Here is a 57671-nt window from a genome sequence, read left to right on the forward strand (position 1 = left end):
GACCCCGTCCAGACCATCCGTGGTTACTACATCCTGAAACTACTTGATCGCCGTGTCGGCGATACAAATGCCATCACCGACACGCGCCTTGACCTTTATCAGTTGTTCGTACCGATCAATAGCGACATGCCTCAAGACCAGGTTGATGCTAAAATTGCGGTTCTTCAGAATACGCAGGAAACAGCGGAAAGCTGCGAAGCCATGGCAAATGTTGCTGTAGATCTGGGTTCTGAGCTAAGCGGCGAGATGACCGGAATTTCACCAAGCGAGCTCTCGGGACCAATCCGACAGGCTGTTGGCAATCTGAATGTAGGTACACCATCCCAAATCGTGCGTGTCGATGGCGGTGCGCTTTTGGTCATGATCTGTAACAAGGTCGAAGAAAGCAATCTGCCTGACCGACAGGACATCGAGAACCGGCTGATGATGGAACGTCTGGATATCCTTGCGCGCCGTAAACTGCGCGAACTGCGTCGCCAGGCATTTATTGATATCCGGATTTAATCCCGACAGCAGGACCGCGAGAATATGACAGAAATCGCGCCAATCGCCCTGACAATCGGGGAGCCCGGCGGCATTGGGCCGGAGCTCGCCGTGAATGCTTGGCTGCGTCGAAAGCAGGATGGCATTGCGCCATTTTGCTTGCTGTCACCCTCAAACATTGTGAAAAACACAATCCGCCAGTTGGAACTCGATGTGCCGATTAAAGTCGTTGGCAACATTGATGAAGCCACTGCCATATTTGATCACGCCCTACCCGTTCTGGAACTTGCGTCTGGCAATGATGAAGTCGTATCGGGTGTTGCCTCGGCGGCAACAGCAGGCATCGTCATCGACAGCATCACAAAGGCTGTTGAATTGGCCAGAAGCGGTAGCGCAAGTGCTGTTGTAACCAACCCAATTCAAAAAAGCGCTCTATATGCCGCCGGTTTCAAACATCCGGGCCATACAGAGTTTCTGGCAGATTTGGCGGGCCCCAACACAGTCCCGGTCATGATGTTGGCCAATAGCCAATTGCGCGTTGTGCCGCTGACAATCCACATAGCCCTGCATGAAGTACCAGAACAACTGACCACCGAAGTGATTGTAAGGCGATGTAAAATCACGGCCAAATCCCTTATAAAAGACTTCGGGATTGCAAAACCGCGTCTTGCACTTGCCGGGCTTAACCCACATGCCGGCGAAGACGGGACAATGGGAACCGAGGAACAAACCATCATGGCCCCGGCAGTTGCCCAGTTGCGCGGTGAAGGCATTGATGTCATTGGCCCCTTGCCTGCAGACACAATGTTTCACGCCGAAGCACGCGCCAACTACGACGTTGCGCTTTGCCCATACCATGATCAGGCCCTGATACCGGTCAAGACGCTTGATTTTCATGGTGGTGTAAATGTCACGCTGGGATTGCCATTTATCAGAACATCACCAGACCACGGCACGGCCCTTAATATCGCGGGCAAAGGCATCGCCCGTCCGGATAGCTTGATTGCAGCCTTGAAAATGGCTGCCGAAATGGCAACAAAACGCCTTGAGACAGGAGCCTGACCCACGTGTCAGAAGACAACGAAACAGCCGGCAAACTTGCCAATGATGGCCTTCCGCCGCTTCGCGACGTGATCGCGGCCCACAACCTGTCTGCGCAAAAGAAATTCGGGCAGAACTTTCTGTTCGACTTGAACCTGACCGGGCGAATTGCACGCGCTGCCGCCCCGCTTGAAGGATCAACAGTCATTGAAATCGGCCCTGGTCCGGGCGGATTGACCCGTGCCTTGTTGTATAACGGGGCCACCAATCTGACTGTGATCGAGCGTGATCCACGTTGCCAACCGGTTCTGGAGCAAATCAGCAATCATTACCCCGATGCACTGCATGTGATTGATGGCGATGCACTTGATGTTGATGTCACTGCCCTTGGCCCGGCACCGCGCAAAATTGTTGCCAACCTGCCATACAATGTCGGAACGCAGCTTTTGATCGGCTGGCTCATGCAAATCGATCAATTTGCCAGCCTGACCCTGATGTTCCAGAAAGAAGTCGCCGAGCGGGTTGTTGCGCGCCCGAAAAGCAAGGCCTATGGTCGTCTTTCGGTATTGTGCCAATATTTATGTGATTGCGACATTTTGTTTGATGTTCACCGCAGTGCCTTCACCCCACCGCCCAAAGTGACCTCTGCGGTCGTTCAATTGCGGCCCAAGGCAGACCGTGGCACTGATATCAACCTTGATAGCCTTGCCAAAATCACTCAAGCCGCCTTTGGCCAGCGCCGCAAGATGCTGCGCGCAAGCCTAAAGACTCTCAACATCAATGTTGGGGAGTTGCTGGAAAAATCAGGGATCACCGAAACATCACGCGCCGAAGAACTCAGCGTTGCTGATTTTGTACATCTGACACAAATCCATGACCAAATGGCTGCTTCGTAAAGCAGCCATTTTCGTATCTCAAGATCAGTCGGTCAGAAGCTTTTTGACGAAGCCTGGCAGGACGGATTGACGGGCACGCTTCATGCGTTCTGCACCGATGATATGTTCAACATCGGCCAAACACCGTTCCAGATCATCATTGATCAGAACATAGTCGAATTCTTCCCAATGGCTGATTTCCGCACCGGCCTTTGCCATACGTTTCATGATCACATCATCTGCGTCCTGCCCACGATCGCGCAGACGACGTTCCAGCTCGGCCGATGATGGCGGCAGGATAAAGACCGAAACCACATCATCACCGCCTTTTTCACGCAGTTGTCGGGCTCCCTGCCAGTCAATGTCAAACAGGACATCACGACCTTCGGACAGAGCCTTCTCAACCGGGGCCATTGGCGTGCCATAGTAGTTGCCAAAGACCTCCGCCCATTCGAGCAACGCATCATCAGCAATCATATGCTTGAAATCATCAACCGACTTGAAGAAGTAATGTGTGCCTTCTTCTTCACCCGGGCGGGCTTCGCGCGTGGTTGCCGATACCGAAAGCGAAATCCGGTCATCCTTTTCAAGCAACTGACGGGTAATAGTGGTTTTACCGGCACCGGACGGGGCACAAAACACCAGCATCACGCCGCGACGGTTGTTGTGTTGATCGCTCATATCGCGTTTCCTTCCCTGCCCGCTTACTCGACGTTCTGAACTTGCTCACGAAGCTGATCAATGATCACTTTAAGCTCCATACCGCAATTGGTCAGTTCGATATCGTTGGCCTTTGAACACAGAGTGTTGGCTTCGCGGTTGAACTCCTGACACAGGAAGTCAAGCTTCCGACCGATCGATCCCCCTTTGGCCAGCATATCGCGTGCTGCTGTAATATGCGCTTTAAGGCGGTCAATTTCTTCGCGGATATCGGCCTTTGTCGCAAGAAGGGCTGCTTCCTGATGCAGACGTTCGGGCTCAAACTTCCCGGCGTCCATCAGCTCCTCGACCTGACGTTTCAGGCGCTGCTTGATCGCATCAGAACGCGCTGTTTCACAATTCTCGGCCCGGGCAACCGTGGCTTCGATATTGTCAATATGGCCACGCAACATGGCATCAAGTTTAGTGCCTTCTTCCGCACGATGTGCCGCCATCTGGTTAATTGCATCATTCAGGCTTGCCAAAACCGCAGCATCGCGCGCATCGCGGGTTGCTTCATCTTCTTGCGCTTCAACGGCTTCCAGAACGCCGCGCACATTCATCAGATCAGCAATCGTACCGGCTGAAAGGCTGCTGCTGGCATCAAATTCCTCAGCCAATGAAACCAGTTCAGACAGCAATTCCCGGTTCACGGTATAGGCACTGGTATCAGCTGAGCGCAGAACGTTTAGCGTAACCCCAATATTCCCGCGCTTGAAGCGTTTAGAGACCGCGTCACGCACCTTGGCCTCAAGACGGTCGAAACCGCCATGCAGGCGCGCACGGACGTCAAGCCCCTTGCCATTGACGCTGCGCAGTTCCCAGGTCCATCCGAAACCATCAGCCGCGCCATCGGTACGGGCAAAGCCGGTCATGCTTGAAACGGTCATTCTTTCATCCAGTCTGATTTCGTGTTTGGGCGTTTATAACGACTGCCCCCTGCCTCGCCAAGGGTCAACACAGATACGTCCTATGATATCGACAATATGGTATGTATTGCCCGCATTTCATAATGCTGCCCTATTGCTGCAGCATGTTCCGCGAAAATCAACAGTTTGAAACTTTAAACCAAGTACGAGCAACAATGTCCTTTCAGTACCACGCCATTCTGATTACAGGTGCCAGTTCCGGCATTGGCGCCGCACTTGCCCGCCATTTTGCGCGCACAGGCGTTACGCTGTTTATCAGCGGACGCGACCAGACACGCCTGCAACTGGTCGAAAATGACTGCCGCGCTGCCGGGGCGAATGTCTATGCCGATGTCCTTGACGTCACCGTCCGTGAAACCATGGATGCCTATGTTACCCATTGTGACGAAATCGCCCCGCTTAGTCTTGTGATCGCCAATGCCGGTATTTCAGCCGGAACAGGTGGCATGGGGGAAAGTCCCGAACAGGTTCGCGATATTTTTGCCACCAATGTTGCCGGCACCTTCAACACGATTGATCCTGCCATAAAGGTCATGCGCACCCGTCAGCGCGGTCAAGTTGCGCTTGTGGCATCACAGGCGTCTTGGCGCGGCTTGCCATCGGCCCCGGCCTATTGCGCCAGCAAGGCCGCCATTCGCGTCTATGGCGAAGGATTACGCGGTGCCTTGGCGCCTGATGGCATCAAGGTCAATGTCGTATGCCCGGGCTTTGTCAAAAGCCGGATCACCGATGCCAATGATTTCCCCATGCCGTTCTTCATGCAGGCCGACAAAGCCGCACGCAAGATCGCCCGTGGGCTGGAACGCAACAAGGGCATGATTGCCTTCCCGTGGCAGATGAACCTGATCATCGGGATGCTCAAGGTCACACCGCAATGGGCACTGGATTTAGCAGCATCAAAGATCCCGAAGAAAACATCGTCTGCTGATTAACGCCAAATCACCCAACCAATTACCTGTATGCATACAGAACAAAGGCGGCATCCCTGCAAGGTGCCGCCTTTGGTATTTCCTGATCGTTCAAGTGTGCAAACGGCCGTCTATTGTCCGTCTCTGATCCGCCGCCACTTCGCAACATTACGATTATGTTCCTTAAGCGTACGGGCAAAGGCGTGCCCGCCCGTACCATCTGCAACGAAATAAAGGTCTGTGGTGGCAGCCGGATGAAGCACGGCATAAAACGCATCACGTCCGGGGTTTGTAATCGGGCTTGGTGGCAAGCCCCCCGTCACATAGGTATTATACGGGCTGTCAAACCGAAGGTCAGTTCGGGTTAATGGCCGATCAAGACGTTTATCCGGGCTAACAGCATAGGCCACGGTCGGATCCGACTGCAGGCGCATATTGATATTCAGCCGATTGATGAACACTCCGGCAACACGTGCGCGTTCCGCAGCGACACCTGTTTCGCGTTCAACGATAGAAGCCAGAATAACCGCCTCTTCGATGGTATCGAACGGCAAACCGTCCTGACGGCCCGGCCAAAGTTGCTTGACCATCTCATCGTGGGCCGCGCGCATCCGGTCTATGATGCTTTGCTTTGTATCCCCGAACGAGAATTGATAGGTCTCTGGCAACAAGGCGCCATCGGGCGGGATATCGGTAATTTCACCGCTCAGCCCATCAACCAAGTTAATGCGCTCAACAATCTCGCCGGAGCGCAAACCTTCGGGAATGGTGACAAACCGTTTAACCGTATCGCCGTTTGCGAGAATCTCGGCTGCCCGCTTGGGACTGACCCGTGCCGGGAAATGATATTCACCAGCACGCAATGAACGGTCCAACTGGGCAACCCGCACACCGGCAAGGAAAATCAGCGGTTCTTCAACAATGTTCTCGCGTTGGAAAATCTCGGCAATGCCGCGCACCCCCGTCCCTTGCGGGATGATGATGTCGCGTTCCTGCGCCATTTTACTGGGCGATGTGTATTGCACATAAACATACACCGCTGCCCCACCAATGGTGAGCGCAGCGGTGATGATTAGAAAGCCAATAAAAAGCAGAAAACGCTTCAAGGGAAAACTCCCGTTAAGGTTGGCTCTGCTGTTTAAACGGCCTTGAACACAAGCGACGCATTGGTGCCGCCAAAGCCGAACGAGTTCGACAGCGCAACATTGACTTTACGCTGCTTTGCTTCAAGCGGAACCAGATCGATACCGGTGCAGGCTTCTGACGGATTACGCAGGTTCAGGGTCGGCGGAACGACACCTTCGTGAATCGCAAGGATCGAAAACACTGCTTCAATCGCACCTGCGGCACCCAGAAGGTGGCCGGTTGCCGATTTGGTCGAAGACATCGACATTTTCTGCGCGTGATCACCAAACAGACGCTTCACAGCACCCAGTTCGATTTCATCGCCCAACGGAGTCGACGTACCATGTGCGTTGACATAATCGACGTCTTCCGGGTTCAGACCCGCATTGCGAATGGCATTGCGCATCGACCGGAAACCACCATTGCCGTCTTCGGCCGGTGCGGTGATGTGATAAGCATCCCCGGACATGCCGTAGCCTGCGACTTCGGCATAAATCTTCGCACCACGCGCCTTGGCGTGTTCGTATTCTTCCAGAACAACACAGCCGGCACCTTCACCCATGACGAAACCGTCACGGCCTTCATCCCACGGACGGGATGCTTCGGTCGGCGTGTCGTTATATCCGGTCGAAAGGGCGCGTGCCGCAGCAAAACCAGCCATGCCAAGACGGCAAACAGCGGCTTCTGCACCACCGGCAACCATGACATCCGCATCGCCGAGCATGATCATGCGCGACGCATCGCCAACGGCATGTGCGCCTGTCGAACATGCGGTAACAACGGCATGGTTCGGGCCTTTAAGACCGTGCTTGATCGACACCTGCCCGGAGACAAGGTTGATCAGACAAGACGGAATGAAGAATGGACTGACGCGGCGGGTTTTGCCGTTATTGACCAGTTCAGTTGACTCGGAGATTTTTGGCAAACCACCGATGCCCGAGCCAATCAGAACGCCCGTGGCTTCCTGATCTTCGTCGGTTTCCGGTTTCCAGCCTGAATCTTCAAGTGCCTGATCGGCAGCAGCAACCCCATAGACGATAAAATCGTCCATTTTTTTCATGTCTTTGATCGAGACATGATCTTGGGCGTTGAAAAGTCCGTCACCCTCACCGCGCGGCACGAGGCCTGCGATTTTGGCAGGGATATCCGACACGTCAAACGTGTCGATGCTCTTGATCCCGGATTGGCTGTTTAGCAGTTTCTGCCAAGTATTCTGAGCACCGCTAGCAAGCGGTGTAACAGCACCAATACCGGTAACAACTACGCGTCTCATCCCGCATTACGCCTTTATTTTATGAATCCAGCAAAGACGAAAAGGGCGCCTGAGGATGCCCTCTGGCGCCCATGTCTGACAGCAAACTTAGCTGTCCGCCTTTTCGATGAAGTCGATCGCGTCTTTAACGGTCAGAATTTTTTCAGCCGCGTCATCCGGAATTTCACAACCGAATTCTTCTTCAAACGCCATTACCAGCTCAACGGTGTCCAGGCTGTCGGCGCCCAGATCGTCGATGAAGCTTGCGTTTTCAGTGACCTTGTCTTCTTCAACACCGAGGTGCTCGACAACGATCTTCTTCACGCGATCTGCGACATCACTCATAGCTCAAATCCTTCAATAGGTTTTCTGTCAGTTAGTTTAACGTGGCGCCCGTTTCGTCCCCCTATTGAAGGAGTTCCCGGGAACCGGAAACCGGCAACAAACAATCGCCAGTTTTAATATTTGGTATAGCGGCCTCTTTTAAACAGAAAAGAAGGCAACCCGCAACGGGTTAAATCATCGCCATTCCGCCATTCACATGCAAGGTCTGTCCTGTGACATATGCTGCTTCGTCACTTGCCAGATACAGAACCGCTGCTGCGATCTCTTTGCTATCCCCCATGCGACCTGCCGGGATACCGCCCAAAAGCTTCTCTTTCTGGGCATCTCCAAGCTCTTCGGTCATGGCCGTGGTAATAAAGCCCGGTGCGACACAGTTTACGGTAATACCGCGCGCAGCAACTTCCTGCGCCAGCGATTTTGACCAGCCGATCATGCCGGCTTTTGCTGCGGCATAGTTGGCCTGCCCCGGATTACCCGTCACACCCACGATCGAGGAAATGTTGATAATACGACCATGACGACGTTTCATCATGCCGCGCAGCGAATTGCGCGCAAGTTTAAAGGCCGAGGTCAGGTTCACATCAAGAACGGCCTGCCAGTCTTCGTCTTTCAGGCGCATGGCAAGCTGGTCACGGGTGATGCCCGCATTATTGACCAGAACATCAAGCTGACCACCCAGCGCTTCTTCAGCAGCCTTGATCAGACCATCAACCGATTCAGAATCCGAAAGGTTTGCCGGAACAACAACAGCATTCTCGCCAATTTCAGCGGCAACGGCTTCAAGGCGCTCCTTACGGGTCCCAGACAGAGCAACCTTCGCACCAGCTTGGGCAAGCACCTTGGCGATTTCGCCACCGATACCGCCAGTCGCACCGGTTACGAGTGCTGTTTTCCCTGCAAGATCAAACATTAACTTTCTTTCCCTTTGGGTTCGTCTTTGTTCACAGCACGCTTAAAGAGTGCCGAGGAATGCTTCAATGTCAGCCGGGCCATTAACAGCCGTACCGCTGAGTTCACGGTCAATGCGTCGAACCATACCGGTCAAAACCTTGCCTGTGCCGATTTCAACCAGATCAGTGATGCCCTGTTCTTTCATATAAAGAACCGACTCACGCCAACGCACCGTGCCGCAAACCTGCTCCACAAGGAGTTTACGAATGGTTTCCGGATCGTCAGTTTTTTCTGCCGTCACATTCGCAACAACCGGCTTGCCTGGCGCCTTCATGCTGACTTCAGCCAATGCCTCGGCCATCCGGTCAGCAGCCGGCTGCATCAAAGGACAATGGAAAGGTGCCGAAACCGGCAGCAAAACAGCGCGCTTCGCACCCTTTTCCTTGGCAATTTCGATCGCGCGTTCAACAGCGGCCTTGTGACCTGAAACAACAACCTGCCCATTGGCATTATCATTTGCAGCAGTGCAAACATCCCCCTGGGCGGCTTCTTCGGCCACGGCGACCGCATCGGCATAATCAAGCCCAAGAAGGGCTGCCATTGCGCCAACACCAACCGGAACAGCCGCCTGCATGGCCTGTCCGCGGGTTTTCAGAAGGCGGGCCGCATCAGAAATGCCAAAAGTACCCGCCGCAGCAAGGGCGGAATATTCACCAAGGGAGTGACCGGCAACCAGATCGCATTTATCAGTCAAGGTGAAGCCGCCTTCTTTTTCAAGAACACGGGTGACTGCAAGGCTGACTGCCATCAACGCGGGCTGTGCGTTTTCAGTCAGGGTAAGTTCGCTTTCCGGTCCTTCGAACATCAATGCGCTAAGCTTTTGGGAAAGCGCGTCATCAACTTCCTGAAAAACTTCGCGGGCAACCGGGAATGCATCTGCCAGTTCCTTGCCCATACCTACCGCTTGCGACCCCTGACCGGGGAAAACGAGTGCGCGTGTCATTATATTAAATATACCCTTGTCAGCTTAAACGACGGCTGTGCCGATAACCGGCCCCTCAAATTTGAGCCACCCTTGATAACGTCCGCAAGCGTACTGTCAAGAACTGATGCCTGTCCTGACACCTGCCGGGCCACCACATTCGATTTTCAGTTGCCCCAAACTTGGCACCGTCCGATCAAATTGCAAGTTTCCAGTTCCATGTACCTGCCTTGCGTTTATGGCATATTTTCAGCCATACACGAAGGACTGGCTGTTGCGCAGCGCACAACGCAAACACCCTTGCGCCTGGTCAGTTGCGTCACGACAGCAGTGATACGGCGATGTGTGACGTGGTCCACATGCCACAAAATATCCGGTTCAATACCGCAAAAACCGACAAAACCATGCCTTTTGTCCAGCCCCCTTTGATCTTGGCACACAATCAAAAAATGGCGCATCGAGCGATGCATGGCGGTTATCACCAAACCGCAACACTTGCGCCCAACGGAACCAAACCCCGAAACCGGCAGGTTCCCGCGGCTTTGACAAAAACGAACCAGCTATCCCGTAATTGGCAAAAAGGTGCTTTTGGCGTTGCACTCATGGGCGAAAAGTGTATATTCCGCCGTCTCACGGCTCCTTGCCGGGATTGCCCGGCTATGCCTGCATGACATGAGGTCATGTCAGGAAGAGATAAGCCAAAAGGAGTAATAGGAGTATTATGAGCAAGTACGAAAGCGTGTTTATCACACGTCAGGACTTCTCGACCGCACAGGTCGAAAGTCTGAACGAAAAGCTGACCCAGACCATCGAAGGTCTCGGCGGCAAAATCGCCAAAACCGAATATTGGGGTCTGCGTTCCCTGGCATACCGTGTCAAAAAGAACCGCAAAGGCCACTATACTCTCTTCCAGATCGAAGCCGACAACGCAACGATCGCGGAATACGAGCGTCAGATGCGCCTGAACGAAGACGTTCTGCGTCAGATGACTGTCAAGGTTGACGAGTTCGAAGAAGAACAGTCTGCCATTCTGCGTAACCGCGACGAACGCGGCGGTCGCGGCGGTAATCGTCGTGGCGGTCCCCGTCAAAACGGCTAACAGATAGCGAGGAGATAATATCATGGCTGGACGTCGTCTGTTTTTCCGTCGTCGCAAAACCTGCCCGTTCTCGGGTGCGGATGCGCCGAAGATTGACTACAAAGATGTCAAACTGCTGCAGCGTTTCGTTTCCGAACGCGGCAAAATCGTTCCGAGCCGTATCACTGCGGTTTCGGCCAAGAAGCAGCGCGAACTGGCGAAAGCCATCAAACGTGCACGCTTCCTGGCGCTGCTGCCTTACGCAGACCAAGTCTGAGGCAGTCGGCAAGAGACCCTTTTGTAGTCTCGGGCCGGGAGTAAATGATGCAACGTGACACCCTCATAGCGATCGGAACAGGATTAGGCAGTGCCGTTCTGTTTCTGCTGGTTCTATCAGGAAATCCCATTGCTCTTTTGCTCTCATACTTCGGGCATCTGCCGCTTTTCCTTACGGGATTGTGGCAAGGCCCAAAACGCCTGCTGGTTGCGGCATTTGCCGCATGTGGTGCCCTCGTTCTTTTGGGGGGATTACTGCCTTTCACGGTCTTTATGGTCGTGTTTGCCGGACCGGCGATGTTGTTGACCCGCATGGCGCTGGTCGTCCGGAAAGATCAAAAAGGCAATATTGCCTTTCTGCCTTCCGGAGTTGTCGTAAGCGTCATGGCCATCATGGTCGCGACGGTAATGATCTTCGTTACCGGAACACTGATGGCGGAAGGTTTGGACATTCAGGACTTCATTGCGCAGTTCCTGAACCAGATGTACTCGGAAATGGGTGTCCCTATGACATCCGATGTTCAGGGTCTGATTGGTATGCTCCAGACGTACTTCCCGGCGATTGCTGCGGTGAGCTGGCTGTTGATGCTGTTCGCCAATGCGGCAATCGCACAGGCAATTTTGGTGCGTGCAGGCAAAAACCTGCGTCCGACACCAAGTATGGCATCCTTTGCCTTGCCTGGCTGGTCACTGTTTGCGTTTGCCCTGGCCGGGTTTACGGTCGGCTTTGCCGATGGTTCGCTGGCCTTCATGGCGCGCAACGTCGCGGTGGTACTGGCAGTGCCATTCCTGTTTCAGGGATTGGCGCTGGTGCATGGGCAGGCAGCCCGATGGCCGCAAAAACGTGTAATTCTGACGGTGTTTTACATCGTCGCGGTTCTGTCCACCTGGTCGTTTATTGCGATCACCGGACTTGGAATTGTTGAGCATTTAATCAGGCTGCGGGGGAAAGAACCGATGACCCGTAGCAATGAGGAGGATCGGTGATGGAAGTTATTCTGCTCCAGCGGGTAGAAAAACTCGGTCAGATGGGTGACGTAGTCACTGTCAAGCCGGGCCACGCCCGCAACCGCTTGCTGCCGCAGGGCATGGCCCTTCGTGCAACCAAAGCAAATCTTTCTGTTTTCGAAGCACAGAAAGCACAGCTCGAAGCTGACAACCTTGACCGCCGCAAAGAAGCCGAAGCGGTTGCCGAGAACATGGGTGAACTTGCTGTTACCCTCGTTCGTCAGGCATCCGATGTTGGCCAGCTTTACGGTTCGGTAACTGCACGCGACATCGCGACCGCAGTAACCGACGCAGGTTTCACTGTTGCCCGTACCCAGGTCGTTCTTGATCAGCCGATCAAAACCCTTGGTCTGCACCAGATCAAAATCAACCTGCACCCGGAAGTTGCGATTGAAGTAACTGCCAACGTTGCACGTTCCGAAGAAGATGCCGCTGAACAGCTCCGTAAAGGCGCTGCTGTTCTTGGCACCATCGAGGAAATGGAAGCGGAAGAAGAGGAAGCCCTCGAAGCCGCTGAAGAACTCTTCGAAGAAGAAGTTCCGGAAGACGTTGCAGAAGCAATCGAAGCTTCTGAAGAAGGCGAAGAAGAAACCAAAGCTTAATTGCTGGTTCTTCAAGACCATTTGGAAAACGGCGCATCCTTACGGATGTGCCGTTTTCTTTTGCCAAATCCAAACCCGGTTTCGGCCCCGGTCTGAATTTTTCAAGGCTTTTCAAAACCCTGTTGGATCAGCGACCCCTGCGTTAGCGGAATACCGGCTATGAGTTAGAGCGATTAACTCTTTGCGGTACTGCTGATGCCTGCTACCTTTTCCGCCCATGACAGATCCCAATTTAGACGCCCTATTTGCCCCGCTTGAACCGGACCATGATGCCGACACCGATATGGTGCTCGAACGCATGGCGCCGCATAATTTTGAGGCCGAGGCAGCCCTTCTTGGCGCGATCCTTAATAACAACGCTGCCTATGAGCGCGTGTCAGATATTTTGCGCCCGGAACACTTCGCCGATGGGCGTCACGGCCGCATCTTTGAGGCCTGCGGCAAGCTGATTGAACGCGGCCAACTGGCAAACCCGGTCACGCTAAAAGCCTATTTCAAGCAGGATGAACATCTTGCCGAAATCGGTGGTGCGCAATATCTGGCCGAACTGTCGAACAATCTGGTTTCGGTGATCAATGCTGGTGACTATGGCCAGTTGGTCTATGACCTGTATCTGCGACGTGAACTGATCGAACTTGGCGAAGAAGTCGTCAACGAAGCCTATCAGTACGAACTTGATACCGACGCAACCAACCAGATTGAAAAAGCCGAGCAAAAATTGTTCTCGCTGGCAACTGCCGGTTCGGCGGAATCCGGGTTCGTCGCCTTTGGTCCGGCGTTGGCCAAGGCCTATGAGAACATCGATCACGCCTATAAAAATGCCGGGCGTGTTGTGGGTGTGACCACCGGTTTGCGCGACATTGACCGCAAACTTGGCGGGCTTCACCCATCTGACCTTTTGATCCTTGCCGGTCGTCCGTCGATGGGTAAAACCGCCCTTGCGATGAATGTTGCCTTTAATGCCGCGATTGCATCGCATCAAAACCGTGCAGCAGGCGAAGATACCGATGATGAAACCCGCACCGGTGCGGTTGCCGTTTTCTCGCTTGAGATGGCGGCAGAACAGCTTGCCGGTCGGCTATTGTCCCAGGCGGCCGAGGTTTCAGGCGACAACATGCGCCGTGGTGACTTGAACGAGCAGGATTTTGAACGCCTGTTGCTGGCAACGCAGGAACTCAACACCGTTCCGCTTTACATCGATGATACCCCGGCCCTTCCGGTTTCAACCCTTCGTACCCGTTGCCGCCGACTGAAACGTCAGCATGGCTTGGCAATGATTGTCGTCGATTATCTGCAACTTCTGGCACCGCCAACCAACTTCCGTGGCGATGGCCGTGTGCAGGAAGTCTCCGAGATCACCCGAATGCTCAAGGCGATTGCCAAGGAGCTTGAAGTTCCGGTTCTGGCCCTGTCGCAGCTTTCGCGTGCGGTTGAACAGCGCGATGACAAACGCCCGCAGCTTTCTGACCTTCGTGAGTCCGGCTCGATCGAGCAGGACGCCGACGTCGTGATGTTTATTTATCGCGAACAATACTATCTTGAACGTTCCGAGCCGGCCCAAAACCAGGGCGAAGCGACCGATAAATTTGGTGAACGCTACGCGGCCTGGCAGGACCGGTTGAACCACGTCTATAACACCGCAGAGGTTATTGTTGCCAAACAGCGTCACGGCCCGGTGGGCAACGTGCGCCTGTTCTTTGACGGGAACTACACCAAGTTTGGCGATCTTGATCACACTGAAGAAGAACATGAATAGGGTTTGGGGAAGCATCCCACCCAAAGCAGATTCCACGGGGTATTAAGAGAATGACCGTTCTTCCCGCCGTCGGCCGTGCTGCCGAGTGCGCGGAACTGCAGATCAATCTGAAAGCAGTTGCCGACAATTACAAGACTCTCACCAAACGCTATACCGGGCGCACCTGTGCGGCTGTGGTAAAGGCGGATGCCTATGGTTTGGGTGCAGAAACCATCGTCCCTGTCCTTAAAAAACAGGGATGCCGTCTGTTTTTTGTTGCCCAGGCCAACGAAGCCGCCGAGCTGTTCCCGCTTCTGCGTGGTGGCGGACGGATTGCTGTTCTCAATGGTGTTCTGCCCGGTGACGAAGAATTCTTCATCGAAAACGACGTCATTCCGGTTTTGAATGATCTCGAACAGATCGAACGATGGTCAAACCTGTGCCGCGAATATGAACGTCCGGCCCCGGCCTTTATCCATCTTGATACCGGCATGAGCCGCCTTGGCCTGACTCCGCGTGATGTCAGCGAGTTGGTCGACCGTTATTCATCCCTGCTCTATGGGTTTGAAAAAGCCGGTTACATGACCCACCCGGTTGCTGCGGACGAGGCCGAAAACCCGGTGACCAAGGAACAGTATGATCTGTTCATGAAATGGTATCGTCGGCTGCCACCTGCTCCGCGTGGTTTCTGCAACTCGTCGGCGATTTTCCGCAATGACGATTACCATCTTGAATTCTGCCGTCCGGGGATTGCGCTTTGGGGGGGCAATCCGACGCCCGAAACCACCAACCCGATGCGTTCGGTCGTGGATCTCAAGGTCAAGGTTCTTCAGGTGCGTGAGGTTTCTGAAAACCAGGCCGTCGGATATGGCGGCACGTGGCAAGCCAAGCGCAAATCCAAAATTGCCACCCTTGCTGTTGGTTATGCAGATGGCTGGCTGCGTTCGCTGTCGAACGCCGGAAAACTGATGATCAAGGGGCATGAAGTTCCCTATGTCGGGCGCGTTTCGATGGATGCGATCACGGTTGACATCACCGATCTTCCGGGCAAGGCGCTTAAAGCCGGGGACATGGTTCCGCTTCTTGATGACAAGATGACGGTTGACGATGTCGCATCTGCTGCTGGTACAATCAGTTATGAAATTCTAACTTCGCTTGGACATCGCTACCGGCGGGTTTATACAGAAAGCTAAACCATAAAAACCAGTCCGGCCGTTCCGGCAGGTCGATAACAGGGGACTTCGAAGTACAGATGCCGATCTTTGCGCCGGTTGGCCATATGTTTCTGACCTTTTTGGCCCTTGTCGGTCGCGTCACCGTGTTTGCGGGACGCACCATCGGCCACATGGTCACACCGCCGATCTATTTCCGGCTGATCTTCAAACAGATGCGCGAGATTGGCTATTACTCGTTGCCGGTAGTCGCCATGACCACCCTGTTTGCCGGTATGGTTCTGGCACTTCAATCCTATTCAGGGTTTTCGCGATTTTCTGCCGAAAGCGCGGTTGCAACCGTGGTTGTCATTTCCATGACCCGCGAATTGGGCCCGGTTCTGGCCGGGCTTATGGTCGCAGGGCGCGTTGGCGCGGCGATTGCCGCAGAAATCGGGACCATGCGGGTCACCGAGCAGATTGACGCGCTTGTGACGCTGTCGACCAATCCGTTTAAATATCTGGTTGTCCCGCGGGTGATTGCCGGTCTTGTCACCCTGCCCGTTCTGGTTTTGATCGGCGATATCATCGGGGTTCTGGGCGGTTACCTTGTTGGGGTAAACAAGCTTGGCTTTAATGACGGGTCCTATATCCGCAATACCTTCCAGTATCTTGAACAGCTTGATGTGATTTCCGGCCTTGTGAAGGCGGCTGTGTTTGGCTTTATCATCACGTTGATGGGGTGCTATCACGGCTATAATTCGCGTGGCGGCGCGCAAGGTGTTGGTCAGGCAACGACCAACGCGGTTGTTTCAAGCTCTATCCTGATCCTGATTTCGAACTATGTCGTCACCGAACTGTTCTTTACACGATAAGGGCCGGTTCACAGGATCATGAGCACCACAGCCAAAATATCACTTCGCAACGTTCACAAGGGCTTTGGCCCGAAAAAGGTCCTTCAGGGTGTCGACCTTGATGTTGCACCGGGTGAATCGGTTGCCATCATTGGCGGATCGGGAACGGGTAAATCCGTTACGTTGAAATGCGTTCTGGGTCTTTTGACACCTGATGAAGGTTCCATCACCGTGGATGGCACCGAAATGATCGGTGCGACACACGCCGATCGTGACGCCATGCTGGCAAAGACCGGCATGCTGTTTCAAGGCGCGGCCCTTTTTGACTCGCTGACAGTATGGGAAAATGTCGCCTTTGGCCTGATCGAAGGTCAGGGCATGAAACCCGCCAAGGCACGTGATCTTGCCATTGCACGTCTTGGTGATGTCGGGCTGGGTTCGGAAGTTGCCAATTTGTCGCCTGCGTCTCTTTCGGGAGGCATGCAAAAGCGTGTCGGACTGGCGCGTGCGATTGCCACTGACCCGGAAATCCTGTTCTTTGATGAACCGACCACGGGGATCGACCCGATCATGGGCGATGTCATCAATGACCTGATTGTCAAATGCACCCGTGAACTGGGTGCCAGTGCGATGACCATCACCCACGATATGGCAAGCGCACGCAAGATCGCCGACCGGGTTGCCATGCTTTATCAGGGCAAAATCATCTGGGACGGCCCGGTTTCCGAGATCGACGATGCTGATAACCCCTATTTGCAACAATTCGTTGCCGGTGATATCGAAGGGCCGCTGGAACTTGATCTCAAACATCTTTGAGACGGTTCACCACCGGGCACCCCATCGCCTTTTCTGACCTGTTCAAAGACTTGCGGAGCATTCTGTGGCCAAAACCCAAAGCCGTTTCATCTGCCAGAACTGCGGGGCCGAATACCGCAAATGGACCGGACGTTGCGACGGATGCGGCGAATGGAACAGTATCGAAGAAGAACGCGTTGAAAGCGGGCCAAAGGCAACCGGTGGTATAGCCGGGGGTGCCAAAGGCAAAACCATCGAATTTGTTGCCCTTGAAGGCGAAAGTGCCAGCCCAAAACGCCTGATCAGTGGCATTGCCGAACTTGACCGTGCCTGTGGTGGCGGCCTTGTGCCGGGGTCTGCGCTTTTGGTCGGTGGTGATCCGGGTATCGGCAAATCAACCATCTTGCTGCAAGCGGTCGGTGCGATGGCCGCAAAACATAAATGTGCCTATATCTCGGGCGAGGAAGCGGTTGATCAGGTCCGCATGCGCGCCGCCCGCCTTGGCCTTGAAAAATCCAAGGTCGAATTTGCTGCGGCCACCAGCCTGCGCGATATCATCACCACACTTGAAGCCAGCAATCATGACGTTGTCGTGATTGACTCGATCCAGACCATGTATGCTGACACCCTTGATAGTGCGCCTGGCACCGTTTCACAGGTGCGCGCCTGTGCGCTGGAACTGATCCGGCTTGCCAAACGCAAGGGCTTTGCCGTGTTGCTTGTGGGTCACGTCACCAAGGAAGGCCAGATTGCCGGGCCACGTGTGCTTGAACATATGGTCGATACGGTTCTGTATTTCGAAGGCGAACGCGGCCATCAATTCCGCATTCTACGTGCGGTTAAAAACCGTTTCGGTGCGACCGATGAAATCGGCGTGTTTGAAATGGGCGATGCCGGACTTGTCGAAGTCCCCAACCCTTCAGCCCTGTTTCTGGCAGATCGCGATTCCCCGGTCAGTGGCACAGCCGTTTTTGCCGGGCTTGAGGGCACCCGCCCGATGCTTGTGGAAATTCAGGCACTGGTCGCACAATCTGCACTCGCCACCCCACGCCGTGCCGTGGTCGGGTGGGATTCTGCACGCATGAACATGATCCTGGCGGTACTGGATGCCCGTTGCGGTCTGGCACTGGGCCAATTTGATGTTTACCTGAACGTTGCGGGCGGATTGCGTGTGGGTGAACCGGCTGCTGACATGGCCGTTGCTGCCGCCCTGATTTCGGCGGTTGCCGACACGCCAGTGCCCAATGAAACCGTGATTGTCGGTGAAATTGGCCTTTCGGGGGAAGTCCGCCCGGTCGGGCAACTCGAATCGCGGCTTAAAGAAGCCACCAAACTTGGCTTTGGCAACGCATATACGCCCAAAAGTGGCACACAGGGCAAGAAGAAGCTGTCGATCAAGGGCCTCAATCAAACTGAAATCGGCCATCTTCAGGATTTGGTAAACCTCTTCGGCGACGATGTGCGCGACAAGGTGCGTCCACGCGAAGGCATGTATTAAACAGCCTTTGCCGCACCAGCACCGCACAAGACACTACCGCGCAGACAGGCTGACAAGGTTTACGAATAAATGGATTTCTCCGCCCTACCCGATCTTGGCGCACGTGATGTGTTTGACCTGATTGTTGTCGGCATCTTGCTGATCTCGGGCGTGTTTGCCTTTTTCCGCGGTTTCATCCACGAAACCCTGTCGATGATGGGCTGGGTTGGGGCCGGTCTGGTTGCACTGTATGGCTATCCGGTTGCCCGTCCCTATGTGCGTGACCTGATCCCATCCGAACTGATTGCCGATCTGGCGACCGGTGTTGGCCTTTTCCTGATTTCGTTTTTGATTTTCTCGTTTATCAGTGGCCGGATTGGCCGGGCAGTTCAGAACTCGGGCCTTGATAGCCTTGATAGCACCCTTGGCTTTGTCTTTGGCCTTTTGCGCGGGGCATTGATTGTCTGCATCGGGTTTTTGGCGCTGTCGTGGCTTCTGCCCGCAGATTCACAGCCTGACTGGGTGCGCGATGCCCGCACACGCCCGGTTCTGGAAGAAGGCGCCTTCCTGATCATGCGCATGGCACCTGACGAAATTTTCGATACCACCGCCCAAGAGCTTGAACGCGCTCAGCGTGAAGCCGATGCCAACGAACAAACCTATCGTCAACTTCTTGGCCCGGAACCAAAAGGGACTGGACCCGCGCCCCTAAACGGGTATACAAGGCCCTCGCGCGATGATTTGGATCGCCTGATCGAGGCGACCACCAACGAGTGAGGCGTGTGGGTTTCGTAAGAGTAACGAACTCCGTGCGCCACCGGCGAGAGAGCGGAACCCACTCATGCTGACCACCAATCCATTTGATGACGACAAGCTACGTGAAGAATGTGGCGTCTTTGGCGTTTTTGGCTCCCCCGATGCGACGGCACTAACGGCCCTTGGCCTGCATGCGCTGCAACATCGTGGACAGGAAGCCGCAGGCATTGTGTCCTATGACGGCGAAGATTTTCCTGCCCACCGGGCATCCGGCCAGGTTGGTGATATCTTCGGTTCTGAAGATGTCATAAAAAGCCTTCCGGGGAACCGTGCCGTCGGGCATGTGCGCTATTCCACCGCAGGGGGCAAAGGCCTTCGCAATGTGCAGCCACTTTTCGCCGATTTTGAATTCGGCGGTCTGGCAATTGCCCATAACGGCAACCTGACCAACTCGCTTGCCGTGCGTGAACGCTTGGTCAAACGCGGTTCGATTTTTCAATCGACCTCGGACACCGAAACCTTCATTCACCTGATCGCCACCAGCCTGTATGAAAAGATCGTCGATCGTCTGATCGATGCAGTTCGTCAGGTCGAAGGGGCCTATTCCCTTGTCGTGATGACCCAGAAAAAACTGATCGGTGTGCGTGATCCGCTTGGTGTGCGTCCGCTGGTTCTGGGCAAGTTGAATGATGCCTATATCCTGTCATCAGAAACGGTTGGCCTTGATATCGTTGGCGCGGAATTTATCCGCGACGTCGAACCGGGTGAAATCGTTGAAATCACCGAAAATGGCCTGCGTTCGATCAAGCCGTTCAAGAAACAGAAATCGCGTTTCTGCATTTTCGAGCATGTCTATTTCGCCCGCCCCGACAGCATTGTCGAAGGTACAAGCGTCTATGATGTGCGCAAGAACATTGGCCGCGAACTGGCCCGTGAATCCGCGGTTGAAGCCGACGTTGTCGTGCCGATCCCCGATTCCGGGGTGCCATCGGCACTTGGTTACGCCGAAGAAAGCAAAATTCCGTTCGAACTTGGCATCATCCGTAACCATTACGTCGGACGTACCTTTATCGAACCGACCGATCAGATCCGCCACCTTGGCGTGAAGCTGAAACATAACGCCAACCCCGGCAAACTTAAGGGCAAGCGCGTTATTCTGGTCGATGACTCGATCGTACGCGGTACGACATCAACCAAGATTGTCGATCTGGTCCGTCAGGCTGGTGCGGCAGAGGTGCATATGCGCATCACCAGCCCACCGACCATGAACCCCTGCTTCTATGGTGTGGATACCCCGTCCAAAGACAAGTTGATGGCGGCCAATCACGACATCGAAAGCATGGCAAAACTGATTGGTGTGGATAGCCTGGCCTTCGTTACCATCGATGGCCTGTATCGCGCCACCGGCCTTCCCGGCCGTGACAACGACGATCCGGCGTTCTGCGATGCCTGCTTCACCGGTGACTATCCGATCAAGCTCACCGACCATAATGCCGAAAACAAGGACCGCAAGCTCACCCAGCTAGTCGAAAGGCAGTCCGCATGACCGGTACCAAGCGGCTTGAAGGACGCGTCGCCCTGATCACCGGGGCATCGCACGGGATCGGCTGTGCAGTTGCCAAACGTTATGCCGCCGAAGGCGCGCATGTGATTGCGGTCGGCCGCAATGTCGGCGCGCTTGAAGAACTAAGCGACGAGGTAACCGATGCCGGTGGCAAGATCACCCTGCTGCCCCTCGATCTGACCATGTTTGACAAGATCGATATGCTTGGTCCGACGATCTATGAGCGGTTTGGTAAGCTTGACATCGTAGTTGGCAATGCCGGGCTTTTGGGTGAAATCGCCCCGGTTGGTCATATTGATGCGCAGGTATTCACCAACACCTATGCAACCAATGTGACGGCGAACTTCCATCTGATCCGCACGACCGACAAGCTCTTGCAGCTTTCCGACGCCGGTCGGGCGATCTTTGTGACCTCGAACGCATCCTCCAAGGGACGTGCCTTCTGGGGGCTATATGCCTCGACCAAGGCAGCCCTTGAAAGCCTTGTCCTTTCCTATGCCGAGGAACTTGCGGAAACAAAGGTCAGGGTCAACCTGCTTAATCCGGGCCGCATCCGCACCAAAATGCGCGCCGAAGCCTATCCGGGCGAAGATCCCCAAACCCTGCCGACACCGGAAAGCATCACCGATGTTTTCGTCGATCTGGCAGAAGCGTCCTGCACCAAACATGGTGAAGTGGTTGACGCTTACTAAGTGTCGAAATATTGCAAATTCAAAGGCCGGGTTTTTGCCCGGCCTTTTTTAGTTCAAATCTACATTTTCAATACAGAAATCGAGGAACGCCCGCACGCGAGCAGGCATCAATCCACCCTGCCCGACATAAACCGCATGAATATCAACTCCTCCACCAGGATTGAATGTTTCGAGCAGAACACACAGCCTTCCGGCCATCACATCGTCCCTGACATGGAAAGCAGCCAAACGCGCAATGCCGCCCCCCGCAACAGACAGCAGGCGCGCACTTTCCGCATCTCCAACACAGACCTTGCCACCAGGCATGATGGTTTTGAGTGTCCCGTCATCATTGAACAACCATTCACTGACCGCACGCGGGAAGTTATAGCCGATCAATCGGTGGTCGCTTAGCTCCTCGATACTGTTTGGCGTGCCGAACGCGTCCAGATAGTTCGGTGATGCGACAATCACCATCGGACATTGCCCCAGCTTGCGTGCAATTAGCCCCGATGATTGCAAAGGACCGCTGCGGATCGCCACATCAGCCCGTTCCTCGTACAAATCCACGACCTTGTCACTAACTGTAATATCGAGATCAATATCAGGAAACTGCGCTTGAAACTTTGGCACAATCGGCAAGATACGATGCAACCCAACTGGCAGATTCACAGTGACACGAAGCCGGCCTTGAGGCTGCACCGCGCTTGCGGCCTCGTCCTCTGCATTGGTCAAATCCGCAAGAACATTTACCGCACGGTCATAAAACCGCTGACCTTCCGGTGTAAGCTGCAATTTTCGTGTTGAGCGATGTAACAACCGCACACCAAGGCGGCCTTCAAGCCGTCGAACAAGCTTGCTTACGGCGGATGGGGTCATATTAAAATCACGGGCCGCAGCGGAAAAACCACCCCGTTCGACGACGCGGACATAGACTTCCATCTCCCCGGAGCGGTTCGTATCAAGGCGTACCATTTGGAATTCAACTCACAAATAATGTTCCTTAAGTCGTACTAGTTGAAAATAACGTGTCTGTCCATATTCGCAGCAGTTCAAACGATCACCTGCAAGGAGATTGAATATGGAATACAGACAACTGGGTCGCTCGGGCCTTCGGGTTCCCGCCCTTTCACTGGGCACGGGCACCTTTGGCGGCCAAGGTCCGCTTTTCTCGAACTGGGGAACGACAGATGCCAATGAGGCAACAACCCTGATCGATATCTGCCTGGAGCATGGATTGAACCTTTTTGACAGCGCCGATGTTTATTCTGATGGTGCATCTGAAACCGTTCTGGGTCACGCGATCAAGGGGCGGCGCGATCAGGTCATGATATCGACCAAACTCGGCCTGCCGATGGGCCAGGGCGCAAACGACTATGGTACGGCGCGCGGTCGCCTGATTACAGGGACCGAACAGGCCCTTTCGCGCCTTGGCACCGATTACATCGATCTGTTGCAACTTCATGCCTTTGATGCCAGCACACCGATTGAAGAAGTTCTTGTTACCCTTGATGATCTGATCCGGGCCGGAAAGATCCGGTATATCGGGGTATCGAACTTTGCCGGTTGGCAGATCATGAAATCGCTGTCGATTTCGGAACGCCAAGGTTTGTCACGCTATGTCGCCAATCAGGTCTACTATTCCTTGGTTGGTCGCGATTATGAATGGGACCTGATGCCCCTTGGCAAGGATCAAGGCTTGGGCACACTGGTCTGGAGCCCACTTGGCTGGGGGCGTCTGACCGGGAAAATCAGCCGTGACACCCCCATCCCGCCGCAAAGCCGATTGCATGAAACCAGCCAGTTCGGCCCACCCGTTGACGAGGCAAAGCTGTATGACATTGTTGATGTATTGGCAGAGATCGGCGGTGAAACTGGAAAGACCGTCCCGCAAGTTGCCATTAACTGGCTTCTGCATCGCCCGACAGTCTCATCGGTGATCATCGGAGCCCGAAATCAGCAACAACTGATTGATAATCTTGGCGCTGTTGGATGGTCGCTGAGCGACGATCAGATCGTCCGCCTGGACCGGGTGAGCGAGCGCACACCGCCCTACCCACACTATCCCTATTACATACAGGATGGGTTTGCGCAGCTTAATCCGCCAATGACCGGCTAAAACCATCCCGGTCCGGTAGGTTTGCCTTCCCCTCCCGGACCGGGAGAATGATTTATCCCAGCGCGCAAAGCATTTGATTGCATTTACCCACCCGGCATCGTTAGCATGGCTCAAACCCGTGACAACAAACAGGGACATGCCATGAAATCGCATTTTCGTCGCCAGCACACCTTCTCCTTGATCGCCCTTGGTGCGTTTGGGGTGGGGATGCTTATTACTTCTGCGACACCAACACAGGCGGCAGATGACCAGCCAACCCTGTCCATGCCCAAAATAAATCCCGAACGCGGCAAGATGCTGTTTGCCGAGCGGGGCTGTGTGGTCTGCCATTCGGTCAACAATGTTGGCGGCACAAGTGGCCCGAGCCTGGATGCGTCAAATCTGAACATCCCGCGTGAACCGTTTGAATTCTTTGCGCGCATGTGGCGTGGGGCGGATGCGATGCTTCATCTGCAGCAGGCTGACCTTGGCTATCAGATTGATTTCTCGGGACAGGATATCGCCGACATTTTTGCGTTTGTCCAAGATGGCGAAGTACAGGAACGCTTCACCCAAAGCGATCTTCCCGCACACATCGGCGAGATCATTGATAACGGCCCGTCAATTCCGGCAGATTAGACCTTGGCACTTTCATCGCCAGTTTCGCCCAACGATCGATCGTCGGGCTGCTTCTTGGTATCCATGTCGTTATACACAACAACCTTGTTCCGCCCCGTTTGCTTTGCGTGATAAAGCGCCTTGTCGGCACATTCCATCAACGACATGGATGTCAGGATCGGTTCTGAGATAAAGCATATTCCAAAGCTGCAGGTCACATTCAATTCCTTGCCATCGAACACAAACGGAAGTTCCTGTATTTTCGTGCGAAGACGTTCAACAAGGTTTGTCGTGCCGATCACTTCCGCCTCAGGGATCACAATGCAGAATTCTTCGCCACCCACACGACCAAACAGGTCAGATGTCCGCAATGTGTGCTGCACGCTAAAGGCCAGGCCGATCAATACTTCGTCCCCTGCACCATGGCCGAATGTGTCGTTAATCCGTTTGAAGTGATCAATATCGAACATGACCACGGCAAGTTCACCGTTGTAACGCCGGGTGCGCGAAAATTCTTCGTCAAGGCGCTCGGTCAAATAGCGTCGGTTATGTACGCCGGTCAACGGATCACGTATGGATATTTCAAGAAGACGTCGATTGGCTTCATCAAGTTCACATGTTCGCTCATCAACCATGTCCTGCAGGTTTTCGCGAAAATCGCTTAACGAAGCAGACATTTCACCGAATGAGTTTCCAAGTTCCCTTGCCTCCCGCCAACTGGCGTCGAACTGTTGATAATCAAAGTCGCCTTCAATTACCCTGCGTGTCGACTGCCTGAGCTTTTCGACCGGGCGGGCAATGACACCCGAAATCCAGAATGCCGCTGCGATTGCAAACACCATTACGCCCAAGCCAAGCACAATGAAATATCGATTGGACGCCTCGATAATTTGAGAAACCTCTGCCTCGTTGATCTTGGCAACAAGCCCCCAGTCCATTGACGGCAAATACCGTGTAGAGGCCATTACGGGAACGCCAAGGTAATCAGGGGCATTGGACATCAATATTTCATTCCCTAGGAGCGATTGGGTAATCGGCACATCACCACGATCCTTGGAAACTCTTCTACTGAACGCAGCATTGGCATCATATTTCAGGGGCACGGCAAATACCGCCTCCCCCTCTTGCCCCCTTACCGCGAAAAGCCATTCGCCAGTCTCGCCAAGGCCGGTTCTGTCGTTGACAAGCTGAAGGATAAAATCAGCTGAAAAATCAATGATCATATATCCGACGAATTTGTCACCGGCATACATCCGCGACATGCTGCGCACTATAAGGTCTTGGGAATGAAGCAAAGTGGTCGTTCGTTCACGACCGACCAACAGTTCAGGGTCGAACGACGTTGCACGACGGTTGATCGAGGCAATGAACTGCCCGTTCGTGGCAAAAACGGTCATGTCCAAGATACTGTCCATCCCCAGATGCGCATCAATAAGACTCTGACCAATCTTGTCATACAGCACATAGTCGCGCGTTTCATCGAACGCTCGCATCTGTTGGCGCAGAAGATAATGGCTTGAAAGCAGGCTGACATTGTCGTTGATGCGATCAATTGCCCCTGTCAGACGCAGCTTAGCCAACTGGGAGATTGCGCTTAGCTTATCCCCGATCTGAAGACGGTACTGAGAAGCCGTATAGGAATGCAAAATGCCAAAGCCAAAAAGCAGCGGCAGGACTGAAAGCGTCAGAAAGCAGACAATCAATAGATGCTTTAGCCGCATTTCCCGCCCCGGTCATATGATCATAAAAAGCTTATATGGATGTATATGAGAATGATAACACCGGTTGAACAGAACTATTCAACAATAGTTGTAACTAATATGGCACGAACCCCATAAAAAAAGCGCCCTTGGGTCTTCCCAAGGACGCTTTTAAAACCGTTCGGACATCAAAAAACGAACTAGCGTTTCTTTTTCTTGTTCGCATATGGGTTTTCGCTGCTGCGCAGATTAATGCGGATCGGAACACCTGGCATATCGAAATCTTCGCGCAACGCATTGATCAGATAACGCGTATAGCTTTCAGGTAGTTCAGCCGCCTTGGAGCAGTTGATAAAGAAGCTTGGCGGGCGTGCCTTGGCCTGTGTCATATAGCGCAGGCGAATACGACGCCCGGAAATGACCGGCGGCAGGTGACGTTCGCTGGTGGCTTCCAGCCAGCGGTTCAGCTTTGATGTCGAAATCCGGCGGCTCCAGATATCGTGGATATCAAGAACCGTGGGCATCAAACGATCTGTGCCGCGCCCGGTAAGCGCAGAGAAGGTCAAAATAGGGATGCCCTTGGCCTGGGCAAAGGACACATCAAGCTTGTCGCGCAGGTCCTGCATGACACCTTTTTTGTCGATGATCGCATCCCACTTGTTGACCGCAATGATCAACGCACGACCTTCTTCAAGCACCATACGCGCAATCGTCAGGTCCTGCTTATCAAGCGTGTTTGTCGCATCAAGCATCAGAACAACCACCTGCGCATAGCGGATCACGCGCAGTGTATCGGCAACCGAGAGCTTTTCAACGCGGTCATCAATCTTCTTCTTGCGACGCATCCCGGCGGTATCGACCAGACGGATCGGACGACCTTCATAGGACCAGTCCACTGCAATCGAGTCACGGGTAAGCCCCGCTTGCGGGCCGGTCATCACACGGTTCTCACCCAGAAGCTGGTTGAGAAGGGTTGATTTACCGGCATTCGGACGGCCGACAATCGCCAACTGGATTTTCGAATTGTCACGAGGACCTTCGTCGATCAGTTCGCCATCTTCGTCTTCGTCATCTTCGCTAAACTCGATTTCATAGGACGGAAAGACTTCGCCCTCGTCATCGGCAAAATCATCTTCGTCATCGAATGCATCTTTGGCATCGGCCTGTTCGGCTTCCTCGGCCTCACGCGCATGCTGCTTGGCAACACGTTCGCGGTCTTTCCACTCTTTCCAATGCGGTAAAAGCATGTCGTAAAGCAACTCGATGCCAAGGCCATGCTCGGCCGAGATCGGCGCAACATCACCAAGGCCAAGGCCATATGCCTCATACAGACCCGGGTCCTGATCGCGACCTTCGTGCTTGTTGGCAATGACATAGACCGGCTTGTGGCGTTTGCGCAGCCAATCGGCAAAGTGGTTATCAAGCGGGGTCAGTCCCGCCCGGGCATCTATCAGGAACAGCGCAACATCGCATTCCTCAAACGCCATTTCACTTTGCTGGCGCATCATGCCTTCGACGGAATTATCAAACGCTTCTTCCAGACCGGCGGTATCGATGATGTCAAAAGACATATCCCCCAGGCGCGCCTTGCCATAGCGGCGGTCACGCGTGACACCGGGCTGGTCGTCTACCAGGGCCAGCTTTTTGCCGACCAGACGGTTAAACAGGGTCGACTTCCCGACATTGGGGCGACCGATAATGGCAACTTTCAGCGACATCTGATTTTCAGACTCTCGTTATAAAAGGCGTTATGCGCCGACGGCACAACAGCCCTCGACGCATCGCAAATCCTGCAAGGAAACCTTGCTTGAAACTTTATTCGTACTGATCAGCGATATGCGATTAGATCGGCATCCGCAGTCAGGAAGTAAAGGCTGTCACCTGCAACAGATGGCGGCAGGGTAATTGGCCCGGATACTTCGTCCTGACCAAGAATGTCACCGCTATAAGGGGAAACAGTCAATACTTCGCCCTGCTCGTTACCAACGATCAACCTGTCTCCGGCCAGAACCGGCCCTGTCCAGACAATCGGGCCTTCCTGATCCTCGGGATCGACAAAACGAGGCAGAACGGTCACCCATTTAACCTGTCCGGTCCTCCGACGCAAGGCAATCAAGTCATTTGTGTTGGTTAGCAGGTATACATAATCGCCGGCCACCCATGGCGATTGAATGCCACCGGCCTCCAATTCCCAGACACGAAAGCCCGTGCGAAGGTCAATTGCGGTCGTCAGGCCAGAGTTACTGGTGGCAATCACCAGATCATTGTCAATCACCGGCAAGCCACGAATATCGGCAATGGCCGAAACCGCATCCGTCCGGCCAGCTGCCGCCAGGGCATCCGACCAGATCACCTGCCCGTTTTCAACACGCAGTGCGTACATTTCACCGGTCGAATAGGCAGCAATGACAACACCTTGATCAACCGCCGGGCTGGCCCCACCGATAAAGGATGCACCTTCGGCAGCACCACGATGGTTCCACAGGCTTTCACCCGTAAGCGCATTCAATGCGATGGTCTGGTTATCAATGGTGATGGCAAAAACACGTCCGCCCCGCACAGTCGGCGCCGAGCGCATCGGTGCACTGACCTGTTGACGCCAAAGAACCGTGGCACTTGGCGCATCAATCGCGATGATTTCAGCAAAACCGGTCGTGGCATAGATGATCCCGGCCTCATAGGCCAGACCACCCCCCAGAAGCGTGCTGTCTTCTTCGTCTTCGGGTGCAAGTTCCAGCGACCAGATTTCCTTGCCCGATGACGCGGCAAAGGCACGCACTTCGGCAGCCGCATCAATGGTAAAGATTACACCGCGCGCAACAATCGCCTGATTGAGCAGCAGGTTGTCATCCATCGACCCTTCGCCGATATCAATCGACCAGTCCTGTTCGAGAACTTCGTTATCCAAAGCAACGTGATGGAGTGCGTGGCTCGGATAGCCACCATTCTGCGGCCAGTCGACCATGGCTTCGGGTTCCGGCAGGATCACGCGCTGATCACTCAGTTCCACATCGGGCTGAACAGTGCTTTGCAGGGCCAGAACAGAGATGCGTTCACCGGGCAACGGCGGTGCTTCCGCCTCGCCAAGCCAACCTGAACACCCTGCCAAAAGGCCCGTCAGCCCCATTACGCACAGAAGTGACTTAATACCGCGTGTGGTCAAAACCGTTTCCCCTGAAAAAGCTCACGTCATGTCGGTCACAACCGTGACCCAACCCGGCCCGGGTCTGATTAGGCGCCAACGGCCTTGAGAATTTCACTTGCACGTGCACGCATTCCGGCCGGTGCACTGTTATCGTCGGCGATTTCGGTCAAAAGCGGTTTGGCTGCCTCAACCTCGCCGCCTGCGATATGCAGCAATGCGATCATTTCACGTGCCGAATAGTACCATGCATTTTCCGGAACAGCGATCGGCTGCAGACGGGTGATCAGTTCTTGCGCGTTGCTGGCATTTGCACTGTTCATCGCGATCTGAACCACGGCAAGATCACGGTAAACCGGATCAATGTCGTCGTTACCGGCAATGGCTTCAAGTTCGGTGACAGCAGATGGAACGGCGCCCGCACGCAGGTAAACAGCAGCCTTCTGGAAATGACCAAGGGCGACGAAGCCCGCATTGCCATCGGCAATGATCGCATCAAGGGCTGCAAGTGCTGCGTCCTGATCGGTTGCGCTGTCTTGGGCAAGTTCAACGGCATTGGCAAGGCGGGTGCCGTTTTCAATGCTGGTGGTCTCATCGTAGGTTTTCCAGCCTTCACGACCTGCAACACCCAACACGATGGCACCAGCAACACCGATTACGTATTTCCCGTATTTGCGCCACAGTTCTTCACTGCGTTCACGCTTAAGGTCTTCTTCGACTTCCTGGAAAATATCAACCACGAAAACGGCTCCAATCCGGTCACAATAAAGCGGGCAACCTGCCCGCTTATCTGAATTAATTCTGGCAAGGATTTAACGCGCCAGCGGGTACAGGGTCAAGTCTGCTCGACACCAATCGCACCTTTCACGCAATTATTTTGCCCTGCTTGGAAATTCCGGGCGGCCACGTTCATCACTGTCGGCATCCCTACCGGGGAAAAACCGGCATCATCAACGGAAAATCAGTGCCCGCTAATTTGATCGGAAAGAATTGCCTGCCTTCCTGCTATTTTGTCCGCCAACTGAACCATTTTGCATGGTTTCCGGCCAACATTAAAATGAACAGGTTGCGCATCGGGGCCTTCAAGACGCCCGCAACAGGCTGAAAAATGGTCATCTCGTTGCCATATGTCGTTTTAGCGCAGTCTGAACATCAAATTCGGCACAGGGCTTGCTTTGATAGTTACCAGGGAAACAGATTTGCAAATGCCACCGGCCATAATTGCCCGGTAGAGCGGACGGAGACCACAATGAAACGTCGCCAGATTGTACATAGCCGCCAGTCGACCAAGCGCATGTCTCGACAACGCATTCTTGCCGGGCTGTTTGCTGCCTTTTTGGGATCGACCGTTTCGGGATGTGGCACGACGATGTCCGACATAGCAGGCACAAGCCTGTTCACCGGGACCGAATGGTACTTCGCCTTTGACGTGGTCAGCATCATCAATTCAGACAAAACCCTGATCGATCATGCCGTATCGCTTTCGACCGGTCAGGATTGCTCAACCATTCGCAAGATTGATGGCAAGTCATATTGCAAAAAGGATCCGGTTCCGGAAACCCCGCTTTATTGCTATCGGTCCTTGGCGGCGGTGAGTTGCTATCGCACACCGGACCCTTACAACACCGGGTCGCAAACCGTTGACTGGCCGCCAACCCGCTCACGCAGCCTTTAAACAAATCAGACCGACCCATTTTTGCCCATTCAATCTTGAGGCACGCGAAAATCCGCGCTACCGTGTCACATGGCTGTCATTTTCCCGATTGCGGGTGAATGGTCGCCGTTGGAACACGCTGGCGGAGACCCCCATGGGAACATTGTTCGATTTGGCCAAATATCGCAAAGCCAAAAGCTTTGTCCATTTTGACCGATCCGAATTGATGAAACTCATGAACACATACTCCCGTCAGGTCGCAAGCGGTGCATGGAAAGACTACGCGATTGACCATCTGGATGGCATGGCGATGTTTTCGATTTTCCGTTCAACCCATGAAACGCCGCTTTTCACCATCATCAAACTTAGCCACGAGCATAAAAATGCCGGGCAGTTTCTGGCCCTGCACAGCGGGGAGCGCATCAAGCAAAGCTCCGATATCACCAATGTGCTTGATGCCATCGAAAAACGCGCGCGCAAGGTCGTGCCGCTGTTCAAATCGAATTCCTGATGGTGCAATAATGTGACACAGCGCCCCTCTCCCCGACCGGGACCCCGCAATTCATTTTTTGGTGTCGCATTCCTGTCCCTCGTTCTTTTCGCCCCTTCATCCGGGCAAAGCGCCGAGACAAGCAAGGAATACCAAACCGGCTATCACGCCTATCAGGCCGGGGACTATCGCCGTGCACTTTCATCCTGGCAGTTGGCCGCACGGGAAAAAGATCCCCATGCGCAATATGCCTTGGGCCTGATGTATTATCGCGGTGACTTGGGATCTGCTGACTATGACAATGCCGCCCGATGGTTTGTTCAGGCTGCAAATGCCAATCACGGCAGTGCGATTTATTATCTTGGGGTGATGCATTTCAACGGCCAGGGCTTGTCCTATGACCATTTCCGCGCGACGGAATATTTCAAGCGCGCCCTAAGGATCACCCCGACCAACGCCAATGCCGCCTATATGATCGGCGCGCAGTATTTTCACGGACGTGGCGTGCGTCAGAATTTTGTCGAGGCCGCCCACTATTTTGAAATTGCCGCCAAACAAAACATGCATGCCGCACAATTCATGTTTGGTGCCCTTCTTGAACGCGGATGGGGTGTCGAACAGAATTATGCTGATGCCTATTACTGGCTAAGACGTGCAGCAACCGGCCCGATCACTTTTCCGGCTGGTGCCAGCGAAGAAACCCCAATTGATCCGGTCGCCGCCCTCACCGCCCTTGAGCCACGCCTGCGTCCGGAAGAAATCAAACGCGTCGAGGAAAGGCTGGCCGCAGAAAGCCTACTTTGACGTCGAAACACCCCACTGGCGGCCGCTTTGACATCGGCTGGCAACCCGTGTGGTGCATTACTCCGGCCCATGGCACCTTTAACGCAAGAGGGGAACCAGACCACCTGCTTGGTGACTGATCCCCCTCTTGGTCAGGGATTTCGGCGTCAGGTTGCCGATTATTCGGGCAATTTATACGCAATCACGTAATCGCCAGGTTTCGTCCCGATTGATCCGTGACCGCCTGCAACAATCAGAACATATTGCGCACCGTCGTCGGTTGTATAAGTCATTGGTGTTGACTGGCCACCTGCCGGAAGGCGGGCCTCCCAAAGCTGTTTGCCGGTGGCGGCATCATAGGCCCGGAAGTAGTTATCGACCGCCGCACCAAGAAACGCCAATCCGCTTTTGGTCAGGATCGGACCACCGATGCCGGGCACGCCGACCTCGAATGGCAAGGGCAATGGTGTCATGTCCTCGACCGTGCCGTTTTTGCGTTTATAGGCAATCTCGCCGGTTTGAAGGTCTGCACCGGCGACATATCCCCACGGCGGGGCCTGACACGGGATGCCGACCGGTGACAGGAAGGGTCCCATTTCAACGGCATAAGGCGCGCCTTCATTTCGATTCAGCCCCATTTCACTGGCCTTTTCCGAACCGCTCGGTGGCACGTCTTCGCGTGGAACAAGCCGCGATGTAAAGGCAAGATAGGTCGGCATGCCAAACATCGTCTGACGTTCCGGATCGACCGCAACGCTGCCCCAGTTAAACGTTCCGAAATTACCGGGATACACCAGGGTGCCCTGCAAGGATGGCGGGGTGTACCGCCCGTCATATTTCAATTGATGGAAGGCAATCCGGCACGCCATCTGATCAAACAGCGTAAGCCCCCACATATCCCTGCCGGTCAGCGGTTCGGGCATAAAGGTCAAACCCGATACCGGCTGGGTTGGCGCGGTATAATCTTCGGGGATCGCCCCGCCCGGCGCGGGAACCTCTTTTACCGGAATGATCGGCTCACCGGTGCGACGATCCAGAACATAGATATCACCTTGTTTGGTTGGCCCGACCAAGGCGGGAACCGGATTCCCGTCGGCATCATTGATATCAAGCAAGGCCGGCTGTGCTGGCACATCCATATCCCACAAATCGTGATGGACCGTCTGGCGTACCCACTGGACCTGCCCGGTTTCAAGGCTGAGCGCGACAATCGATGATGCGTATTTTTCGACATTCTCATCACGGTTCATGCCCAGCTGATCAGGAACCTTGTTGCCAAGCGGAACATAGATCATGCCAAGATCTTCATCGGCACTTGATACAGACCAGCTGTTTGGGGAATTGGTTGTATAGGTCTGCCCTTCAGCGATCGGTTCAGTCTGTTCCGGATTGCCGGAATCCCAATTCCAGATCAATTCACCGGTATCAATGTCAAAGGCACGAATAACGCCCGACTGGGATTTGACCGAATAGTTGTCATTGACCGCCCCGCCAATAATGATCTTGCCATCGGCGGCAACCGGCGGGGATGTCGAATAGTAATATCCGGCCGGGTTATAGGGCATGTTTTTTTCAAGATGCACGGTGCCTTCATCGCCAAATGACGGGCAAATTTCACCCGTATCGGCATCCAGCGCGATCAGGCGCGCATCCGATGTCGGCAGATACACACGTGCCGTGCATGGCCCTGAACTGGTTGTTGCCGGGTCTTTGTAATAGGTTACGCCACGGCATGTCTGGTGCTGCCGATCCGGGTTCTGTGGAATGCCCGGATCAAATTTCCATTTTTCCTGCCCGGTTTTGGCATCGATCGCAATCGCCCAGCTGTGGGGCGTGCAAAGATAAAGCGTATCCCCCACTTTCAACGGGGTAACCTGATAGGTCGTTTCAGGCACATCATCTTCACGTTTAACGTCCCCGGTCTGATAAACCCAGGCTTGCTCAAGATTTGCGACATTTTCAGGTGTGATCTGATCCAGCGGGGAATAGCGTTGCCCATAGGGGGTACGCCCATATTGATGCCATTCCCCTTCCGGAACGGTGCCCCCAAGGTTTGGCTGTTCGACAACCGCGTCCGTGCGCAAGGCCCCATCGGTTTCGTTTGGCGTATTCATCATCGAATAAACCGCAACAATAACAGCAAGCACAATACTGCCTTCCAGGACGAACGAACGTCTTGGTGCGCCATGCGCATCATGCTGTCCTTGTGCGTGATCAAGTGTTTTACGGAACCAAGGGGTCAGCAGCCAAAGGCCGATGAGGACGGTTAATCCGCCACGCGGCGCCAATTGCCACCAGTCAAAACCGACTTCCCACATAGCCCATGCCAGACTTGCAACCAGAAACGCGGCATAAAGCGGCAAGACAACCGGTTTACGTTTGAATGACAAAAAGCCCATCACCAGAAACGCGATCCCGGCCAAGGCGTAATACCAGCTTCCGCCAACCGCAATCAGCCAGACACCGCCAATCGCAAGTGCCAGGCCAATCAGGGTTAAAAGCCCTGATGTCAAAAGATTAACCATGGGGTTTCCTTCGTTTGAGTGAACCAGTCAAACGTCACAGCCGGAAATGCCTGAACCGCAGCGTTTCAAAGGGGTACTATCCTCAAACGTGTAGGAAACCAATGAAGTTCCATCGGCACAAAAAAACAAAACCCACCTGCCAATCAAACAAGGTGGGTTGGAATCACATGGAAAAAGCGGGACGGGTCCGATTGCCGATCTTGATGCTGTGCTTAATGATGGGTTTCGATGATCGTACCGGTTTTAACAACTTCGGTGATCGTCACACCAAGGTTTTCATCCACAACGACCAGTTCCCCACGGGCAACAAGACGGTTATTGACGTATATATCAACCGGCTCCCCGACGCGGCGGTCCAGTTCAAGAACGGCGCCACGGGTCAGGCGCATCAACTGGGCAACCTGGATCTGGCTTTTGCCAATCACCGTTGAAACGCGCACAGGCACATCATAAGCCGCCCCGATTTCGGAGGCCCCCATGCGTACGGTAAATGGATCACTTTCGTCTTCAGCCATGCTTTTCAAGCCATCCCGTCAAATCGCGGATCAAATCAAAGGAATCGATAACCTGTCATCCTAGAGGTTAGCTTTGAAAAAAGTGTTAGCAAGCCCAATCTGTCAAAAATCATACAGGCCGCTGCGATTAGGCCAAATGTATCGAGACAATTTTACTATCGTTTTTTGTATTATTTTCTCCTAAACAGATGTCGTGCGCGGGTACACCGGGCAAGGATCAAAGGTTCAATCAGACATCAGGATGTTTCATGTCATATGATCGTCAGTGGGTAGCAGATGCCATCAGCACCATCGAAGCCGATTTCAACCGGTCAGCAGATACCCATCTGATCCGCCTTGACCTGCCAAGGCTTGAGGGGATCGGATTATATCTGAAAGATGAATCCACCCACCCATCAGGCAGCCTGAAACACCGGTTGGCGCGATCACTGTTTTTGTATGGCCTGTGCAATGGCTGGATCACCAGGGACACCCCCATCATCGAGGCATCCAGCGGATCGACTGCTGTGTCAGAGGCCTATTTTGCACGGTTACTGGGTCTTCGGTTTATTGCTGTCATGCCAAAATCAACGTCCCAGCAGAAGATTGATCAGATCGCCTTTTATGGCGGTGAAAGCCATCTGGTCGATCACAGCGGGCAAATCTATCAGGAATCCCAGCGCCTCGCCCATGAGCTTGGCGGGCACTACATGGATCAGTTCACCTATGCCGAACGTGCAACCGATTGGCGGGGCAACAACAACATCGCCGAAAGCATCTTTGATCAGCTAAAACGCGAAAGTCATCCCATTCCGCGCTGGATCGTCGTCGGGGCTGGCACAGGTGGTACATCATCCACGATTGGCCGCTACATCCGCTATGGACGAACTCTTGGTCAAGGCTGCGAACTGTGCGTTGCCGACCCGGAAAATTCGGTATTTTATGATGGCTATGAAACGGGGGACTGTTCGGTCACCGGCGATAAGGGATCACGGGTTGAAGGCATTGGTCGCCCGCGCGTGGAACCAAGCTTTAATCCGACCGTGGTTGATCGTATGTATCGCATTCCCGATGCTGCAAGCTTCTCCGCCCTTTACTATCTTGAAAAACATCTTGGTCGCAGATGTGGCGGATCAACCGGCACCAATCTGATCGCAACCTTGTCTCTGATCACTGAGATGAAAAAAGCAGGTCAAACCGGGTCGGTCGTCACCATGCTGTGTGATGGCGGCGATCGTTATTGCGACACCTATTACAACCCCGACTGGCTTAAGGCACAGAACATCGATCTTGCCCCCTGGACCGCAGCCCTTGAACGCTTTGACCAGACCGGCATGTTTGACATGCCCCTTGAACATTGCAGCGGCTACGCCAGCAACAAGTAGCACCGCCAATAGGGTCAGGACCCTAGATCCGATGATCACAACACAAAAAAAGACGGGCGGTAAAAACCGCCCGCCAGTCTATCAGGGAAAGCTTCTTCAGGGAGGAGAGACAGACATTAGCCACTAACCGCAATCTTGCGCGGCTCAGGCTTTTGCTCTGCTACCTTTGGAAGAGTAAGCAGCAGAACACCGTTCTTGAACGACGCCGTGATATTGTCGGCATCAATGTTATCATTCAGGCGGAATGACCGTTTAAAGCTGCCGTAGGTGCGCTCAACGACGCGGGCACCTTCGTTGCTTTCGCGAGTGGTTTTCTTTTCACCGGTGATGGTCAAAACGCCTTCAAGGACTTCGACATCAACATCGTCCTGCTCGACACCGGGAAGTTCGGCTGTCAGTTCGACGTGATCCTCGGCATCAAAGACATCAATGCTCGGGCTCAGCCAATTTTTGGCCACATCGCCTTCTTCGGATGACGCCGTGGACGGCGTTGCATGATGACCGAAGATCGAGCCGATCATGCGATCAACATCGCGGGAAATAAGTGTGAAAGGATCACCGTAAGTCGGTGCAGAAGCCAGACGACGGGATCCATTAAGAGTCTGAAGACCAGTCATTTTAGTACCCTCCGTTACAGACGAGTATTCTTGCGCCATCAGTCCAGACCAGGCTGCAACCTTGACGCGTATCGGGACACCATGTCCCTTTCCAACCATGAGATAGATCAGGTGAAATTTTCTGCAAGTGGGTCGATACATTTTTTTGCGGTTTTTGATTTTTTCTGATCACGTCCTTGCACAAATCCTTGCTGGCATTCCATTCCTTGGAAAAATGCAAGATGGTGGTGGCGCGTATTCCCCCCACGAATTAGCTTCATGCCATTGATTGGCGCCCTCATGCCACCCTCCGAGTTAAAGGAACGCATATGAGCACTCTTTTCACCCCGCTGTCTTTGGGTAAGCTGCCCCTTGATAACCGCATCATCATTGCGCCGATGTGCCAGTATTCCGCCGATCACGGCAAAGCCACCCACTGGCATGACATGCATTTGGGCAATCTGGCCCAAAGCGGTGCCGGGCTTCTGATCGTTGAAGCAACGGCCGTTGAGCCGGAAGGCCGGATTACCTACGGGGATCTTGGCCTGTGGGATGATGAAACAGAAACGGCCCTGGCCAAAACCCTGACGGCAGTACGCAGTCATTCCGACATGCCGATTGCCATTCAACTGGCCCATGCCGGGCGCAAGGCATCCTGCGAGAATCCCTGGGACGGTGGCGCGGCCATTGACCCTGCCCATGCCAATGGCTGGCAGGTCGTTGCCCCATCCGCTGTCCCGTTTCGAGATGGTGACCCAATCCCGGAAGCCCTTTCAAAATCGCGAATTGCACAAATCGTTTCGGCCTTTGCCGAAAGTGCACAACGTTCTGTTCGCCTTGGATTTGATGCCATCGAAATTCATGCTGCCCATGGCTATCTGCTCCATCAGTTCCTGTCCCCCCACGCCAACAAGCGCGATGATGAATACGGCGGATCATTTGAAAACCGGACCCGACTTGTTCTGGAAATCTATGATGCAATCCGCGATGCGGTCGGGACAGATTACCCTGTTGGTATTCGTATCTCTGCAACCGACTGGGTTGATGATGGCTGGGACATTGATCAAAGCGTCGCGCTTGCCAAACTGCTTGAGGACCGGGGATGTGATTTTATTGATGTGTCATCGGGCGGGCTGCACATCGATCAGAAAATCCCGCTTGGCCCGAACTATCAGGTACCGTTTGCCGCACGGATCAAATCCGAAACCAGCCTGCCAACCATTGCCGTTGGCCTGATCACCGAGGCCGAACAGGCCGAAGCCATCACCTTCACCGGCCAGGCCGATGCCATCGCTCTTGCGCGCGGCATTCTTTATGACCCGCGCTGGCCGTGGCATGCAGCAGCAGCACTCGGTGCCGAGGTTAAGGCAGCCCCGCAGTATTTGCGTTGCCAACCACGCACCTTAAAGAAACTGTTTGGTTGATCCGCAGCCACACCAGAAAATGAATGAAAAGCCCGGCTGATCAGCCGGGCTTTTTCGTGACAGACAGATACAGCTTTAATGCCCTGCCAACAGAAAAGGGCCCCGCGATTGCGGAGCCCTTCCTGTAGTGTAAAGGTCGGTTGGTTGGTAAGGCTTAGAAGCCCATACCGCCCATGCCGCCCATACCACCCATGCCACCCATGTCAGGTGCGCCGCCGCCAGCCGGTTTGTCTTCCGGCTTCTCAGCGATCATGCATTCGGTGGTGATCAGCAGACCAGCGACCGATGCTGCGTCCTGCAGGGCAGTACGAACAACTTTGGCCGGGTCGATGATGCCAGCTTTAACGAGGTTGGTGTATTCGCCTTTCTGGGCGTCATAACCGAACTCGACGTCATCCTGCTCAAGCAGCTTGCCAGCGACAACTGCGCCGTCAACACCTGCGTTCTGAGCAATCTGGCGAACCGGAGACTGCAGTGCACGACGAACGATGTCGACACCGATGGTCTGGTCATGGTTTTCACCTTCAAGACCTTCAAGCGCCTTGACGGAGTACAGCAGAGCCGTACCACCACCAGCAACAATGCCTTCTTCAACAGCAGCGCGGGTCGCGTGCAGGGCATCGTCAACGCGGTCTTTGCGTTCTTTCACTTCGATTTCCGAAGCGCCACCGATTTTGATCACGGCAACACCGCCTGCGAGTTTCGCAAGACGTTCCTGCAGTTTTTCACGATCGTAATCAGAGGAGGTTTCTTCGATCTGAGCGCGGATCTGGCCGACACGTGCTTCGATCTGTGCTTTCTCACCGGCACCATCAACGATGGTGGTTTCTTCTTTGGTGATGGTAACCGATTTCGCGGTACCGAGCATGTCAAGCGTAACGCTTTCCAGCTTGATGCCGAGATCTTCGGAAACAACCTGACCACCGGTAAGGATCGCGATGTCTTCAAGCATTGCTTTACGACGGTCGCCGAAGCCCGGTGCTTTAACAGCAGCGATTTTCAGACCACCGCGCAGCTTGTTGACAACCAGGGTTGCCAGTGCTTCGCCTTCGATGTCTTCAGCAATGATCAGAAGCGGCTTGCCGGACTGAACGACCGACTCAAGCAGCGGAAGGATCGGCTGAAGCGAGGAGATTTTCTTGTCGAACAGCAGGATGTACGGAGCATCCATTTCTGCGACCATTTTCTCCGGGTTGGTTACGAAGTACGGAGACAGGTAACCACGGTCGAACTGCATGCCTTCGACAACGTCGAGTTCGGTGTGCAGGCCTTTTGCTTCTTCGACGGTGATAACACCTTCGTTGCCAACTTTTTCCATGGCTTCAGCGATCATGTCGCCGACTTCACGGTCACCGTTAGCCGAGATGTTACCAACCTGTGCGATCTCATCGCGACCGGCAACTTTACGTGCACGGCTGGAAATCGATTCGATGACTTTGGCAGTCGCAAGGTCGATACCGCGTTTCAGGTCCATCGGGTTCATGCCGGCAGCAACAGACTTGTTGCCTTCACGAACGATCGACTGTGCCAGAACGGTTGCGGTCGTGGTGCCGTCACCAGCCAGATCGGCGGTTTTCGACGCGACTTCGCGAACCATCTGTGCGCCCATGTTTTCGAACTTGTCGGTCAGTTCGATTTCTTTGGCGACCGAAACACCATCCTTGGTTACGCGCGGTGCGCCAAAGGATTTTTCGATAACAACGTTACGACCTTTCGGGCCGAGCGTCACCTTGACAGCATCTGCCAGGATGTCGACACCGCGCAGCATTTTAGCGCGTGCGTCGGTCGAGAATTTTACTTCTTTAGCAGCCATAATATTCTTTCCTCTCTATGAGACGGATGAACGTGGACTTAAGTCACCCAAAGGGCTGACTTATTCCATGATGCCCATGATGTCGGACTCTTTCATGATCAACAGCTCTTCGCCGTCAACCTTGACTTCGGTGCCCGACCATTTGCCAAACAGGACTTTGTCACCTGCTTTGACGTCAAGAGCGGCAACCGAGCCGTCTTCTTTGCGCGCGCCAGAACCCACAGCGACGACTTCGCCTTCCTGCGGTTTTTCTTTCGCGGTATCCGGAATAATGATGCCACCGGCAGTCTTGGTGTCAGATTCGACACGACGTACCAGGACGCGATCATGCAGCGGACGGAACTTCATTTTAGACAACTCCGTGTTAAAGCTAAGGCTCGTTAATAACTAAGACTAACCGGGATGAGCCCGTATTAGCACTCACCCCCGGCGAGTGCTAACAGCATTTATTGGAGTACCTGTCCAAAGTCAATAGGAAGATGCAAAAAGACGCAGAAATGTCACGATTTTTGCCATTTAGGCACCGTTGCAGCGCCGCAGAAATCAGCCGCCTTCAAAGCGCGCCGATCACACCACTTTCACCCCGGGGATGCAACCCCGTTTACATAAAATTCGCACAGCCCGGAATACCAAGGAAAATCGCATACATTTGTTAAGGGTGACGGCGCTGTAATCATCCACAGGCATATTACCTGCGTCGTATCACGGCACGAAATATTCAGGCACCCAAACCGGTTTACCGTCGACAGCGATGGTCGAACAAACCACAAAAGCAAAACAAGAATGCCAATCACCGGCAGAAACATCAACGAACAGCAAAATAACGGTCAAACATCAAAGGGTCATCAAAATGCCGCCGCCCGACAAAGGCCGTCGCATGATGCCCCCATTGGCGCATTGCACCGGGCCGCTCAATGCCCAAAGGCCACAGGATAAACCGCTCCAGCCGATCTGTTCCGGGCACGAAACCATCCGCGTCATAAAGGCTTGCATAGCCGCTCCCATCGCCAAGCATGAGGCTGTTCAAACTATTTTCCGGCATTTCCTTGGCCGTCACGACGGGTTCATTCTGCCCCTGCCCGTCGCGGGCTGTGATCGCCAATAAATAATGACTGACCGCATCAATCCACAAAACAGGCCGGGCCAATATTTCCGGATCGACAGTTCCGGTCGGGCTTTCGGCCGTTTCACGAATATCACCATCTTCCGGTGCGGCGATACGCTGCAGCCTCGAACCCGGGAAGAAGAGATGATAGCAACCGCACCCATGAATACTATCGGCAATCAATGGCATACCATCGTGATCAAGGGTTACCCGCCAGATCAAGGCATCAAGATGCCCGGCCAGGATATCAAACATGCCTGTCGCAGGCCGTTCCGGGAACCAGACGCTATAGGTAATTTGCGCATGCCACGCCCCGTTTAAATAGGTATGGCCCAATCGATAAAAGATCGTGGACTGACGGGTATCAATATCAGACAGGGCATCTCGGGCGCCAAGGACCGGAAGCCCGATCTTGTCGCTGTCGCTTTCTGTGCGAATCTTGAAGATCGGTGCATATGCCCGTACCAATGCCTTTAACCCAGATGGTGTCGGCAGAAGACGGCCAAAGCTGTCTGTGTTGATATTGGCAAGCTTCACATCGGCAGGCTGCCCCATGCCGGTAAGGCCATAACTTTGCCAAGGCCCTGCTTGCTGCAACTCGTCTGCTGCCAGATCAAAACTTCTCAGATTGTCGCGCTTCCACCCCTCGTACCCAAAGTGGGCCGGAAAGGCTGTCAAAGGGTAAAGTCCGGCTATGCGCTGAAAATCCAGATAGTCATCAGGAACGAAAACGACCTCAGCCAGCTTGGCATAATCATCAATGTCTAGTTCTGCGGCTAATTGTTCAGCGCAAATTTCCAGTTCATCCAGCGTGATGCCAACAGATTGCGGCAAATTGCGAAACTCTGCTGCCCGCGCTGCGCGATCCAAGTCGCGCATTTGCGACAGCCAATCGGCGAAAAGCTCGGTGCCGTTGTGATCATTTGAAAGTTCAGGTTCGATCTGCGCGCCCATCAGGACCGAGTTTCGGTTGGCCCGCAAAAACGGATAGCCGGAAACGCGTGCCGCCGTAACATTGCGCACATCATTTTGCGCGACTTGACGGTCTATATATTGAAGCTTCGTAGTGCACGACAGGCTCGCAACATCATCTGCTGTCGGTGCAACCGATGCACAGCCTGCAAGCCCCGCAAGGGCTCCAACCATCAAGGCCGTTGCACGCTGTGTCAGTGGTGTTCTTAACAAAGTCCCCGTAACCGTTTTCATGTCTGTGGCGTCCCGGTAAGTAAAACTTAGATGCCTGCGGGTCTTGTTTCGACTTGCGAAAGGTCTAATCTATTATAGGCGCAAGCTTTTGAATTTGCACACGAAATGGCATTAATGATGGTATCAACCGCACGTATAACACAATGGCTGGCGCTTTTGTTCGCGTTAATGTTGCCAAACCTTGCAGATGCTCAGCAAAAAAGCGATTGCCCCAAACGCCTGGGCATCATCAGCAATGACAGACTTTCAGAGCATGTCCTAGATAACATGCTTGAAGTCTATCGGGCGCTTGGCTGCCGGGTCGACATCATAGACCTACCCGGCCGACGTGGATTTATCGCATTTAACAGTGGTCAGATAGATGGCGAAGTCCTGCGCTTTCCGATTGGCGCAAAGCAGTATACCCGCCCGTTTGTTCGCTCCGAAGTACCGCTGCTTGAAATTTCCAACAGTCTCTGGGGAACAGCGGGAAGCAAACGTTATTCAGATGAAACCATTGGCTACACCATCGGCATTGCCTGGCAGGAACAGTACCTGCAGGCGACCATGCTGCCAAACAGCGGGCATCATGATATTGGCGATGTGCTTTTGCATTACAATACCGGAACCTTTGATCGATTTCTTGCCGAAGACAGCACAATCAGGCGTGCCATCCGAAAACGCACTTTCACCAAAGGCCGTGAACCCGTTCAGATCGAAGTTCTTAAGGTTGGGCCAGTTTACCACTACCTGAGTGATGAATACGCAGCGTTCATGAAACGCTTTTCGAACTACATTGCAAAGCACAACCCTTTTGACGGTGGCGAAATAATGTAGCAATTGGCACATCAAACGGCGTTCAATGCAAAAATCAAATACAAAAAAATCCGGATGCTCAGCACCCGGATTTTTGTTTTTCAGTGTGCGAGATACGCCCTTATTCGACCGTAACCGATTTGGCAAGGTTACGGGGCTGATCAACATCAGTGCCCTTATGAACCGCCACATGATAAGCCAGCATCTGAACCGGAATGGTGTAAAGGATCGGTGCAACAAAGTCGGCGACCTTGGGCAATTCAATCGTGGCAGAAGCCATATCGCCCAGCTTGGCAAGCCCCGGCGCATCCGAGATAAAGATCACCCGCCCACCGCGTGCGGCGGCTTCCTGCATGTTTGATGCGGTTTTTTCAAACAGTTCATCAGAGGGGGCGATGACAATGATCGGCACTGACTGGTCAATCAGGGCAATCGGCCCGTGTTTCATCTCACCGGCGGCATAACCTTCGGCGTGGATATAGGAAATTTCCTTGAGCTTAAGCGCCCCTTCCATCGCAATCGGATACCCAAGACCACGACCGAGATAAAGCACATCGCGCGCATCAGCAACATCAAGGGCAAGCTGTTTAAGCGCTTCGTCATGATGAAGCACTTCTGCTGCGTGTTTTGGCACTTCGGTCAGTGCACTCACAATGTCCCCTTCCTCCTGCTTGGAAAGGGTGCCGTTTTCACGCCCAATGGTCACAGCAAGGCACGCCAGCACCGTCAGCTGTGTTGTAAAGGCCTTGGTTGAGGCAACCCCGATTTCCGGTCCGGCATAGGTCAAAAGGACAACATCGCTTTCACGCGCAATGGTGCTTTCGGGCACATTGACGATGGAAACGATCTTTTGGCCCTTGGATTTGGCATAACGAAGGGCGGCCAGCGTATCAAGCGTCTCGCCCGACTGTGAAATGAACAGCGCCACACCGCCTTTCGGCAGCGGCGGGCAGCGATATCGGAACTCGGACGCCACATCAACATCCACACCCAGCCCGGCATAGCGTTCGATCCAGTGCTTGGCGACCAGCCCGGCATAATAAGACGTCCCGCAGGCCACAATCGTCAAACGCGTGGCATCGGCAAAGGAAAACGGCATGTCAGGCAGCTTGATCGTCTGGGTCGCCGGATTGATAAAGGCATGCAGGGTATCGCCAATCACAGCAGGCTGCTCGAAGATTTCCTTCTGCATGAAGTGATTATAATTGCCCTTGCCCATCATCGCCCCCGAAACAGCTGAAAGCTTTGTTTCGCGGGTCACTTCTTCATCATTTTCGTCACGGACCTGAACATGATCGCGGGTCATTTCGACCCAGTCGCCTTCTTCAAGATAGATCAGCTTATTGGTCAGATGCGACAACGCCATCGCATCGGATCCCAGATACATCTCGCCATCGCCGAGCCCAACGGCCAGCGGCGTGCCGCGACGCGCGCCAAAGATGACGTCATGTTGTCCGGCAATCATGATCACCAGCGCAAAGGCCCCTTCGATGCGATGCAGGGTGGCCGCCACCGCTTCACGCGGGGTTTTGCCCTGATCCAGGAAATCCGATACCAGATGCACGACCACTTCGGTGTCGGTATCAGTGGCAAATACGCGCCCCTTGGCCGTCAGCTCTGCCTTGATTTCCTGAAAATTCTCAATGATGCCGTTATGCACGACGGCAACCTTGCCATCGGTATGCGGATGGGCGTTGTTTTCGGTCGGCACACCGTGGGTGGCCCACCGGGTATGACCGATACCAACGTCACCAGAAAGCGGGCTTTCACCCAACCGATTGGCCAGGTTGATCAGCTTGCCTTCGGCACGGCGACGTTCAATGTCGCCATTGACGAGTGTCGCGATGCCCGCACTGTCATAGCCGCGATATTCAAGGCGCTTGAGGCCTTCAAGAATACGCTCGCTCACACTGTCTTTGCCGATAATCCCGATAATGCCGCACATATTGGTATTTTTCCTGCTTCAAATCGCTGTCATCTTGGCTGCCACACTACCGGGCAGCAATTTCAATTTCCGTACACCGGATTATTTCTTGCCGGTCAGCGCACGCATTTTATCGCGAAACGTCGCCGCCCAGCCCTTCTTTTCAACGCGCTCCGCACGGGTAAGCACCAACGCATCGGCATCGACCTTGCCCGTGATCGTGCTGCCTGCGCCGACAATCGCGCCGTCGCCGATTTCAACCGGCGCAACAAGTGCAGAGTTCGACCCGATAAAGGCCCCCGCCCCGATGTCGGTATGCTGTTTGCGGAAACCATCATAGTTGCACGTAATCGTCCCGGCCCCGATGTTGGCCTTGGCCCCGACACGGGCATCACCGATATAGCTCAGATGATTGACCTTTGCCCCGTCTTCGACCACGGCCTTTTTGATTTCGACAAAATTGCCAACCTTGGCACCTGCCCCGATTTCCGCCCCCGGACGCAAACGCGCATAAGGGCCGATATCGGCACCCGCCCCAACATTACAGCTTTCAAGGTGGCTAAACGCCTTGATCACGGTGTTATCACCGACCGTAACACCCGGCCCGAACACCACATTGGGTTCGACAATCACATCACGGCCAAGCTTGGTATCGGCACTGAAAAACACCGATGCCGGATCAATCAGGGTGGCACCTTCGATCATCGCATGGCTGCGCAGGCGTTCCTGAATGATTGCTTCGGCAACGGCAAGCTGGGTCCGTGAATTGACACCAAGCGTTTCGGCTTCATCCACTTCGATCGCACTACAGCTTTGACCGTTCTTGCGGGCAACTTCGACCGCATCGGTCAGATAATATTCACCTTTGGCATTGGAATTATCAATTGCCTCAAGATTGGCGATCATGTCTTCAGCGCGAAAACACATCACACCGGAATTGCAGAAATTGATCTGACGCTGTGCGTCGTCACATTCCTTGTCTTCGACAATCGCGGTCAACTCACCCGTATTGGCATCCGTGACCAAACGCCCGTAGCCCGCCGGATCATCGGGGCGGAACCCAAGAACCGCAACCGCATGATCCCCCGATTGGCGCGCAGCAACCAGCCGCGCAAGCGTATCAGCGGTAAAAAGCGGACTGTCAGCATATAAAACCAACACTTCACCGGTCAGTCCCACCAGACCATCCCTGGCGGCCAGAACCGCATGGGCAGTGCCAAGACGATCGGTTTGCTCAAACGTCGGATGCGGCGATACGCTTTTGATCAGATCGGGCATATCAGGCCCAACCACAACCATGGTCTTGGATGCATTGAGGTGGGCTGCAGTATCAATCACGTGATTGACCATCGGTTTGCCTGCGACCTTATGCATGACTTTGGGCATTGCGCTTTTCATGCGCGTGCCCATCCCGGCGGCCAGAACAACTACGCTTAATTCACGTGACATTTATCAATTCGCCTGCTGCAATTTTCGTGCAGCATCCCCTGTTACTACATCGAGCAACCAAACTTTCACTACGCGGACCGTCTGATTTGAAGCAAGTCTTAGAACATATTCTTTTTGAGCAAAAGCCCATAAAGAATCACGTTTTGTTACCGGCTGTTAGCAGATGTTACCGATTGTTAGGGTCCAAACTCATTCACATGACCGCCGCGGCAACTGATATGAGAAAAAAAGCAAGGAAAAGCCCGCAGAGCGGGGTGATCCCCGGTCAAGGGATTTGACGCAGAGGCTTTCTCTCATATCAGTTGTCCTTCGGATCACCCGGATTTGCACGGTCTATTTTGTCGTAAAATCTTGAAAAATATAGATCTTCCGGCGATTTCGCTCCGCATATCCGCACAAATCCGTGTGACCGGGATGATTATGTGAATGAATTTGAACCCTAATGGCATGGTTTCCGTTAAGTTCCTATAAACCACGCGGCCCCCATCACCACCACCGCCAATTCACATCCAAGGAGCCCCACCCGATGGCCAAATTCATTCTGTTCGACCTTGATGGCACCCTTATTGACGGGGTTGATGACATCCTGTTTGCCATGAATGAGCTGCTCGCAGCACACGGCCATGCACCACTTGTGCGCCATGATATTGAGGCGATGCTCGGCGATGGCACATGGATGCTGACCAAACGCGCCTTTGCTGCGCGCGGGGCAACGCCAAGCGATGCGATGCTTGACGAACTCAATGCCGATTTCAATGCGCGCTATGTTGAAACGGATTATGCCTATACCCGCCTGTTTGAAAACGTCGAAACAGTCCTTCGCCAACTCACATCAGATGGCTGGACCATCGCATTGGCCTCGAATAAACCCGAGGCCCCCTGCAAAGCGATCCTTGCCAAACTCGGCATTGCCGATTTATTCGCCGTGATCGCAGGCGGAGATTCGTTTGAGGTCAAAAAGCCGGATGGTCGTTTTCTTGGCTTCGTTCTGGAAAAGCTTGGCTTTGATAAATCCAGCGACACCGCCGTCATGGTCGGCGACCACGCCAATGACGTCAATGCCGCCCGTGCCGCAGGCATCCACGCAATCGCAGTTGCTATGGAAGTTGATGATGCCCGGGCAAGGTCACTTGGCGCGGATGCCGTCATCACGACCTACCGCGAATTGCACGACGCGATTTCACAGCTTACCACGGCCTAAGCCATTCACCCCGACCATTGGTCCAGCTTCATTCGGCGCGCTCAGAGCCCCCCGCCTATTTGATCGCGACGATGCCGGTGTTCACCACCTCGAACGCCCAATTCTCGGCCGCAGTGTCATCAAGGTTAAGGTGCTCCACCAGATAGGCAAGGCGTTCTGTATCGTCCCCCTCGGCTGTACAGAACCGGTCCTGCAAGTAGAATGGCGGGGTCGCCTGATAGGACAGCTTTGCCCTCACAGAGGCCGGGGTGCCCTTGATCTTGCTGCGATCAATCGCATAGGTCAGCTTATCCCCACCAGTCGGTGTCGGCTTTTGATAATCCGGATCATCGCCAATGGCTGTAAAACCGGCATCCTCGGCCAGATCTTCGCCTGCGCCAATCGCCGCAGCAATCTCGATACGGTCATCAAGCCCAAGATACCCGGCCGGCGGCAGGCGGTTGTCTTTGACCTCTGCACAAATCGACAGGAAGCTCGTTGTTAACTGTCCCTTTGGTGCGACATTGTGACCGCAACTAAAGGGAACACCGTCATCAAGGGGCGGTGTGCTGACCAGCTCCTGATAGATCTGGACCTGATTTTGCGCGACGACAGTCTGATAGTGCGGTTGATGGCGTCGTTCTTCCGGTGCAGTGCGCGCCTTGCATTGCGCATCCCACCAAAGTTCGCCATCCACCGGATTATCGGTCTCATCGACAATAACCCCCGCACCATTGACCCGACCTGATGCCCAAATCACCTCGTTACCGGCGTCAAGAACCTCAAAGGTAACAAACGCACGCCTGAAACCAACACCGGACGGGAATTTGTGCCCGGTCAGGCTGGCAATCGCCACGTCTGCAGTCAGGTTTTCATCCGTCATTGAAACGTTTTCGACCTTGATACTTGCCGTGTCAGACCGGGCCTGTTCAATCATCGCACGTTCGGTATACGCGAGCGGATCAACGCCTTTTGCACCAAGCATCGGGTCGGCCGTCGGGACGCCCATGATGTCTGGGAACTGCTGGAACATTTCAACAAGGAACAGGTTCAGCCCAACCAGCGTATGGCGCGCAAAACCCTTACGTGGTTGAAGATCAATAAGATCGGGACCAAACGTGTTGGCTGCGGCCGGGAAGGTGGAATATTCCTGAATGCTGGCGATCTTGCTGCGGAACTTTTCACCATCTTCACTGCTGGGCATATGGCATTCCTGACAACTCAGCGCCATCTTTCCGGGCCCAAGCGGCAAATCACCATCAACGGTATAGCCCGTCCTGAAGTCACTGAACGCCCATTCCGCATATGTTGTCTGCTCATACACAGTTCCGACCTGCTTTCCGTCCTTGAGAACGGGCAGATGGACCGTATGACAGGTCCCACACATTTCCGATGTCTTGATGGCTTTACCCTTGGCCGGGGTAATGCCCAAAGTATATTCCATCGGGTGTTTTTTCGGCGTCTCAAACGGACCGTAAAGGGTATCGGCATCCCCAACCAGGAAGCTCCCGGTGAATGTCTTCGCAAAACCCGTCTCATTGGGGTTTAGCTGGGCCTGACGCTCAAGAACGCAGGCATTTTGCGGCGCATCCTTGTACTTGGCGGTCCCTTCCTCGCCCAAGACCATCTGATGACACGCCATGCAGGAAATCCCATCACGCGCCAGCGCCCCATAGGAAGCATGTGGCCCGCCGTCATGACCATTCCCATAAGGAATGGCATCCACCATGGACCGCTGGAAGTCACCACAAACTACCGCACTACCTGTATCACCTGCATGTTCAAGGCTTTGATCAATCTGGAACTGGCGTTGTCCCATGATGCCATGACAGCCAAGACAGGTATTCTGAACCAGGTCGGGTTTCTCGCTGTGGAAGGTTTGAAGTTCGCTGGCAAGCTGGGCAAAGAAGATCGGGTCACGACCAGCAAGCCCCATCGGTGAAGACCGCCAGGTTGCATATGGTGACAAATTCAACAGCTCCTTACCAAGCGGGTCGGGCATCGTCATGTCAAATTGCAGGCCCGTGCTACCCGCATCATGGCATCCTGCGCATTGATCGCTGGTCATGAACTGACTGTGAGGTGACGGCCCCGACGAAGGCATCCAGACATTATCATATGTTTGTGACGGCATTTGACGAACCGGGGTAAAGTTGTAGTCAAACGGACTTCCGTTCTTCGCAAATGCCGTCAGGATTGCCGTCATATCTTCATGACCATCCGAACGCGCCTTGCCCAAGGGGGCTGGAACAGGTTCGGCATTGGCGCGCAGACTATGGATATCCCCGGCCGGGGTTTTGCCATCTGCTGATTTCAAATCAGCGGGCGCAACGCCCCCCGTTGTCCCAAGAAACTGGTTGTTAAAGAAATCCTGTGACAGGAAAACTTCGGGCTGCCCGGGGTGTCCTTCAATGTTGCGCAACTCGGCAAAGGTCATGTCACGCGCAGAACCATGGCAGTTCACACAATACTGACCGAACCCCATACCGGGCGGTGCATTACTTTCACCAGCAGGCCAATCCACTTTCCAGCCAGACCCGGGCCAGCCATACCATCCCCAGAACCATCCATCAAAAGATGCATCCGGGTCACGCACCATGATCGCCGCACCGCTTGTCGGCCATAAATGCAGCGGGTCTTTTTTGGCGCAAACCGATGCAGGGGCCGGATACATTTCCTTGACCATGATCGCGCCTGCGGGAATGGGGGTCTGTGTTCCAGACCGTGTCCCATCTGGCCCTCGATTTTCAGCGATCCATTGGACCATATCGGGCGAATACCAGATGACCACGGGCGAATGCGTTCCGTGATACGCCCCACTCCAATTTCCGTTAATCGCTGTTGTATCGCGGCTTGCCGTAAACGGACCTGTATCGCGAACGTATTTGTCACGAACCCAGCCGGCCTCAGTGTTTCGATGGCACCAGTTATCAAAGAACATCGAAAGTGCCTTTTCGTATTCATCAAGGGGTAAGGCAGATGGATCAGATACCGTCGCGCTTAGGGACTGGCACAGTTTCTGGTCGGTTGGCACCATGGGCTTGTCACGAAAGGCCAAACACGCCTCCGCCCAAGCAGTGCCTGAGATACAGCAGGCAACACCAACAAGCATCAACCTGCGAAATTGGCGGCGAACACGTTTGATCATCATGACCCCTCCCCATGTGCGGTTGTCCCGCTCGCACGAAAGCCACAAAAAGAGTAAGGTCATTAACGCCCCAATATCAACCTCTAATTGATTTTTAAACTCAACAATCTCCCCACTGAAACCGAATCCTCCGCTTATTGGTTAGGGCACTAACAAAAAACCGGTCCGCAATTTATTACGGGCCGGTTCTATATCTTTGGGGCAAAGGCGTCTTAGCCCCCCCCAGAAAACAGGATCAGTGACTGTCTTTCGGAATGGCCTTGCCGCGATGACCAACAAGGAAGTCGAAATCGGCCCCCTTGTCTGCACCGATCACTGATTTGTAATACAGCGATGCATAGCCACTTGCCGGAACCGGAACGGTGCTTTTCCAGTCTTTCAGGCGTTGGGCCAGTTCTTCATCGCTGATATCAAGGTGCAGGCGGCGGTTGGGCACATCAAGTTCGATCATGTCGCCATTCTGAACCACGGCCAACGGCCCACCTGCCGCAGCTTCGGGCGAGGTATGCAGCACCACGGTGCCATAGGCCGTGCCGCTCATACGCGCATCGGAAATACGCACCATATCGGTGATGCCCTTGCGAAGCACCTTGGGCGGCAGGCCCATATTGCCGACCTCTGCCATGCCCGGATAGCCTTTCGGACCGCAGTTTTTCAAAACCATGATGCAGGTTTCATCGATATCAAGATCCTCGTCATAGATCTTGGCCTTATAGTCATCGATGTCTTCAAACACCACGGCACGACCGCGATGAGTCAGAAGCTCCGGGGTGGCTGCCGATGGTTTAAGCACAGCCCCGTTTGGCGCAAGGTTGCCTTTGACAACGGCAATACCGCCGCTTTCGGTCAGGGCCTTCTCGAACGGGCGAATAACGTCCTCGTTCCAGTTGCGCACATCCTTGACCTGATCCCACATGGTGTCACCCGAAACCGTCAGCGCATCATTGTGAAGCTTTCCGGCCTCAGCCAGCGCCTTGATCACCACAGGCAAACCACCGGAATAGAAAAACTCCTCCATCAGGTATTTGCCAGATGGCTGCAGGTTCACAATCGTCGGGATATCACGGCCCAGACGATCCCAATCGTCAAGCGACAGATCAATGCCCAGACGTCCGGCAATCGCCAAAAGATGGATCACCGCATTGGTCGAGCCGCCAATTGCACCATTGACGCGGATGGCGTTTTCGAACGCTTCCTTGGTCATGATATCGGATGGCTTCAGGTCATCCTTGACCATATCAACAATCCGGCGCCCGGTGATATGCGCCATCACGCGACGGCGACTGTCAACCGCCGGGATTGCCGCATTGCCCGAAAGCGCCATGCCAAGGGCTTCTGCCATGCTGGCCATGGTTGATGCCGTGCCCATGGTGTTGCAGGATCCGGGCGAACGCGACATGGCAATTTCCGCTTCAAGGAAATCTTCGGTGCTGATGTTGCCCGCCTTGCGGTCCTCGGCAAGTTGCCAAAGCGAGGTCCCCGACCCGATATCTTCGCCGCGCCATTTACCATTAAGCATCGGCCCGCCGGTCACAACGATTGCCGGGATGTCAACACTGGCCGCCCCCATCAAAAGCGACGGAGTTGTTTTATCGCAGCCGACCATAAGCACGACGCCGTCAAGCGGTGTTCCGCGCAGCATTTCCTCGACATCCATTGACGCCAGATTACGGAACATCATCGCGGTTGGACGAAGGGTGCTCTCCCCGGTCGAGAAAACCGGAAATTCAAGCGGCAGGCCACCGGCTTCGTAAATGCCGTGTTTGACGCGTTCGGCAAGATCACGCAGATGGGCATTACACGGGGTCAGTTCCGACCAGGTGTTGCAAATGCCGATCACCGGTCGCCCATCAAACAGATCGGACGGCAGCCCCTGATTCTTCATCCAGCTGCGGTGATAGATGTTGTCCTTGCTGGTTCCGCCGAACCAGCCTTCTTGTGACCGCAAGGTACGCGGCCAAGGTGCCGGTTTGAACTTTGTCATGCCCGTTTTCCTTTTTTCGTTATTGTCGTGACGGACCCGCAAACAGCAGGTGGCGCGACTGCGTCAAAGACAGGGAACAGTACAGTGTGGCAACCAGTTGGCGTCTCTGGCTGGTGGGTCCCATATCTGCACCGTTCCCCGTCATCGTATTGTTAGGCCTTATTCTTGTTATAGACGTCAAAGATCACAGCAGCCAAAAGCACGAGCCCCTTAATCACCTGCTGCCAGTCAATACCGACACCAATGATCGACATCCCGTTATTCATGACCCCCATGATCAGTGCGCCCACAACCGCACCAATCACCTTGCCAACACCGCCAGACATTGATGCACCGCCAATGAAGACGGCCGCAATCACGTCAAGCTCGAACGCAAGACCCGCTTTCGGCGTTGCCGTATTCAAACGCGCAGCAAAGACCAAGCCGGCAAGGGCTGCCAGCATGCCCATATTGGCAAAGGTAAAGAAAGTCAGGCGCTTGGTATTGATGCCCGAAAGCTTGGCCGCCTTCTCGTTACCACCCAGCGCATAGATGCGACGACCAAGGGTCGTGCTGTTGGTAAGGAAGGTAAAGATCGCAATCAGAACCGCCATGATCACCAGAATATTTGGCAAACCGCGATAGGTTGACAGCAAATAGGTCACAAACAGGATCGCGATACCGGCAACCGCATGTTTGGTGACAAAGACCACCATCGGTTCCTCGACAGCGGCAAACTTCGCCTGCTTGGCCCGCGAACGCAGGCCGATGATCGGCAGGATCGCGGCCAGTGCCACACCCAGCGTCATCGAGAAGAGGTTAAACCGGCCTTCGATCAAGCCACCAAAGAAGTCGGGAATAAAGCCCGATGACATGCCCTGAAACACATCCGGGAACGGCCCGACCGATGCCCCACCCAGAAGCGCAAGTGTAAGCCCCTTGAAAACCAGCATCCCCGCCAGTGTCACAATAAAGGACGGAATGCGCCAATAGGCCACCCAATACCCTTGGGCCGCACCAATGATGGCACCAACCACCAGACATGCCGGTACAACAAACACCGTCGGCAGGTCCCAATTAACAATCATCACCGCGGCAAGCGCACCGATAAAGCCAACGACCGAGCCAACCGACAGGTCAATATTCCCCCCGACGATCACCAGCAACATGCCAACAGCCATGATGATGATGTAGCTGTTTTGCAGGAACAGATTGGTCAGATTGACCGGTTTGAGCATGATGCCATCGGTCAGAACCTGGAAAAATGCAAGAATGGCAACAAGCGCAACAACCATACCGTATTCGCGAATATGGGTGCGCAAGTAGTAGCCGATTGATTTGGTTTCAGTATCCGTCATTGTTCGTCCCTCACGCCTTCAGGATCATGCGCATGATTGCTTCCTGACTTGCGTCTTTCGCCGCAAGCTGCCCTTTGATCTCACCTTCGTTCATCACATAGATGCGATCACACATGCCCAGAAGCTCCGGCATTTCCGACGAGATCATTATGACCCCCTTACCGTCGGCTGCCAGCTGGTTGATAATCGTGTAAATTTCGTATTTCGCACCAACATCAATGCCGCGTGTTGGCTCATCCAGGATCAGAACCTCCGGTGCCGCAAACAGCCATTTCGACAAAACGACTTTCTGCTGGTTACCGCCTGAAAGGTTCATGACCTTCTGCGCAACATTGGGCGTACGAATGTTGATTTTTTCGCGGTATTCCTCGGCAACTGAACGTTCTGCCCCATCATTGAGGACACCGTTTTCCGCCACACCATCCAGATTGGCCAGTGTGATATTGGTCGTGATGCTTTCTTCAAGGATCAGACCCATTTCCTTGCGGTCTTCAGTGACATAGGCAAGACCCGATTCAATCGCCTTTTCAACCGTCGACACATCGACTGGTTTGCCATTGATCAGAACTTCGCCGGAAATCTCGGTGCCATAGGACTGACCAAAGATGCTCATGGCAAGCTCTGTGCGCCCGGCCCCCATCAGACCGGCAATCCCGACAACCTCGCCGGCGGCAACATCAATATTGACGTTATCAACGACCTTGCGTTCGGGATGCAACGGATGGGTTGCCGACCAGTTGCGGACTTCCATCAGTTTGTCGGTGCCGATGTTGGGTGTGCGTTCCGGGTAACGATGCGCCATATCGCGCCCGACCATGTCCTTGACGATATCGTCTTCGGTGATTTTACCGCCACGCGCATCAAGGGTCGAAATCGCCTTGCCATCGCGAATGATGGTGATGCGGTCGGCAACCCGGTTGATTTCATTAAGCTTGTGCGAAATCAGGATCGAGGTAATGCCCTGTGCCTTGAATTCCAGCAACAGGTCGAGCAGCTTTTGGCTGTCATTTTCCTGCAAGCTTGCGGTCGGCTCGTCAAGAATAAGGAGCTTCACCTTTTTCGACAGCGCCTTGGCAATTTCAACCAGCTGCTGTTTACCAACACCGATGTTGGTCACAAGCGTTGCTGGATTTTCCTTGAGCCCGACCTTTTTGAGCAGTTCACCGGTGCGCGCAAAGGTCGCAGGCCAGTTCACAATGCCGTTTTCGCTCATTTCGTTGCCAAGAAAGATATTCTCGGCAATCGACAGAAGCGGCACCAGTGCCAGTTCCTGGTGAATAATGATGATCCCGCGATCTTCACTGTCGCGGATATCCTTGAATTCCTGTACGCCACCGTCATAAAGGATGTCACCGTCATAGGTTCCGTGCGGATAAACCCCGCTCAACACCTTCATCAGGGTGGACTTGCCTGCGCCATTCTCGCCGCAAAGCGCGTGGATTTCTCCACGTTCGACTTTCAGGCTGACATCATCCAACGCCTTCACACCGGGAAAGGTCTTGGTGATGTTCTTCATTTCCAGGATGGTATCCATCCGGTCCTCCCACTGCCGTTGGTTTCCCAACGGCGCCTTGATCTGCTTGGTCTTTGTTGTTCTGGAAAACCAGTCGGGCGCGCCTGCCCTTACAGTACCGAAAAGAAACAGGAACCCGGCAATCTGTCAAAAAACAGCGCGCCGGGTTCCAATGATCGTCGCGACTTACTTCACTTCGTCTTCAGTGTAGTAACCGCTACCAAGGATGATTTCTTCCCAGTTGGACTTATCAACCATGATCGGCTCAAGCAGGTAGGAAGGAACAACCTTAACACCATTGTCATAGGTTTCCGTGTCATTGACGGTCGGTTTTTCGCCAGCAAGGACACTATCGACCATGGAAACGGTAACACGCGCCAGTTCACGGGTATCCTTGAAGATCGTGGAATACTGTTCCCCCGCAAGGATCGATTTGATCGACGGCAGTTCCGCATCCTGACCGGTTACGATCGGCATTTTCATGTCGCCGGAACCATAACCAACGCCCTTGAGCGAAGACAGGATACCAATCGACAAACCGTCATACGGTGACAGAACACCATCGACTTCTTCGTCGGTGTAATGCGCCGAAAGAAGGTTATCCATACGCGCCTGTGCAACAGCACCATCCCAGCGCAGGGTACCGACGGTGTCCATGCCCATCTGGCCGGACTTGATCACGATGTCGCCGCTATCGATCAGCGGCTGCAGGATCGACATTGCACCATTATAGAAGAAATATGCGTTGTTATCGTCAGGCGACCCGCCAAACAGTTCGACGTTATAAGGCGGGTCACCGGCATCAGCCAAACCGTTCACCAGCGAGGTCGCCTGCTGAACGCCGACCTGGAAATTATCAAACGTGGAATAATAATCGACATTCGGGCTTTCAACGATCAGGCGGTCATAGGCAAAAACCTTGATGCCCGAAGCCTTGGCATTTTCCAGCGCATTCGAAAGCGTCGTACCGTCAATTGCAGCAATCACCAAAACATCAACGCCCTTGACGATCATGTTTTCGATCTGGGAAAGCTGGTTCGGAATGTCGTCTTCTGCGTATTGAAGGTCGGTTTTATAACCAGCAGCTTCGAACTGCTCGACCATCGAGTTGCCGTCAGAAATCCAGCGTGCCGAAGATTTGGTCGGCATTGCGATCCCGACATAACCTTTTTCATCGGCATGGGCGTACCCACCGGCAATCATCGGGCTCATCATTGCAGCCGCACCAAATGCGACCCCTGCCATTACGGCACTGAGACGTTTCATAGCTATCCTCCCTACAAGACACGGCATACCAGCCATTTTTCTGTGCCCGACTTTGTCAGGCTTTTGGGCCCGCATATGTCGTGTCTTTGTTTTCCATTGATATTGCATCCCATTTCCCAAAGGACACGGCGCCATTATTCAGACGCGACACATAACAATCAAATAAACAATTTCGAAACTTGCATATCAAAAATGATATACTAAAATCACCACGAAGGGAGAAAACACCGTGGCAAAAACGTCGATCAATCAACCGCTAAGCTCGGCGAAATCGCTGCTGTTCAGGTCGGGAAACCTGTTTCAGCGCGGCTTGAAGCTCAGTCACCTGCGCATGATCGTCGCCATGGAGGAAACAGGTCAGATCAGTCTTGCCGCCGAGATGCTCAAAACATCTCAACCGGCGGCCTCTAGACTATTGTCTGAGATGGAAGGCATTTTGGAGGCCAGACTTTGCGTGCGCAGCGCACGTGGCATTGAAATGACCAATGCCGGGCGGGCCTTGGCACGGCGTGCGCGCAGCATGTTGATAGAAATCCGCGAAGCCG

General features: G+C 54.0%; 52 protein-coding genes (2 of these 52 only partly in view). 26 read left to right on the top strand and 26 right to left on the bottom strand.

Annotated features, from left to right (window positions below; all coding sequences use genetic code 11):
• The 3 genes in view from JF44_RS0103735 to rsmA are tightly spaced (at most 24 nt apart) and all read left to right on the top strand, a layout consistent with a single transcriptional unit that may run on beyond the window.
• Positions 1 to 504: the final stretch of a peptidylprolyl isomerase gene (locus JF44_RS0103735; RefSeq protein ID WP_033067591.1), read on the top strand. It extends 777 nt beyond the left edge of the window; the window shows 504 of its 1281 coding nt (coding positions 778-1281); the start codon falls outside the window, past its left edge; it ends in the stop codon at positions 502 to 504.
• A 24-nt stretch (positions 505 to 528) separates the two neighbouring features.
• Positions 529 to 1545, top strand: a complete 1017-nt coding sequence (pdxA, locus tag JF44_RS0103740) for a 4-hydroxythreonine-4-phosphate dehydrogenase PdxA (protein ID WP_033067592.1) — start codon at positions 529 to 531, stop codon at positions 1543 to 1545.
• 5 nt (positions 1546 to 1550) lie between these two features.
• On the top strand, positions 1551 to 2420 hold the full coding sequence (rsmA, locus tag JF44_RS0103745) for a 16S rRNA (adenine(1518)-N(6)/adenine(1519)-N(6))-dimethyltransferase RsmA (protein ID WP_033067593.1): 870 nt from the start codon (positions 1551 to 1553) through the stop codon (positions 2418 to 2420).
• A gap of 24 nt (positions 2421 to 2444) precedes the next feature.
• Here rsmA and gmk read toward each other — a convergent pair whose 3' ends face one another.
• Together gmk and JF44_RS0103755 are read right to left on the bottom strand one after the other, a co-directional pair.
• Positions 2445 to 3080, bottom strand: a complete 636-nt coding sequence (gene gmk, locus JF44_RS0103750) for a guanylate kinase (RefSeq protein WP_033067594.1) — start codon at positions 3078 to 3080, stop codon at positions 2445 to 2447.
• Between the two features lie 23 nt (positions 3081 to 3103).
• On the bottom strand, positions 3104 to 3988 hold the full coding sequence (locus JF44_RS0103755; protein ID WP_033067595.1) for a YicC/YloC family endoribonuclease: 885 nt from the start codon (positions 3986 to 3988) through the stop codon (positions 3104 to 3106).
• A gap of 194 nt (positions 3989 to 4182) precedes the next feature.
• Here JF44_RS0103755 and JF44_RS0103760 point away from each other — a divergent pair, with 194 nt between their 5' ends.
• On the top strand, positions 4183 to 4959 hold the full coding sequence (locus JF44_RS0103760) for an SDR family NAD(P)-dependent oxidoreductase (protein ID WP_033067596.1): 777 nt from the start codon (positions 4183 to 4185) through the stop codon (positions 4957 to 4959).
• A 107-nt stretch (positions 4960 to 5066) separates the two neighbouring features.
• On the opposite strand, the gene mltG is transcribed toward JF44_RS0103760, so the two are convergent.
• From mltG to fabD, 5 genes are all read right to left on the bottom strand, one after another.
• Entirely contained in the window at positions 5067 to 6041 is a 975-nt protein-coding gene (gene mltG / locus JF44_RS0103765; protein ID WP_033067597.1) for an endolytic transglycosylase MltG, read from the bottom strand.
• A gap of 32 nt (positions 6042 to 6073) precedes the next feature.
• The gene (gene fabF / locus JF44_RS0103770) at positions 6074 to 7333 is read right to left on the bottom strand and encodes a beta-ketoacyl-ACP synthase II (protein ID WP_033067598.1); all 1260 of its coding nucleotides are present in this window, start codon (positions 7331 to 7333) and stop codon (positions 6074 to 6076) included.
• 87 nt (positions 7334 to 7420) lie between these two features.
• The gene (locus JF44_RS0103775; protein WP_008890547.1) at positions 7421 to 7657 is read right to left on the bottom strand and encodes an acyl carrier protein; all 237 of its coding nucleotides are present in this window, start codon (positions 7655 to 7657) and stop codon (positions 7421 to 7423) included.
• A 169-nt stretch (positions 7658 to 7826) separates the two neighbouring features.
• Positions 7827 to 8567 (bottom strand): 3-oxoacyl-[acyl-carrier-protein] reductase, encoded by a 741-nt coding sequence (gene fabG, locus JF44_RS0103780; protein WP_033067599.1) that lies wholly within the window; start codon positions 8565 to 8567, stop codon positions 7827 to 7829.
• A gap of 42 nt (positions 8568 to 8609) precedes the next feature.
• The gene (fabD, locus tag JF44_RS0103785; protein WP_033067600.1) at positions 8610 to 9551 is read right to left on the bottom strand and encodes an ACP S-malonyltransferase; all 942 of its coding nucleotides are present in this window, start codon (positions 9549 to 9551) and stop codon (positions 8610 to 8612) included.
• Positions 9552 to 10251: 700 nt separating this feature from the next.
• Here fabD and rpsF point away from each other — a divergent pair.
• The 12 genes from rpsF to JF44_RS0103845 all read left to right on the top strand — a co-directional run bounded on the left by rpsF (position 10252) and on the right by JF44_RS0103845 (position 21518).
• Positions 10252 to 10629 (top strand): 30S ribosomal protein S6, encoded by a 378-nt coding sequence (rpsF, locus tag JF44_RS0103790; RefSeq protein WP_033067601.1) that lies wholly within the window; start codon positions 10252 to 10254, stop codon positions 10627 to 10629.
• A 22-nt stretch (positions 10630 to 10651) separates the two neighbouring features.
• The gene (gene rpsR / locus JF44_RS0103795; RefSeq protein ID WP_033067602.1) at positions 10652 to 10885 is read left to right on the top strand and encodes a 30S ribosomal protein S18; all 234 of its coding nucleotides are present in this window, start codon (positions 10652 to 10654) and stop codon (positions 10883 to 10885) included.
• 47 nt (positions 10886 to 10932) lie between these two features.
• Positions 10933 to 11871, top strand: a complete 939-nt coding sequence (locus JF44_RS0103800; RefSeq protein ID WP_033067710.1) for a DUF2232 domain-containing protein — start codon at positions 10933 to 10935, stop codon at positions 11869 to 11871.
• Positions 11871 to 12494 (top strand): 50S ribosomal protein L9, encoded by a 624-nt coding sequence (gene rplI / locus JF44_RS0103805; protein WP_033067603.1) that lies wholly within the window; start codon positions 11871 to 11873, stop codon positions 12492 to 12494. Before JF44_RS0103800 ends, rplI begins: the two co-directional genes overlap by 1 nt.
• Positions 12495 to 12711: 217 nt before the next feature.
• Entirely contained in the window at positions 12712 to 14250 is a 1539-nt protein-coding gene (locus JF44_RS0103810) for a replicative DNA helicase (RefSeq protein ID WP_033067604.1), read from the top strand.
• A 50-nt stretch (positions 14251 to 14300) separates the two neighbouring features.
• The gene (gene alr, locus JF44_RS0103815) at positions 14301 to 15422 is read left to right on the top strand and encodes an alanine racemase (RefSeq protein ID WP_033067605.1); all 1122 of its coding nucleotides are present in this window, start codon (positions 14301 to 14303) and stop codon (positions 15420 to 15422) included.
• 59 nt (positions 15423 to 15481) lie between these two features.
• A complete protein-coding gene (locus JF44_RS0103820) occupies positions 15482 to 16255 on the top strand; it encodes an MlaE family ABC transporter permease (protein WP_033067606.1) in 774 nt (257 codons plus the stop codon).
• An 18-nt stretch (positions 16256 to 16273) separates the two neighbouring features.
• Positions 16274 to 17050, top strand: coding sequence for an ABC transporter ATP-binding protein (locus JF44_RS0103825; protein ID WP_033067607.1), 777 nt, complete (start codon positions 16274 to 16276; stop codon positions 17048 to 17050).
• A gap of 64 nt (positions 17051 to 17114) precedes the next feature.
• Entirely contained in the window at positions 17115 to 18527 is a 1413-nt protein-coding gene (gene radA / locus JF44_RS0103830; protein WP_033067608.1) for a DNA repair protein RadA, read from the top strand.
• A 69-nt stretch (positions 18528 to 18596) separates the two neighbouring features.
• Positions 18597 to 19283 carry a CvpA family protein gene (locus JF44_RS0103835; protein WP_033067609.1) on the top strand — a complete coding sequence of 229 codons (687 nt, stop codon included), beginning with the start codon at positions 18597 to 18599 and terminating at the stop codon, positions 19281 to 19283.
• A 64-nt stretch (positions 19284 to 19347) separates the two neighbouring features.
• On the top strand, positions 19348 to 20808 hold the full coding sequence (gene purF, locus JF44_RS0103840) for an amidophosphoribosyltransferase (protein ID WP_033067610.1): 1461 nt from the start codon (positions 19348 to 19350) through the stop codon (positions 20806 to 20808).
• A complete protein-coding gene (locus JF44_RS0103845; RefSeq protein ID WP_033067611.1) occupies positions 20805 to 21518 on the top strand; it encodes an SDR family NAD(P)-dependent oxidoreductase in 714 nt (237 codons plus the stop codon). The genes purF and JF44_RS0103845 overlap by 4 nt, the downstream gene beginning before the upstream one ends.
• 48 nt (positions 21519 to 21566) lie before the next feature.
• Here JF44_RS0103845 and JF44_RS0103850 read toward each other — a convergent pair whose 3' ends face one another.
• On the bottom strand, positions 21567 to 22472 hold the full coding sequence (locus JF44_RS0103850) for a LysR family transcriptional regulator (RefSeq protein ID WP_033067612.1): 906 nt from the start codon (positions 22470 to 22472) through the stop codon (positions 21567 to 21569).
• Between the two features lie 106 nt (positions 22473 to 22578).
• Here JF44_RS0103850 and JF44_RS0103855 point away from each other — a divergent pair, with 106 nt between their 5' ends.
• Both JF44_RS0103855 and JF44_RS0103860 read left to right on the top strand, forming a co-directional pair.
• A complete protein-coding gene (locus tag JF44_RS0103855; RefSeq protein ID WP_033067613.1) occupies positions 22579 to 23616 on the top strand; it encodes an aldo/keto reductase in 1038 nt (345 codons plus the stop codon).
• A 141-nt stretch (positions 23617 to 23757) separates the two neighbouring features.
• Positions 23758 to 24234 (top strand): c-type cytochrome, encoded by a 477-nt coding sequence (locus tag JF44_RS0103860; protein WP_238318365.1) that lies wholly within the window; start codon positions 23758 to 23760, stop codon positions 24232 to 24234.
• On the opposite strand, the gene JF44_RS19825 is transcribed toward JF44_RS0103860, so the two are convergent.
• The 4 genes from JF44_RS19825 to JF44_RS0103880 all read right to left on the bottom strand — a co-directional run bounded on the left by JF44_RS19825 (position 24231) and on the right by JF44_RS0103880 (position 29795).
• On the bottom strand, positions 24231 to 25934 hold the full coding sequence (locus tag JF44_RS19825; RefSeq protein ID WP_052065422.1) for a sensor domain-containing diguanylate cyclase: 1704 nt from the start codon (positions 25932 to 25934) through the stop codon (positions 24231 to 24233). The genes JF44_RS0103860 and JF44_RS19825 overlap by 4 nt on opposite strands.
• Positions 25935 to 26113: 179 nt before the next feature.
• Entirely contained in the window at positions 26114 to 27631 is a 1518-nt protein-coding gene (gene der, locus JF44_RS0103870; protein WP_033067614.1) for a ribosome biogenesis GTPase Der, read from the bottom strand.
• A gap of 110 nt (positions 27632 to 27741) precedes the next feature.
• Positions 27742 to 29076: a PQQ-like beta-propeller repeat protein gene (locus JF44_RS0103875; protein ID WP_033067615.1), complete on the bottom strand. Its 1335-nt coding sequence runs from the start codon at positions 29074 to 29076 to the stop codon at positions 27742 to 27744.
• 68 nt (positions 29077 to 29144) lie between these two features.
• Positions 29145 to 29795, bottom strand: a complete 651-nt coding sequence (locus tag JF44_RS0103880; RefSeq protein ID WP_033067616.1) for a tetratricopeptide repeat protein — start codon at positions 29793 to 29795, stop codon at positions 29145 to 29147.
• Positions 29796 to 30304: 509 nt separating this feature from the next.
• On the opposite strand from JF44_RS0103880, the gene JF44_RS0103885 reads away from it, so the two are divergent.
• From JF44_RS0103885 to JF44_RS0103895, 3 genes are all read left to right on the top strand, one after another.
• Entirely contained in the window at positions 30305 to 30730 is a 426-nt protein-coding gene (locus tag JF44_RS0103885; protein ID WP_033067617.1) for a hypothetical protein, read from the top strand.
• A 133-nt stretch (positions 30731 to 30863) separates the two neighbouring features.
• Positions 30864 to 31220: a DUF2794 domain-containing protein gene (locus tag JF44_RS0103890; RefSeq protein ID WP_033067618.1), complete on the top strand. Its 357-nt coding sequence runs from the start codon at positions 30864 to 30866 to the stop codon at positions 31218 to 31220.
• A gap of 12 nt (positions 31221 to 31232) precedes the next feature.
• Entirely contained in the window at positions 31233 to 32003 is a 771-nt protein-coding gene (locus JF44_RS0103895; protein WP_238318366.1) for a tetratricopeptide repeat protein, read from the top strand.
• Between the two features lie 158 nt (positions 32004 to 32161).
• Here JF44_RS0103895 and JF44_RS0103900 read toward each other — a convergent pair whose 3' ends face one another.
• Together JF44_RS0103900 and fliN are read right to left on the bottom strand one after the other, a co-directional pair.
• The gene (locus JF44_RS0103900; RefSeq protein WP_033067619.1) at positions 32162 to 34507 is read right to left on the bottom strand and encodes a glucose/quinate/shikimate family membrane-bound PQQ-dependent dehydrogenase; all 2346 of its coding nucleotides are present in this window, start codon (positions 34505 to 34507) and stop codon (positions 32162 to 32164) included.
• A 212-nt stretch (positions 34508 to 34719) separates the two neighbouring features.
• Entirely contained in the window at positions 34720 to 35022 is a 303-nt protein-coding gene (fliN, locus tag JF44_RS0103905; RefSeq protein ID WP_033067620.1) for a flagellar motor switch protein FliN, read from the bottom strand.
• A 248-nt stretch (positions 35023 to 35270) separates the two neighbouring features.
• On the opposite strand from fliN, the gene JF44_RS0103910 reads away from it, so the two are divergent.
• Positions 35271 to 36386 (top strand): PLP-dependent cysteine synthase family protein, encoded by a 1116-nt coding sequence (locus tag JF44_RS0103910; protein WP_033067714.1) that lies wholly within the window; start codon positions 35271 to 35273, stop codon positions 36384 to 36386.
• Positions 36387 to 36502: 116 nt separating this feature from the next.
• Here JF44_RS0103910 and JF44_RS0103915 read toward each other — a convergent pair whose 3' ends face one another.
• Positions 36503 to 37003, bottom strand: coding sequence for an Hsp20/alpha crystallin family protein (locus JF44_RS0103915; RefSeq protein WP_033067715.1), 501 nt, complete (start codon positions 37001 to 37003; stop codon positions 36503 to 36505).
• A gap of 107 nt (positions 37004 to 37110) precedes the next feature.
• Positions 37111 to 37311 carry a hypothetical protein gene (locus JF44_RS20270; RefSeq protein WP_156111585.1) on the bottom strand — a complete coding sequence of 67 codons (201 nt, stop codon included), beginning with the start codon at positions 37309 to 37311 and terminating at the stop codon, positions 37111 to 37113.
• Between JF44_RS20270 and JF44_RS0103920 the strand changes: the two genes are divergently transcribed.
• Entirely contained in the window at positions 37312 to 38406 is a 1095-nt protein-coding gene (locus tag JF44_RS0103920) for an NADH:flavin oxidoreductase/NADH oxidase (protein ID WP_033067621.1), read from the top strand.
• Between the two features lie 154 nt (positions 38407 to 38560).
• On the opposite strand, the gene groL is transcribed toward JF44_RS0103920, so the two are convergent.
• The 3 genes from groL to JF44_RS0103940 all read right to left on the bottom strand — a co-directional run bounded on the left by groL (position 38561) and on the right by JF44_RS0103940 (position 42530).
• Positions 38561 to 40219, bottom strand: coding sequence for a chaperonin GroEL (groL, locus tag JF44_RS0103925; protein WP_033067622.1), 1659 nt, complete (start codon positions 40217 to 40219; stop codon positions 38561 to 38563).
• Between the two features lie 60 nt (positions 40220 to 40279).
• Positions 40280 to 40567: a co-chaperone GroES gene (groES, locus tag JF44_RS0103930; protein ID WP_033067623.1), complete on the bottom strand. Its 288-nt coding sequence runs from the start codon at positions 40565 to 40567 to the stop codon at positions 40280 to 40282.
• Between the two features lie 457 nt (positions 40568 to 41024).
• On the bottom strand, positions 41025 to 42530 hold the full coding sequence (locus JF44_RS0103940; protein WP_156111586.1) for a hypothetical protein: 1506 nt from the start codon (positions 42528 to 42530) through the stop codon (positions 41025 to 41027).
• A gap of 114 nt (positions 42531 to 42644) precedes the next feature.
• Here JF44_RS0103940 and JF44_RS0103945 point away from each other — a divergent pair, with 114 nt between their 5' ends.
• Positions 42645 to 43346, top strand: coding sequence for a hypothetical protein (locus JF44_RS0103945; RefSeq protein ID WP_033067626.1), 702 nt, complete (start codon positions 42645 to 42647; stop codon positions 43344 to 43346).
• A gap of 100 nt (positions 43347 to 43446) precedes the next feature.
• Here the strand turns inward: JF44_RS0103945 and glmS are convergent, their stop codons facing one another.
• Together glmS and glmU are read right to left on the bottom strand one after the other, a co-directional pair.
• Positions 43447 to 45270, bottom strand: coding sequence for a glutamine--fructose-6-phosphate transaminase (isomerizing) (gene glmS, locus JF44_RS0103950; protein ID WP_033067627.1), 1824 nt, complete (start codon positions 45268 to 45270; stop codon positions 43447 to 43449).
• An 81-nt stretch (positions 45271 to 45351) separates the two neighbouring features.
• Positions 45352 to 46698 carry a bifunctional UDP-N-acetylglucosamine diphosphorylase/glucosamine-1-phosphate N-acetyltransferase GlmU gene (gene glmU / locus JF44_RS0103955; protein WP_033067628.1) on the bottom strand — a complete coding sequence of 449 codons (1347 nt, stop codon included), beginning with the start codon at positions 46696 to 46698 and terminating at the stop codon, positions 45352 to 45354.
• Between the two features lie 526 nt (positions 46699 to 47224).
• On the opposite strand from glmU, the gene JF44_RS0103960 reads away from it, so the two are divergent.
• A complete protein-coding gene (locus tag JF44_RS0103960) occupies positions 47225 to 47899 on the top strand; it encodes an HAD-IA family hydrolase (RefSeq protein WP_033067629.1) in 675 nt (224 codons plus the stop codon).
• A 55-nt stretch (positions 47900 to 47954) separates the two neighbouring features.
• Here JF44_RS0103960 and JF44_RS0103965 read toward each other — a convergent pair whose 3' ends face one another.
• The 5 genes from JF44_RS0103965 to chvE form a co-directional block, all read right to left on the bottom strand.
• Positions 47955 to 51029, bottom strand: a complete 3075-nt coding sequence (locus tag JF44_RS0103965) for a hypothetical protein (protein ID WP_033067630.1) — start codon at positions 51027 to 51029, stop codon at positions 47955 to 47957.
• Between the two features lie 232 nt (positions 51030 to 51261).
• The gene (gene araD / locus JF44_RS0103970) at positions 51262 to 53010 is read right to left on the bottom strand and encodes an L-arabinonate dehydratase (protein ID WP_033067716.1); all 1749 of its coding nucleotides are present in this window, start codon (positions 53008 to 53010) and stop codon (positions 51262 to 51264) included.
• A gap of 152 nt (positions 53011 to 53162) precedes the next feature.
• Positions 53163 to 54347 carry a multiple monosaccharide ABC transporter permease gene (mmsB, locus tag JF44_RS0103975; RefSeq protein ID WP_033067631.1) on the bottom strand — a complete coding sequence of 395 codons (1185 nt, stop codon included), beginning with the start codon at positions 54345 to 54347 and terminating at the stop codon, positions 53163 to 53165.
• A gap of 10 nt (positions 54348 to 54357) precedes the next feature.
• Positions 54358 to 55881, bottom strand: coding sequence for a multiple monosaccharide ABC transporter ATP-binding protein (gene mmsA, locus JF44_RS0103980; protein ID WP_033067632.1), 1524 nt, complete (start codon positions 55879 to 55881; stop codon positions 54358 to 54360).
• A gap of 165 nt (positions 55882 to 56046) precedes the next feature.
• Positions 56047 to 57126, bottom strand: coding sequence for a multiple monosaccharide ABC transporter substrate-binding protein (gene chvE, locus JF44_RS0103985; protein WP_033067633.1), 1080 nt, complete (start codon positions 57124 to 57126; stop codon positions 56047 to 56049).
• 229 nt (positions 57127 to 57355) lie between these two features.
• Between chvE and JF44_RS0103990 the strand changes: the two genes are divergently transcribed.
• On the top strand, positions 57356 to 57671 hold the start of the coding sequence (locus JF44_RS0103990; protein WP_033067634.1) for a LysR family transcriptional regulator. It continues 683 nt past the right edge of the window; only the first 316 of its 999 coding nucleotides appear in the window; the start codon lies at positions 57356 to 57358; its stop codon lies off the right edge, out of view.

This window comes from Thalassospira australica (assembly GCF_000763295.1).
Classification (GTDB): domain Bacteria; phylum Pseudomonadota; class Alphaproteobacteria; order Rhodospirillales; family Thalassospiraceae; genus Thalassospira; species Thalassospira australica.

Coding starts and splice junctions, on each gene's coding strand:
- JF44_RS0103885 (WP_033067617.1), top strand. CDS start 30,305: ATGAAACGTCGCCAGATTGTACATAGCCGCCAGTCGACCAAGCGCATG.
- JF44_RS0103755 (WP_033067595.1), bottom strand. CDS start 3,988: ATGACCGTTTCAAGCATGACCGGCTTTGCCCGTACCGATGGCGCGGCT.
- rpsF (WP_033067601.1), top strand. CDS start 10,252: ATGAGCAAGTACGAAAGCGTGTTTATCACACGTCAGGACTTCTCGACC.
- JF44_RS0103915 (WP_033067715.1), bottom strand. CDS start 37,003: ATGACTGGTCTTCAGACTCTTAATGGATCCCGTCGTCTGGCTTCTGCA.
- JF44_RS0103940 (WP_156111586.1), bottom strand. CDS start 42,530: ATGAAAACGGTTACGGGGACTTTGTTAAGAACACCACTGACACAGCGT.
- fabF (WP_033067598.1), bottom strand. CDS start 7,333: ATGAGACGCGTAGTTGTTACCGGTATTGGTGCTGTTACACCGCTTGCT.
- glmU (WP_033067628.1), bottom strand. CDS start 46,698: ATGTCACGTGAATTAAGCGTAGTTGTTCTGGCCGCCGGGATGGGCACG.
- JF44_RS0103960 (WP_033067629.1), top strand. CDS start 47,225: ATGGCCAAATTCATTCTGTTCGACCTTGATGGCACCCTTATTGACGGG.
- JF44_RS0103850 (WP_033067612.1), bottom strand. CDS start 22,472: ATGGTACGCCTTGATACGAACCGCTCCGGGGAGATGGAAGTCTATGTC.
- purF (WP_033067610.1), top strand. CDS start 19,348: ATGCTGACCACCAATCCATTTGATGACGACAAGCTACGTGAAGAATGT.
- der (WP_033067614.1), bottom strand. CDS start 27,631: ATGTCGCTGAAAGTTGCCATTATCGGTCGCCCCAATGTCGGGAAGTCG.
- rpsR (WP_033067602.1), top strand. CDS start 10,652: ATGGCTGGACGTCGTCTGTTTTTCCGTCGTCGCAAAACCTGCCCGTTC.
- JF44_RS19825 (WP_052065422.1), bottom strand. CDS start 25,934: ATGCGGCTAAAGCATCTATTGATTGTCTGCTTTCTGACGCTTTCAGTC.
- JF44_RS0103855 (WP_033067613.1), top strand. CDS start 22,579: ATGGAATACAGACAACTGGGTCGCTCGGGCCTTCGGGTTCCCGCCCTT.
- rplI (WP_033067603.1), top strand. CDS start 11,871: ATGGAAGTTATTCTGCTCCAGCGGGTAGAAAAACTCGGTCAGATGGGT.
- JF44_RS0103860 (WP_238318365.1), top strand. CDS start 23,758: ATGAAATCGCATTTTCGTCGCCAGCACACCTTCTCCTTGATCGCCCTT.
- groES (WP_033067623.1), bottom strand. CDS start 40,567: ATGAAGTTCCGTCCGCTGCATGATCGCGTCCTGGTACGTCGTGTCGAA.
- JF44_RS0103900 (WP_033067619.1), bottom strand. CDS start 34,507: ATGGTTAATCTTTTGACATCAGGGCTTTTAACCCTGATTGGCCTGGCA.
- mmsB (WP_033067631.1), bottom strand. CDS start 54,347: ATGACGGATACTGAAACCAAATCAATCGGCTACTACTTGCGCACCCAT.
- alr (WP_033067605.1), top strand. CDS start 14,301: ATGACCGTTCTTCCCGCCGTCGGCCGTGCTGCCGAGTGCGCGGAACTG.
- fabD (WP_033067600.1), bottom strand. CDS start 9,551: ATGACACGCGCACTCGTTTTCCCCGGTCAGGGGTCGCAAGCGGTAGGT.
- mmsA (WP_033067632.1), bottom strand. CDS start 55,881: ATGGATACCATCCTGGAAATGAAGAACATCACCAAGACCTTTCCCGGT.
- JF44_RS0103965 (WP_033067630.1), bottom strand. CDS start 51,029: ATGATGATCAAACGTGTTCGCCGCCAATTTCGCAGGTTGATGCTTGTT.
- groL (WP_033067622.1), bottom strand. CDS start 40,219: ATGGCTGCTAAAGAAGTAAAATTCTCGACCGACGCACGCGCTAAAATG.
- pdxA (WP_033067592.1), top strand. CDS start 529: ATGACAGAAATCGCGCCAATCGCCCTGACAATCGGGGAGCCCGGCGGC.
- JF44_RS0103760 (WP_033067596.1), top strand. CDS start 4,183: ATGTCCTTTCAGTACCACGCCATTCTGATTACAGGTGCCAGTTCCGGC.
- glmS (WP_033067627.1), bottom strand. CDS start 45,270: ATGTGCGGCATTATCGGGATTATCGGCAAAGACAGTGTGAGCGAGCGT.
- JF44_RS0103800 (WP_033067710.1), top strand. CDS start 10,933: ATGCAACGTGACACCCTCATAGCGATCGGAACAGGATTAGGCAGTGCC.
- JF44_RS0103910 (WP_033067714.1), top strand. CDS start 35,271: ATGTCATATGATCGTCAGTGGGTAGCAGATGCCATCAGCACCATCGAA.
- JF44_RS0103920 (WP_033067621.1), top strand. CDS start 37,312: ATGAGCACTCTTTTCACCCCGCTGTCTTTGGGTAAGCTGCCCCTTGAT.
- araD (WP_033067716.1), bottom strand. CDS start 53,010: ATGACAAAGTTCAAACCGGCACCTTGGCCGCGTACCTTGCGGTCACAA.
- JF44_RS0103890 (WP_033067618.1), top strand. CDS start 30,864: ATGGGAACATTGTTCGATTTGGCCAAATATCGCAAAGCCAAAAGCTTT.
- JF44_RS0103820 (WP_033067606.1), top strand. CDS start 15,482: ATGCCGATCTTTGCGCCGGTTGGCCATATGTTTCTGACCTTTTTGGCC.
- fliN (WP_033067620.1), bottom strand. CDS start 35,022: ATGGCTGAAGACGAAAGTGATCCATTTACCGTACGCATGGGGGCCTCC.
- JF44_RS0103810 (WP_033067604.1), top strand. CDS start 12,712: ATGACAGATCCCAATTTAGACGCCCTATTTGCCCCGCTTGAACCGGAC.
- JF44_RS0103775 (WP_008890547.1), bottom strand. CDS start 7,657: ATGAGTGATGTCGCAGATCGCGTGAAGAAGATCGTTGTCGAGCACCTC.
- JF44_RS0103945 (WP_033067626.1), top strand. CDS start 42,645: ATGATGGTATCAACCGCACGTATAACACAATGGCTGGCGCTTTTGTTC.
- fabG (WP_033067599.1), bottom strand. CDS start 8,567: ATGTTTGATCTTGCAGGGAAAACAGCACTCGTAACCGGTGCGACTGGC.
- JF44_RS0103835 (WP_033067609.1), top strand. CDS start 18,597: ATGGATTTCTCCGCCCTACCCGATCTTGGCGCACGTGATGTGTTTGAC.
- JF44_RS20270 (WP_156111585.1), bottom strand. CDS start 37,311: ATGCGTTCCTTTAACTCGGAGGGTGGCATGAGGGCGCCAATCAATGGC.
- chvE (WP_033067633.1), bottom strand. CDS start 57,126: ATGAAACGTCTCAGTGCCGTAATGGCAGGGGTCGCATTTGGTGCGGCT.
- JF44_RS0103845 (WP_033067611.1), top strand. CDS start 20,805: ATGACCGGTACCAAGCGGCTTGAAGGACGCGTCGCCCTGATCACCGGG.
- gmk (WP_033067594.1), bottom strand. CDS start 3,080: ATGAGCGATCAACACAACAACCGTCGCGGCGTGATGCTGGTGTTTTGT.
- JF44_RS0103825 (WP_033067607.1), top strand. CDS start 16,274: ATGAGCACCACAGCCAAAATATCACTTCGCAACGTTCACAAGGGCTTT.